A 57,671-nucleotide genomic window follows, 5' to 3' on the forward strand; every position below is an offset into this window, starting at 1 on the left:
GGTGGGCGGCAGCAGGCCGCGGTTCGCCAGGTCATAGATGGCCGGCACCACCTTCTTGTGGGCCAGGTCGCCGGTGACGCCGAATAGCACCATCGCACAGGGGCCGGCGATCCTTGGTAGGCGCTTGTCTTCTTTGTCCCGCAGCGGATTACGCCACTGCGTGGCGGCGGCGGCCCGGCTCATTTAGCGGCGGAACCCAGTTGCTTCTGCGTTTCCTCAAACAGCTCGGTCCAGGAATCCACGAACTTCTCCACGCCCTCGTTTTCCAGCACCACGAACACGTCGTCCAGGTCGACCCCGACCGCCGAAAGCTTGTCGAACACCCCCTGGGCGGCCTGTGCGGTGCCGGTGACCGTGTCGCCGTTGATGACGCCGTGGTCGGCGACCGCGTCAATTGTCTTCTCCGGCATGGTGTTCACCGTGTTCGGCGCGACGAGCTCCGTGACGTAGAGGGTGTCGGCGTAGTCGGGATTCTTGACGCCGGTCGACGCCCACAGCGGACGCTGCACCCGTGCCCCGTCGGCCTTGAGCGCCTGGTAGCGATCGCCGCCTTCGAAGACTTCCTGGTAGGCCGCGTAGGCCAGCCGGGCGTTTGCGACACCGGCCTGGCCGCGCAACGCGAGCGCGTCCTCGGTGCCGATCTTCTCCAGCCGCTTGTCGACCTCGGTGTCCACCCGGGACACGAAAAATGATGCCACCGAATGGATCTTGGACAGGTCGTGTCCGGCCTCGCGGGCCTTTTCCATCCCGGCCAGGTAGGCGTCCATCACCTCGCGGTGTCGTTCGACGGAGAAGATGAGGGTGACATTGACCGAAATCCCCTCGGCCAGAACGGCGGTGATGGCCGGAATACCGGCCTTGGTGGCCGGGATCTTGATGAACAGGTTCGGCCGGTCGACGATCTTCCACAGCTCGACGGCCTGCGCGATGGTCTTGTCGGTGTCGTTGGCCAGCCGGGGGTCGACCTCGATGGACACCCGCCCGTCGACGCCGTCGGAGGCTTCCCACTCACGCGCCAGTACGTCGCATCCGTTGCGCACGTCGTCGGTGGTGACGGTGCGGATGGTGGCATCGACATCGGCGCCGCGCTCGGCCAATTCGGCGATCTGTTTGTCGTAGGCGTCGCCTTCCGCGAATGCCTTCTGGAAGATGGATGGATTGGTGGTCACGCCAACGACACTCTTGGTGTCGATCAGCTCCTGCAGGTTGCCCGACTGCAGCCGGTCCCGCGACAAGTCATCCAGCCAAACGGACACGCCCGCGGCGCTCAACGCCGCAAGGTTAGGGTTCTGACTGGTCATGTGAATCACCCTTCCTCAGTTGTCCACTACCTGTTCCGCTGCGGCCGCAACGGCTTCGGCGGTGAAGCCATATTCACGGAACAAAGTCTTGTAGTCGGCCGATTCCCCGTAGTGCTCGATCGACACGATCTTCCCGGTATCGCCGACCAGCTTGTGCCAGGACTGCGCGACGCCCGCTTCGACGGCGACCCGCGCCGACACCGACGGCGGCAGCACGCTGTCGCGGTATTCCTCGGGCTGGGATTCGAACCACTCCACGCACGGCATCGACACCACCCGCGCCACAATGTCGCGGTCCGCCAACAGTTTCTGGGCCTCGACAGCAAGCTGGACCTCGGAGCCGGTGCCGATCAGGACCACGTCGGGCTCGTCACCACCATCGTCACCGAGGATGTAGCCGCCGCGCCCGACGCCCTCGAAGTTGGTGCCCTCCAGCACGGGCACTCCCTGCCGCGTCAGGATCAGGCCGACCGGGCCGCTGCCGTTGCCGCGGGCCAGGATCGTGCGCCACGCATAGGCGGTCTCGTTGGCGTCGGCGGGTCGCACCACCGACAGGTGGGGGATCGCACGGAGCGCCGACAGGTGTTCGATCGGTTGGTGGGTGGGGCCGTCCTCGCCGAGCCCGATCGAATCGTGCGTCCACACGTAGATGGTGTCGATGTTCATCAGCGACGCGAGCCGCACCGCCGGGCGCATGTAGTCGGAGAACTGCAGGAAGGTTCCGCCATAGGCGCGGGTCGGTCCGTGCAGCACGATGCCCGACAGGATGGCGCCCATCGCGTGCTCGCGCACACCGAAGTGCAGGGTGCGGCCGTACCAGTCCGCGGTGTAGTCCTTCGTCGAAATAGACGGGGGCCCAAACGATTTAACGTTGTCCATGGTGGTGTTGTTGCTGCCCGCCAGGTCGGCCGAACCGCCCCACAGCTCCGGCAGTTTCGGGCCGACCGCGTTCAGCACCTTGCCGGACGCCGCACGGGTGGCCAGCGGCTTGTCTTCCGGTGTCCAAGTCGGGATGTCCGCGTCCCAGCCGTCGGGCAGCTTCTCTGCCGTCAACCGGTCCAGCAGCGCCTTGCGTTCGGGTTCGCGCTGTGCCCACGCCTCGAACTCGGGTTGCCATTTCTCGTGCGCCTCTTTGCCCCGGTCGACCAGCTTGCGGGTGTGGGCGATGACGTCCTCGCGCACCTCGAACTTCTTGTCCGGATCGAAGCCGAGGATTTTCTTGACGGCCGCGACCTCGTCGTCGCCCAGCGCCGCGCCGTGCGCCTTGCCGGTGTTCATCAGGTTGGGCGCGGGGTAGCCGATGATCGTGCGCAGCGAGACGAACGACGGCCGGTCGGTGACGGCCTTCGCGTTGGCAATGGCCTCCTCGATGGCGACCACGTTCTCGCCGCCCTCGACCTCCTGTACGTGCCAGCCGTAGGCGCGGTAGCGGGCGGCGGTGTCCTCGCACAGCGCGATGTTGGTGTCGTCCTCGATGGAGATCTGGTTGTGGTCGTAGAACACGATGAGGTTGCCCAGCTGCTGTACGGCTGCCAGCGACGAGGCCTCCGAGGTCACGCCCTCTTCGATGTCCCCGTCGGAGGCGATCACGTAGATGTGGTGGTCGAACGGGCTTTCCCCGGGGGCGGCGTCCGGGTCGAACAAACCACGCTCGTAGCGCGAGGCCATCGCCATCCCGACCGCCGACGCCAGGCCCTGCCCGAGCGGGCCGGTGGTGATCTCGACGCCCTTGGTGTGCCGGAACTCCGGGTGTCCGGGGGTCTTGGATCCCCAGGTGCGCAGCGATTCGATGTCGGACAGCTCCAGGCCGAAGCCGCCGAGGTAGAGCTGCAGGTACAGCGTCAGGCTGCTGTGCCCGGCCGACAGCACGAACCGGTCGCGGCCCAACCAGTGCGGATCGCTGGGGTCGTGCCGCATGGTGCGCTGAAACAGCGTGTACGCGAGCGGGGCCAGGCTCATCGCCGTCCCGGGGTGCCCGTTGCCGACTTTCTGGACCGCGTCGGCGGCCAGCACCCGGATGGTGTCGACCGCGGCCGAGTCGATGTCGGTCCAGTCGTCGGGAAGGTGCTGTTGGGTCAGCGTGGAGATCTCTTCGAGTGTGGTCACAGACTCAATCCTTGGGTCATCAAGCTGATCAGTTTCACCCTAGTGCGGGAGCGCCAGCGTTTGCAGTGCAGGATTTGGGGTACGCGGGCCGGCCGGTGTGAAAATTACGCGCAGGCCGATCACGCTTTGCATTCAGTCCCGCAAACGGGAAAATCTCGGAGTGAACCGACCCTGCGGGCGAGACGCCGCAGGCAGGCGGTCTACCATCGTGCGTAGTAGATGCTGCGCGCTGCTGCGACCCCGAGGAGTTATTGCGTGAGCGTTCGCGGGCGCGTCGCGCCGAGCCGAATACGCCCCACCGTGCTGGCGTACCTGGCGCTGACCAAGCCGCGGGTCATCGAGCTGCTCTTGGTCACCGCGATACCCGCGATGCTGCTCGCCGACCGCGGGCACGTGAACCCGCTGCTGATCCTCGACACGTTGATCGGCGGAATGCTCGCCGCGGGGGGTGCCAACACGCTCAACTGCGTGGCCGACGCCGATATCGACAAGATGATGAAGCGGACCGCCCGCCGGCCGCTGGCGCGCGCAGCGGTGCCGACGCGCAACGCGCTGGTGCTCGGGCTGGTGCTCAGCGTCGGGTCGTTCTTCTGGCTGTGGTGGACGACGAACCTGCTCTCGGGCCTGCTTGCCATCGCCACCATCGCGTTCTACGTGTTCGTCTACACGCTGCTGCTCAAGCGGCGCACGTCGCAGAACGTCGTGTGGGGCGGCGCGGCCGGATGCATGCCGGTGATGATCGGATGGTCGGCCGTCACGGGCACCATTGGCTGGCCGGCGCTGGTGATGTTCGCGATCATCTTCTTCTGGACGCCGCCGCACACCTGGGCGCTGGCAATGCGGTACAAGGACGACTACCGAACGGCGGGCGTTCCGATGCTGCCGGCCGTGGCGACCGAGCGTCAGGTCACCAAGCAGATCCTGATCTACACCTGGTTGACGGTACTGGCGACGCTGGCGCTGGCGCCGGCCACCGGCTGGCTCTACGCGGCGGTCGCGCTGCTGGCCGGGGTGTGGTTCCTGGCGATGGCCCATCAGCTTTACGCCGGGGTCCGCGCCGGCGAGCCGATCAAGCCGCTGCGGCTGTTCCTGCAGTCGAACAACTACCTCGCCGTGGTGTTCTGCGCGCTGGCGGTCGATTCGGTGATCGCGCTGCCGACGCTGCTTTAGCGGCTTACGGCAGCAGCACCACCGAGCCGGTCGTCTTTCGGCCCTGCAGGTCTTCGTGGGCGCGGGCCGCTTCGGCCAGCGGGTAGCGTCCGCCCACCTCGATCCGGATGGCGCCGCCGGCGACCGCGTCGAACAATTCCTCCGCGCGCCAGTTGAATTCCTGGGCGGTGCGCATGAAGTGCACCAGCGAGGGCCGGGTCAAAAACACCGATCCGGCGGCATTGAGGCGCTGCGGATCGAATGGCGGAACCGGTCCGCTGGCGCCGCCGAACAGCGCCAGCGTCCCGCGGACGGCCAGGCTGGCCAGGCTGGCGTCGAAGGTGCTGGCGCCGACGCCGTCGTACACGGCCGCCACACCCGCGCCGTCGGTGAGCGCGCGAATCCGCTCGCCGAACTGCGCGGGGTCGTCGGGGTAGGAGAGCACCTCGTCGGCTCCGGCGTCCTTGGACAGCCGCGCCTTCTCCGGCGTCGACACCGTGGTGATCACCCGGGCGCCGAGCAGATGCGCCCACTGGGTGAGGATCAGCCCGACGCCGCCGGCGCCCGCGTGCACCAGCACCGCGTCGCCGCTTTGCACGGGATACACGGACTTGAGCAGGTAGTGCGCGGTCAGGCCCTTCAGCAGCACCGACGCCGCCACATCGGAGCCCACACCGTCGGGCACCTTTGCCGTCAAAAACGCTGGGGCGGTGGCGAATTCGGCGTAAGCGCCGGAGGCCGCCGCGGACGCCACCCGGTCCCCGGCTCCGAACCCGTCGACCCCCTCGCCCGTGGCGACGACGGTGCCGCAGGTTTCCTGGCCGAGGATGAAGGGCAGCTCACGCGAGTAATGGCCCGAGCGGAAGTAGGTGTCGATGAAGTTGACGCCGATCGCCTCGGCCTTGATCAAGACCTGGCCGGGGCCGGGCGTGGGCTCAGTCGTCTCCACGTAGCGCAGGACTTCGGGACCACCGGTTTCGCTGATTTCGATTGCGTGCATGCGGATATCATGCCCGGGCATGAAGCTCGCCCGGCCGGACGTCTTCCATCCCCGGATCGTGCTCGCGGGCGGCCCGCGCCACGCCGACGACGCCGGGCTGGTGCCCGCGCTGCGCACTCGAGGCCTGCACGCTCGTTGGCTGCCCTGGGACGATCCGGAGACGCTGCGCGCCGACGTGGTGATCCTGCGCGCCGCGCCCGATGCGCTCCGGCGCGACGAATTCCTCGCCTGGATCCGCCGCGTGCGCCACCTGCTCAACCCGCCCGCCGCCGTCGCCTGGAATCTCGGCGAGCGGTACCTACGCGACCTGGAGCGCGACGGGGTGCCGACGCTGCCCGGCGGGACGGCACGGTCGGTGTTGGTCTTTCTCGGCGGGAAGAAGTCGCATGCCTGGCCGGGCGAGCCGGAGTTCGAGGTCTGGGATTTGGGTTACGCCGCACTCGCGTCGGTCGCCGAGCGCGCCGGGATCGGCGTCGGCGAGCTGCTCTATGCGCGCGTCGACGTGGCCGGGGACCGGCTGGTGGCGCTGGACGTCATCGCGCCCTCGCTGGGTTGGTCGCATCTTGACGCCAGCACCCGCGACCGGGCCCAGGGGCGGTTCGCGCTGGCCGTCGAGTCAGCGTGCGAGCGACTCGGGCTCGGCCCGCTGTCGCATCGACGCCCATAGCGCGGCGGTGGCGGCCGTGCATGCGGCGGCGCCCGCCACGTGGACGGCGACCAGGGCGGCGGGCACCCCGGTGAAGTACTGCGTGGTGCCGACGGCGGCTTGCGCGCACACCAGCGCGAGCAGGACGCCGAGCCGCAGCACGACCGGCCGGGCGGCGCCGACGGCCAGCAGCCCGAAGCCGAGCCCGGCCAACAACGCGAGGTAAGCGATCAGCAGCGACGAATGCGCGTGCACCAGGGTGGTGATCTCGACCTTGAGCCGCGGCACGGTCCGGCTGGGACTGCGGTCACCGGCGTGCGGTCCGGCGGCGGTCACCAGGGTGCCCGTCACCAGCACCGCGGCCAGATTCACCGCGGTCAGCGCCGTGAGCACGCGCAGCGGCCTGGCCACTCGCTCGGAGACCACCGCGTCGTCGGGCTCACCGACCTTGACGTAGAGCAGCACCGATAGCCACACCATGGTCATCGAGACGAGCAGATGGATGGCGACCGTCCACCAGAGCAGCCCGGTGCGCACGGTGATGCCGCCGATTACCGCCTGCACCACCGTCGACACCGGCATCAGCCACGCGTAGATCAGCACCTCGGTGCGCCGCCGCGCCCGGGTCACGGCCAGCACGGCCAGCGCCGCGGTGATCACCACCCCGATGCTGAATAGCCGGTTGCCGAATTCAATGGCCTGGTGCACCCGCGGCACTTCGGTCACCGTGACCGGGACGAAGCTGCCCGGGAAACACCGCGGCCAGGTCGGACAACCCAGGCCCGACGCGGTGACGCGGACGATCGCGCCCGTGACCGCGATGCCGCCCTGGGTGAGTATCACCGTCGCGGCGATGACCCGCTGGACACGCAGACTCGGGTCGGGGAGCAGGTCCACCAACCGCAACATCGCTCGTCTCAGCACCGCCCGATCGTAAGGCAACCAAAACTACGGTCTGTAGTACGGGCCGATCCGCGCTGAGATATAAACGTCGCACACTCCGGTCGGCGTGTCGTCGCAGACGTTTGTGTGTCGCGAGTCGCGGCGAAAGGACCCCTCAGGTGAAGCGGAACCAGCGCAGCGCGGCCAGTCCCGCCGCCGTCCCCCATGCCGCCAGGACGGCGACGCCGAACCAGTCCGCCGACAACGCCATGGCCCGTGACAGCGCCTCGGTGAGCGCACCGGACGGGGTCAGCCGGGCGGCCCACTTGAACCCCGCCGGGATCAGGTTGGTCTCCACGGTCAGCGCGCCAAGGCCGGCGAAGACGAACCACATCAGGTTGGCCACCGCCAGCACGATCTCGGCGCGCAGCGTCCCGCCCAGCAACAGCCCCAGGGCCGCAAAACAGGCGGTGCCGAGCGCGATCACCGCCGCGCCCACCAGCAGCGCCGTCGGGGCCGGCCGCCAGCCCAGCCCAAAACCGATGGCCCCCAACAGGATTGCCTGTAGGAACACCACCGTGACCACGGCCAGCGACTTGCCGGCGATGATGCCCCAGACCGGAAGCGGGGTGGCCCCCAGCCGTTTGAGCGCGCCATAGCGGCGGTCGAACGCGACCGCGATCGCCTGCCCCGTGAACGCGGTCGAGATCACCGCCAGGGCCATGATCACCGGGACGAACGTGGCGGCGCGGTTGTGGCCGAACGAACCGAGCGGCAGGAGCGTGAGCCCGACCAGCAGCGTGATCGGGATGAACATGGTCAGCAGCAGCTGTTCGCCGTTGCGCAGCAACAGCTTCAACTCCAGGCCGAACTGCGCGGCGAGCATCCGCGGCACGGCGTTGGGCCGGGGGTCGGGGGTAAACGTGCCCGCGGGGAAGACGTCCGATTGAGTCACTGCCGCAACTTCCTGCCGGTGAGGTCGAGGAACACGTCCTCGAGGCTGCGTTGCTCGACGCGCATGTCGGTGGCCAGCACGTCGATCTGCGCGCACCACGCCGTGACTGTGGCCAGCACCTGCGGGTCGACCGGCCCTTCGACGAGGTACTCGCCCGGCGTCACCTCGCTGGCCTTGTAGTCCTCGGGTAGGGCCGCGGCCAGCAGGGACAGATTCAGCCGCGGCGGCGCGGTGAAACGCAACTGGTCCTTGGCGCCGGCGCGCATCAGTTCGGTCGGAGTGCCCGACGCCACCGTCACGCCGTGGTCGATGATCACCAGCCGATCGGCGAGCTCCTCGGCCTCCTTGAGCTGGTGGGTGGTCAGCAGCACCGTCGCGCCGTCGCGCCGCAGCGCGTCGATCAGTTCCCAGACCAGCAGCCGGGCATGGGCGTCCATGCCCGCGGTGGGTTCATCGAGGAACACCAGTTCCGGACGTCCGACGAGCGCGCAGGCCAGGGCGAGCCGCTGCTGCTGTCCGCCGGACAGCCGTCGATAGGTGGTCCGGGCGGCGTCGGTGAGGCCGAGGGTGTCCAGCAGCCACGCCGGGTCCAGCGGGTCGGCGGCGTACGAGGCGACCAGGTTGAGCATTTCCCCGGCCCGCGCCGCGGGGTAGCCACCCCCGCCCTGCAGCATCACCCCGATGCGGGCACGCAGGCGGGCGTTGTCGGCGATCGGGTCGAGCCCGAGCACTTCGATGGTGCCGGCGTCCGGGCGCACGAAGCCTTCGCACATCTCCACAGTCGTGGTCTTGCCGGCGCCGTTGGGCCCGAGCAGCGCCAGCACCTCCGCGGCATGCACGTCCAGATCGAGGTCGCGCACGGCCTTGGTCGAGCCGTAGTGCTTGCTTACGCCGCGCAGTCGGACGACCGGGGCGTGTGGGGCCGAGCTCACGTGGAATCAGCGTAGGCGTCGGGCGCCGTCTCGGAACTGGGGGCGGCGCTCGGGGTCTTCGACTTCGCGGGCGCCGACAGCTCAATGGCCGTCTCGCCGTTGGTTTCTGGGCTCCTCGGCTGCAGCGGTCGCCAGGGCAGGCGGGTGTATGTCAGCGCGATGAGCATTGCCACGATGACGGTGCTGGCCACGGTGGCGTCCACGATCTGGAAGAGCGCGAAGCGGTCGCCGTTGGCCGTCGGCCCGAAGATGCCGACGACGAGGGTGATGACGATGACGGCGACCCGGAAGCCGGTGCGGGTGGCCCACGCGGCCAGCGGAATGATCGCCCACAACAGATACCAGGGCTGCACGACGGGAAACAGCAACACCGTGATGCCCAGCGCGACGCCGAGGCCGCCGATCGGGTGCAGCCGCCCGCGGAAAACGGCCAGCAGCAGCCACAGCACCATCACCATGATGATCAGCACACCGATGCCACGGGTGAGCGCCAGCACGGCGGTCGTGTGATCGCCGAGGCCCAGCAGGATGCCCACCTGCCCGGTGCCGAGCGCCAGCAATGTCGGCGGCGACATCCAGCTGCGCACCACGTTCGCGGTGCCCAGCGTGTAGATCCAGCCGAATCCGAGCCCGCTGGCCCAGCCGACCAGCGCCATCACCGACAGCGACAGCGCCGCCATTCCGCCGCCCGTGAGCAGGAGCGCGCGCAGGTTGCCCCCGCAGCGGTACGCCAACGCCATCGTGACGAATCCCAGCGCCAGCAGCGACGGCAGCTTCACCTGCGACGACAGTGTGATCAGGACCGCGCCGGCCAGCAGCATGCCCAACGGTTCCCAGTCCGGGCCGAACCGCCACGAGCGGGGCAGCAGCCGCGGGGAGTCGATACCGCGCAGCGCGAATTCGGCGCCGGCCAGCATCAGCCCCAGCATCAGCGCCTCGTTGTGGATGCCGGCGACCAGATGCATGATCAGCAGCGGATTCGCGGCGCCCAGCCACAGCGCGCTCACCTCGGCGACGCCGCAGCGCCGCGCCAGCCGCGGCGTCGCCCACACGATCAGGCCCACCCCGAGCAGCACCACGAGCCGGTGACACAGCACCGCGGCGACGATGTTTTCGCCGGTCACGGCCGAGATTCCGCGCCCGATCCACAGGAACAGGGGACCGTAGGGTGCCGGCGTCTCGCGCCACAGGCTGGGCACGGACAGGGTGAACACGTGGGACAGGCCGAGCCCGGACGCCGGGCCCACCCGGTAGGGATCGAGTCCGTCCAGCGAGATCTGACTCTGCGCCAGGTAGGAGTAGACGTCCTTGCTGTACATCGGTGGCGCGATCAGCAGCGGCAGCGTCCACAGCAGCAGGGTGCGGTCCAGGTCGCCGCGCGACATCCGCCGGCTGCCCAGCGCGAAGCGGCCCAGCATCAGCCAGGCCAGGGCCATCATCACCGCCCCGGTCGTCGTCATCGTCAGCGACACCGTCTGGATCCGCGACGGCAGGTTGAGCAGCCGGACCCCGAACGTGGGGTCTTGGACGACGGGCCGGGCCCCGGCGCCCAGGGCGCCGATCGCCATCAGGACGGTGCCGGTGGCCCCGAACAGGCGGGTGCGCTGCAGCGCGGTGAGCTCGGTATCGTTCAGCGGCGTGCCCACGGCCTGCTCATCGCCGTGCAAACTGGCGATCGAAGAGCTCAGCGTGTGGTGGCGGGCTGCCATCAGAGCAGCGTAGCCGGTGTGACCAGCGCAACCGTCCACGCAGGGCACCCTTGCTGGACCGAATTCCGGAATTGCGTCACACTGGTGTTGTGAAAATCCGTACCAGCTACCCGGACGCCGCTGCGCCCGCAGCGGGGGCGGCGACGGATGGCCAGACGCAGACCCGCCGGGCCATCGTGCGCTTACTGCTGGAATCCGGATCGATCACCGCCGGCGAGATCGGCGACCGGCTGGGCCTGGCCGCCGCCGGTGTGCGGCGTCACCTCGACTCGCTGATCGACGCGGGCGATGCCGAGTCCGCGCCCGCCGCGCCCTGGCAGCAGGCTGGGCGCGGCAGGCCGGCGAAACGGTTTCGGCTGACCGCCGCGGGCCGGGCCAAGCTCGAGCACTCCTACGACGACCTGGCGGCCGCGGCCATGCGGCAGCTGCGTGCGATCGGCGGGGAGGACGCGGTGCAGACGTTCGCCCGCCAGCGCATCGACGCGATCCTCGCCGGCGTGCCGGCGGCCGAGAGCGCCGAGGACGACGACGTCGAGGCGGCCGCCGAGCGAGTCGCCGGCGCGCTGACCAACGCCGGCTATGTCGCCACCACGACGCGGGTCGGCGGGCCGATCCATGGCGTGCAGATCTGCCAGCATCACTGCCCGGTATCGCACGTCGCCGAGGAATTCCCGGAGCTGTGCGAGGCCGAGCAGCAGGCGATGGCCGAGGTGCTGGGAACTCACGTGCAGCGGTTGGCGACCATCGTCAACGGCGACTGCGCCTGCACCACGCACGTACCCCTTACTCCGGCGCCCAGCCCGCGCCGCGACACCACGAGCATCAAAGGAGCGTCCGTATGACACTCACCCCGGAGGCCAGCAAGGCCCCCACCCAGCCGCTGACCCAGGCGGAGGCCATCGCGTCGCTGAGCCGGTACGGCTATGGCTGGGTGGACTCCGACACCGCGGGTGCCAGCGCCCAGCGCGGGCTCTCCGAGGCGGTCGTCCGCGACATCTCGGCGAAGAAGAATGAGCCGGAGTGGATGCTGCAATCCCGGCTGAAGGCGCTGCGCATCTTCGAGCGCAAGCCGATGCCGAACTGGGGTTCGAACCTGGGCGGCATCGACTTCGACAACATCAAGTACTTCGTGCGCTCCACCGAGAAGCAGGCCGCCACGTGGGACGACCTGCCCGAAGACATCCGCAACACCTACGACCGACTGGGCATCCCGGAGGCCGAGAAGCAGCGCCTGGTCGCCGGCGTCGCGGCCCAGTACGAGTCCGAGGTGGTCTACCACCAGATCCGGGAAGACCTTGAGGCGCAAGGCGTTATCTTCCTCGACACCGACACGGGTCTGCGCGAACACCCCGAGATCTTTCAGCAGTACTTCGGCACCGTGATCCCGGCGGGGGACAACAAGTTCTCCGCGCTGAACACCGCGGTGTGGAGCGGTGGATCGTTCATCTACGTGCCGCCGGGCGTGCACGTCGACATCCCGCTGCAGGCCTACTTCCGGATCAACACCGAGAACATGGGCCAGTTCGAGCGGACGCTGATCATCGCCGACGAGGGGTCCTACGTGCACTACGTCGAGGGCTGCACCGCGCCGATCTACAAGTCGGATTCGCTGCACTCGGCGGTCGTCGAGATCATCGTGAAACCGCATGCGCGCGTTCGCTACACGACGATCCAGAACTGGTCGGGCAACGTCTACAACCTGGTCACCAAGCGGGCCCGCGCCGAGGCCGGCGCCACCATGGAGTGGATCGACGGCAACATCGGGTCGAAGGTGACGATGAAGTACCCGGCGGTATGGATGACCGGCGAGCACGCCAAGGGCGAGGTGCTGTCGGTGGCGTTCGCCGGCGAGGACCAGCACCAGGACACCGGCGCCAAGATGCTGCACCTGGCACCGAACACGTCGAGCAACATCGTGTCCAAGTCGGTGGCGCGTGGCGGCGGCCGCACCTCGTACCGCGGCCTGGTGCAGGTGAACAAGGGTGCGCACGGATCGCGCTCGAGCGTGAAATGTGATGCGCTGCTGGTCGATACGATCAGCCGCAGCGACACCTACCCGTACGTCGACATCCGCGAGGACGACGTCACGATGGGTCACGAGGCCACCGTGTCGAAGGTCAGCGAGAACCAGTTGTTCTACCTGATGAGCCGTGGGCTGACCGAGGACGAGGCGATGGCCATGGTGGTGCGCGGCTTCGTGGAGCCGATCGCCAAGGAGCTTCCGATGGAGTACGCGCTGGAGCTCAACCGGCTGATCGAGCTGCAGATGGAGGGCGCGGTCGGATGACCGCAGCACTCAACAAGGGAGAGCTGTTCGCCTCCTTTGACGTTGACGCGTTCGAGGTTCCGCACGGCCGCGACGAACTCTGGCGGTTCACCCCGCTGCGACGCCTGCGCGGCCTGCACGACGGCTCGGCGCGCGCCACCGGCAAGGCGGAGATCAGCATCGGCGAACAGCCGGGCGTGCGCGTCGAGACGGTGCACCGGGGCGACGAGCGGCTCGGTCAGGGCGGCGTTCCCGCCGACCGCGTTGCGGCCCAGGCATTTTCGTCGTTCAACTCGGCGACGCTGGTCACCATAGGGCGAGACACCCAAATCGCAGACCCGGTGAACATCGCCGTCACCGGACCCGGCGAAGGTGCCGTGGCCTACGGGCATCTGCAGATCAGGGTCGAAGAGCTCGGCGAGGCGGTCGTGGTGATCGACCACCGCGGCGGTGGGACCTATGCCGACAACGTCGAGTTCGTCGTCGACGACGCAGCCCGGCTCACCGTCGTGTGGATCGCCGACTGGGCCGACGACATGGTGCACCTGAGCGCGCACCACGCGCGACTGGGCAAGGACGCCGTGCTGCGTCATGTCACCGTCACGCTGGGCGGCGAGGTGGTGCGGATGTCGGCCAACGTGCGGTACACGGGGTCCGGCGGGGACGCCGAGCTGCTCGGGTTGTACTTCGCCGACGACGGTCAGCACCTCGAGTCGCGGCTGCTGGTCGATCATGCCCATCCCGACTGCAAGTCGAATGTGCTGTACAAGGGTGCGCTGCAAGGGGATCCGCACTCGGCGCTGCCGGACGCCCACACCGTCTGGGTCGGTGACGTGTTGATCCGGGCCGAAGCCACCGGCACCGACACCTTCGAAGTCAACCGCAACCTGGTGCTCACCGACGCGGCACGCGCGGATTCGGTGCCCAACCTGGAGATCGAGACCGGCGAGATCGTCGGCGCCGGGCACGCCAGCGCCACCGGGCGTTTCGACGACGAGCAGCTCTTCTACCTACGCTCCCGGGGCATCCCGGAGGACCAGGCCCGCCGGCTGGTGATCCGCGGGTTCTTCGGCGAGATCATCTCCAAGATCGCCGTTCCCGAGGTACGGGAACGCTTGACCGCGGCCATCGAACACGAACTGGCCCTTACCGAATCGAGAGCAACAGCTTCATGACGACCCTGGAAATCAAAGACCTGCACGTCAGCGTCGACGATCCCAACGCCCCGGAGGGGGAACGGGAGATCCCCATCCTCAAGGGGGTGGACCTGACCGTGAAATCCGGTGAGACGCATGCGTTGATGGGCCCGAACGGCTCCGGCAAGTCGACGCTGTCCTACGCGATCGCCGGTCACCCGAAGTACCGCGTGACCTCCGGATCCATCACGCTCGACGGCGCGGACGTGCTGGCGATGAGCGTCGACGAACGGGCGCGGGCCGGGATATTTCTGGCCATGCAATATCCGGTCGAGGTGCCCGGCGTCTCGGTGTCGAACTTCCTGCGCTCGGCGGCCACCGCCGTGCGCGGCGAGGCCCCCAAGCTGCGGCACTGGGTCAAGGAGGTCAAGGGGGCGATGACGTCGCTGGAAATCGACCCCGCCTTCGCCGAGCGCAGCGTCAACGAGGGGTTCTCCGGCGGCGAGAAGAAGCGCCACGAGATCCTGCAGCTCGAGTTGCTGAAGCCCAAGATCGCCATCCTCGACGAAACCGACTCGGGGCTGGACGTCGACGCGCTGCGGGTGGTCAGCGAGGGCGTGAACCGCTACGCCGAGACCGAGCACGGCGGCATCCTGTTGATCACGCACTACACCCGCATCCTGCGCTACATCCACCCGGAATACGTGCACGTCTTCGTCGGCGGGCGCATCGCCGAATCCGGCGGCTCGGAGCTGGCGGACGAACTCGAGGAGAACGGCTACGTGCGCTTCCAACAAGCGGCGGCCACCGGGGCCTGAGATGTTGGACGTCGCGGCCATCCGTGCCGACTTCCCGATCCTCAAGCGCATCATGCGCGGGGGAAACCAGTTGGCGTACCTGGATTCCGGCGCCACGTCGCAACGCCCGCTGCAGGTGCTCGACGCCGAGCGCGAATTTCTGGTCACCTCCAACGGCGCCGTGCATCGCGGTGCGCACCAGCTGATGGAAGAGGCCACCGACGCCTACGAACAGGGGCGTGCCGACATCGCGGCGTTCGTCGGCGCCGATGCCGGCGAGCTGGTCTTCACCAAGAACGCCACCGAGGCGCTCAACCTGGTGTCCTATGTGCTGGGCGACAATCGGTTCGAGCACCCGGTGTCCGAGGGCGACGTCATCGTCACCACCGAGCTGGAGCACCACGCCAACTTGGTCCCGTGGCAGGAGCTGGCACGGCGCACCGGGGCCACGTTGCGCTGGTACGGCGTGACCGACGACGGGCGCATCGACCTGGACTCGCTGCGCCTCGACGAGCGGGTCAAAGTCGTTGCGTTCAGCCACCATTCCAATGTCACCGGCGCGTTGGGCCCGGTGGCCGAGCTGGTTGCCCGCGCCAAGAATGTGGGCGCGCTGACCGTGCTGGACGCGTGCCAATCGGTGCCGCACGAGCCGGTCGACTTCCATGCGCTCGGCGTCGACTTCGGCGCGTTCTCGGGGCATAAAATGCTGGGCCCCAACGGGATCGGCGTGTTGTACGGTCGCCGCGAGTTGCTCGAGGCGATGCCGCCGTTCCTCACCGGCGGTTCGATGATCGAGACGGTGGCGATGGAAGCCTCGACCTACGACGCGCCGCCGCAGCGCTTCGAGGCCGGCACCCCGATGACGTCGCAGGTGGTCGGGCTGGCCGCCGCCGCCCGCTATCTCGGCGACGTCGGCATGAACGCCGTCGAAGCCCACGAACGCGATCTGGTCGCCGCGACCATCGAAGGACTCTCCGCGATCGATGCCGTGCGCATCCTCGGACCGATGTCGATGGAAAACCGTGGCTCGCCGGTGTCTTTCGTCGTCGACGGGGTGCACGCGCATGACGTCGGCCAGGTGCTCGACGACGCGGGCGTCGCGGTGCGCGTCGGACACCACTGCGCGTTGCCGCTGCACCGCAGGTTCGGCCTGGCCGCCACCGCGCGAGCGTCGTTCGCGCTGTACAACACCGCCGACGAGGTCGATCGATTGGTGGCCGGCGTGCGCCGGGCCGTGGACTTCTTCGGGAGAGACTGACCGTGCGTCTCGAGCAGATCTATCAGGACGTGATCCTCGATCACTACAAGCACCCGCAACACCGCGGACTGCGGGAGCCGTTCGCCGCGCAGGTCTTTCACGTCAACCCGGTCTGCGGCGACGAGGTGACCCTGCGGGTGACGTTGTCCGACGACGGGGAGACGGTCGCGGACGTCTCCTACGACGGGCAGGGCTGTTCGATCAGCCAGGCGGCCACCTCGGTGCTCACCCAACAGGTGATCGGCCAGAGCGTCGGCGAGTCACTCAAGACGGTCACCGCGTTCACCGAAATGGTTTCCTCGCGGGGAACCGTCGAGGGTGATGAGGACGTCCTGGGCGACGGCATCGCGTTCGCCGGAGTGGCCAAATATCCGGCGCGGGTGAAATGCGCTCTGCTGGGCTGGATGGCTTTCAAAGACGCACTGGCGCAAGCGGTTACAGACCTCAAGGAGGGTAGGGATGAGCGAAACCACCGCGCAGGATGACGAACTGCTCGCCGACGTCGAGGAGGCGATGCGCGATGTCGTCGACCCCGAACTGGGGATCAACGTCGTCGATCTGGGGCTGGTCTACGGCCTGAACGTCGAGGAGGGCGACGAAGGAACCGTCGCCCTGATCGATATGACGTTGACCTCGGCGGCCTGTCCGCTGACCGACGTCATCGAGGATCAGTCACGCAGCGCCCTGGTCGGCGCCGGCTTGGTCGACGACCTGCGGATCAACTGGGTGTGGAACCCGCCCTGGGGCCCGGACAAGATCACCGACGACGGCCGCGAACAGCTGCGTGCACTCGGCTTCACCGTCTGAATTCGTTCCTCCCCTTAGATCCCTTTAGAAGTGCAAGGGGAGATGCGGCAGGTGCGGCAGGTGGTGGTGCGGGTGCCCCATCGGTGGGCAGGCCTCGAGGCTGATCATGACGGCATGAAGCACGCCGCCGTCCTGGGTTCCCTGCGCGCCCAAGCACTTTCCGTTCGTTATCGCATCGGCGCCGGAAGGCGTCTGCCTCTTGTATGAGGTCGAGTCGGTCACTGTCACATTGGTGGGCGTCGGTTGGGGACCCAAGCCGCTGACGGCGATGGTGTTACCCGAGACCGAGCTGACCGTGCCGTAGAACCCGGCAGGCGGTGGGCACTTGCCGTCGACGGCCGCGGTGATGATCACCGATTGCGCGGTGATCGCGCCGGGGGTGGGTTTGCTTTGCGGGGTGGCGCGCACGTTGACACAACTGCCGGCGGTCACGTCGGTCAGCTTGGCCGGGGTCACGTCGGCGACCCGGGTCGACGGCGCGTAGTCCACCGTCGCGGACCCGGTGCGGGTCCTCAGGCCGATCGTGCCGCCCGACACCGATTCGACCAGGCCTTCGACGTAGTCCTTGGCCGCCGGGGGCGGTGCCGGCGCCGGGGCGGGCGCGGCGCTCGGAGCCGGGCTCGGCGGGAGCGCGGTGACGGTCGGCTTTCCGGGGCTGCTCGTGTTCGACGCGTTGTTCGAGGGGCCGCACATCGCGACGCCCACCACGATGGCGACCAGGACCGCGACGATCCCGAATTGCGCCAGCCGGGGTTTGCTCGAGATGGTAGGCATCGACGTTTTCTCCGATCACCCGTTTAGCCTGGGCACTCGGATACCCACCGAAGCACGGTTTCAGCTAAACCCGCGACCGATGTGAGGGCAATCACCCGCCGTGCGGGGGCTTGCCCGGGGCGGGGCATTTGCCGTCGTTGGCGGCGCGCAGCTTGATCGTCGTCGCCTGCAACGTGCCGCCGCCGTCCAGCGTGCCGCGCGCGTTGACGCACTTGCCAGCTGCGATCGCGTCCGGTGTGGCGGTGGTCAGCTTCGAGTACTTGGTCTTGTCGTCGGTGGTGACGGTCGTCTGTGTGGTGTTGCCGCTGGCGTCGGCGCCCGCGACGGTGATGCTGGTACCCGTCACCGAGGCGACCGAGCCGCGCAGCGCCTTGGGCTTGACGGGCGCCGGCGCGCCGGACGGTGGCGTGGTGGTGGAAGCCTGCGGCGACTCCTTGCCCGGCGGGCAAGTCCCGTTGACGGACGGGCTGAGGCGCACGGACGCCGCGGTGACCGGCTGGTTGGCCTGGATTTCCTGGGTGGGCCGCACGCTGATGCAGCTGCCCGAGGTGACATCGCTGAGCGTGGCCGGGGCGACCTCGGTGACCTTGGTCGTCGAGGTGAAGTTGACGGCGGCGTTGGTGTTGTCGTCCTTGGTGACCTGGATGGAATTACCGGCCACCGACGCGATCAGGCCGATGACCGAAGCCTCGCCCTGGGCGGGTGCCCGCGAGGTGCTCGTCGACGTCACCGTCGACGTCGAGGTGGACGTCGACGCCGGAGTCGAGTTGTTCGACGAGCCGCAAGCCGCGGCGGATAGCGCGGCGGCGCCGGTGGCGGCGAGGATGGCGAACCGGGTAAGCGTGACGGGCATCAAGGTTTCTCCCCTCGTGGTTGGACCACGGAAAGGTGTACCCGTTTAAGCTGTGCCCGACCTGTGCGCGTTGCGCCGCTAGAACGCATCCTCGGGGAGGCGCATGATCTCGTCGTCGATGGTCTCGATGACGTGGCGCAGCGAGGTCAGCCGCGGAAGCATGTTCCTGGCGAAGAACGCCGCGGTCGCCACCTTGCCCTGATAGAACGCCTCGTCGTCCTTCGCCGGCCCGTTGGTCAGGGCGGTGTGGGCGATACCGGCCTGAGCCAGCAGTCGCCAGCCGATGAGCAGGTCGCCGATGGCGAGCAGGTATCGCACCGATCCCAGTCCGACCTTGTAGATGTCGGTGGGGTTCTCCGCGGCGGACATCAGGTATCCGGTGAGGGCCCCTGTCATCGCCGTGGCATCGTCCAGCGCGGTTTGCAGCAGCTCGGCCAGTGGTTTCAGCGCCTCGTCACAGGTATCGATCGTGTGGCTGATCTGAGCCGTCACGAACTGCAGGGCCTCGCCGCGGTCACGGACGATCTTGCGGAAGAACAGGTCCAGCGCCTGGATGGCGGTGGTGCCCTCGTAGAGCGAATCGATTTTGGAGTCGCGGATGTATTGCTCCAGCGGATAGTCGACCAGGAAGCCCGAGCCGCCCAGCGTTTGCAGCGACTCCGTCAGGAGTTCGTAAGCCCGTTCCGAACTCACCCCCTTGACGATCGGCAGCAGCAGGTCGTCCACCCGGTGCGCCATGTCGTGATCTGCGCCCGAAACCCGTTGCGCCACAGCATCATCCTGATGCGCGGCCGCGTACAGGTATAGCGCCCGCAGCCCCTCGGCGTACGCCTTCTGGGTCATCAGGCTGCGGCGCACATCGGGGTGGTGCATGATCGTGACCCGCGGCGCGGTCTTGTCGGCCATCTGCGTGAGGTCCGCGCCCTGCACCCGTTCCTTGGCGAAGGCGAGCGCGTTGAGATAGCCCGTCGACAACGTGCCTGCGGCCTTGACGCCGATCGTCATGCGGGCGTGCTCGATCACCGTGAACATCTGCGCGATCCCGTTGTGCACGCCGCCCACCAGATAGCCGACGGCGGGCACATCGGTTGCGCCGAAAGTCATTTCGCACGTCGGAGAGGACTTGATGCCCATCTTGTGTTCCAGCCCGGTGGCGAAAACGCCGTTGCGGGCCCCGAGTTCGAACGTGTCGGGATCGAAAAGGTAGTTCGGGACGTAGAACAGGCTCAACCCCTTGGTGCCCGGGCCGGCGCCTTCGGGCCGGGCCAGCACGAGGTGGAAGATGTTCTCGGCGGTGTTGCCCACGTCGCCGCCCGAGATGAACCGTTTGACCCCGTCGATGTGCCAGGTGCCGTCCGGTTGTTCGACGGCCTTGGTGCGGCCGGCCCCGACATCGGAGCCCGCATCGGGTTCGGTGAGCACCATGGTGGATTGCCAGCCGCGCTCCACGCCGGCCGCCGCCCATCGGCGCTGCTGCTCGTCGCCCTCGATGTAGAGCGCCTGAGCCAGCACGGGACCCAGGTTGTAGAAGTTCGCCGAGGGATTGGCGCAGATGATCATCTCGTTGACGGCCCACGCCAGGGGCGCGGGCGCGGGCATGCCACCGATCTCCTCGGCCAGACCCAGGCGCCACCAGCCCGCCTCCTTGATGGCTTGCACCGTCTTGGCCAGCTCGGGAGCCACGCTGATGGTGTGTCCCTCCGGGTCGAATTCCGGCGGGTTGCGGTCGGCAAAGGCGAAGGATTCGGCGACCGGGCCCTCGGCGAGGCGAGCCGCCTCGGTCAATATCGTGCGGACCGTGTCGGCGTCGAGGTCGGCGTAGCTGCCGGTGCCGAGTACGGCGCCGATGTCGAGGACCTCGAACAGGTTGAACTCCAGGTCGCGCACGTTAGCGATGTAGTGGCCCAAGGCAATTCCCTCGCTGGTCGGATGGCGGGCGGATGGTCCGCCGTAAGTGTGTCCGACGTGGGAAAACGTACGCAACCGTAACCTTGCGGCGTGGGAACATCGGGGCCGCTCCGGGCGTTAGGCGGATTGTGACAACACGCGATCTCACCGCCGAGGTGTTCAACGAGACCATCGAGGGCAACGACATCGTCCTCGTCGACTTCTGGGCTTCGTGGTGCGGACCATGCCGCCAGTTCGGGCCGACGTTCCAGGCATCGTCGGAGAAACACCCCGACATCGTGCACGCCAAGGTGGACACCGAAGCCGAACAGCAGCTGGCCGCGGCCGCCCAGATCCGCTCCATCCCCACGCTGATGGCGTTCAAGAAGGGCAAGCTGCTCTTCAATCAGGCCGGGGCCCTGCCGCCCGCGGCGCTGGAGGACCTGGTGCAGCAGATCAAGGCCTTCGACGTCGACGCGGCGGAAGCCGAGCAAGGCTGACACCGCGGTTTTTCCGGGTGCGCGCTACCGTTCACGGGTGAGTTTGGTACTCGTTGAACAGCCGCGGCCCGGCGTCGCCTTGATCACCCTCAATCGCCCCGAGCGGATGAATTCCATGGCGTTCGACGTCATGGTGCCGCTCAAGGAGGCCCTGGACAAGGTCACCTACGACAATTCCGTACGCGTGGTCGTGCTGACCGGCGCGGGCCGGGGATTTTCCTCGGGAGCCGACCACAAATCCGCCGGTACGGTGCCGAACGTCGACGGCTTGACCCGCCCGACCTACGCGCTGCGCTCCATGGAAGTGCTCGACGACGTCATCCTGTCGCTGCGGCGGTTACACCAACCCGTGATCGCGGCGGTCAACGGCCCGGCGATCGGCGGTGGCCTGTGCCTGGCCCTGGCCGCCGATATCCGGGTGGCGTCGACCAACGCCTACTTCCGCGCCGCCGGCATCAACAACGGGCTGACCGCCAGCGAACTCGGGCTGAGCTACCTCTTGCCCAGGGCCATCGGATCGTCGCGCGCGTTCGAGATCATGCTGACCGGCCGCGACGTCTCGGCCGAGGAAGCCGAGCGCATCGGGCTGGTGTCGTGCCAGGTGCCCGAAGACCAGTTGCTGGACACCTGCTATGCGATCGCGGCCCGGATCGCGGCGTTCTCGCGGCCCGGTACCGAGTTGACCAAGCGCACACTCTGGAGTGGACTGGACGCCGGTAGCCTGGAAGGGCACATGCAAGCCGAGGGCTTGGGACAGCTTTTCGTCCGTCTGCTCACCGCCAACTTCGAAGAAGCGGTTGCCGCACGCGCAGAACGCCGCCCGCCGGTCTTCACCGACGACAAATAATCCTTCATGTCAGGAGAGCGATCGTGATCACGGCCACGGACCTCGAGGTCCGCGCCGGCGCGCGCATCTTGCTCTCACCCGACGGTCCGGATCTGCGGGTGCAGCCTGGCGATCGCATCGGGCTGGTCGGACGCAACGGCGCGGGCAAGACCACCACCCTGCGCATCCTGGCGGGCGAGAGCGAACCGTATGCCGGTTCGGTCAGCCGGGTCGGCGAAATCGGTTACCTGCCACAGGATCCCAAAGAGGGCGATCTGGACGTGCTGGCCCGCGACCGGGTGCTTTCGGCCCGCGGTTTGGACGTGTTGCTCACCGACCTGGAAAAGCAGCAAGCGTTGATGGCCGAGGTCGCCGACGACGACGCGCGCGACCGCGCGATCCGCCGCTACGGCCAGCTGGAAGAGCGGTTCGTGGCGCTGGGTGGCTACGGGGCCGAAAGCGAAGCCGGGCGCATCTGCGCGAGTCTCGGCCTGCCGGAGCGGGTGTTGACGCAGCAACTGCGCACGCTGTCCGGCGGGCAGCGCCGCCGCGTGGAGCTGGCGCGCATCCTGTTCGCGGCGTCCGAAGGAGGAGCGGGTGCTTCAGGTTCACAGACCACGCTGCTGCTGGACGAGCCGACCAACCACCTCGACGCGGATTCGCTTGGCTGGCTGCGGGATTTCCTGCGGGCACACACCGGCGGGTTGGTGGTCATCAGCCACAACGTCGAATTGATCGCCGACGTCGTCAACCGGGTGTGGTTTCTGGATGCCGTGCGCGGCGAGGTCGACGTCTACAACATGGGCTGGCAGAAATATCTCGACGCCCGCGCCACCGACGAACAGCGTCGACGCCGCGAACGCGCCAACGCCGAACGCAAGGCCGCCGCGCTGCGCACGCAGGCCGCCAAACTCGGCGCCAAGGCCACCAAAGCCGTTGCGGCGCAAAACATGTTGCGCCGTGCCGACCGGATGATGGCCGCCCTCGACGAGGAACGGGTCGCCGAGAAGGTGGCCCGCATCAAATTCCCCACCCCGGCCGCCTGCGGCCGCACGCCACTGGTGGCCACCGGGTTGGGCAAGTCCTACGGATCGCTGGAAGTGTTCGCCGGTGTCGATCTGGCGATCGACCGCGGCTCACGGGTTGTCGTGCTGGGGCTCAACGGCGCCGGCAAGACCACGCTGCTGCGGTTGCTGGCCGGCGTCGAGCATCCCGACACCGGCGGGCTCGAGCCGGGACACGGTTTGCGGATCGGGTATTTCGCGCAGGAGCACGACACCCTCGACGACGACGCGACGGTGTGGGAGAACATCCGGCATGCCGCACCGGATTCCGGTGAGCAGGATCTGCGCGGCCTGCTGGGAGCTTTCATGTTCAGCGGTGCGCAGCTCGACCAGCCGGCCGGCACCCTGTCCGGCGGGGAGAAGACCCGCCTCGCGCTGGCCGGACTGGTGGCGTCCACGGCGAACGTGCTGTTGCTCGACGAGCCGACCAACAACCTCGACCCCGCGTCGCGCGAACAGGTGCTCGACGCGCTGCGCAGCTATCGCGGCGCGGTGGTGTTGGTGACGCACGACCCCGGTGCGGCCGAGGCGCTCGATCCGCAACGTGTCGTGCTGTTGCCCGACGGCACCGAGGACTACTGGTCGGACGAGTATCGGGATCTGATCGAGCTGGCTTGATCTTGATGTGGCCGCGGCGGATTCGGCGAAACCGCCCACGCGGTCGACGGCGGGTTCCTACCCTATGTGCTTGGGATCGTGTTTCAAGCCTGGAGGGGCCCCAAGTGAGAAAGTCGAAAAAGACGCGCGACCAGATGCTGCATGAGCTACGCAACGCCTATGAAGGCGGGGCGAGCATCCGCAACCTGGTTGCCACTACCGGCAGGTCGTACGGCTCGATTCACAGCATGCTGCTGGAGTCGGGCACCACGATGCGCAGCCGGGGCGGGCCCAACCACACCTCGCGTTCCCGATAGACCCGCTGCGCGGGGCGAAGCGACGTAACGTCACTGCGATATTTCCCTCCCCTCAGTCGCAGTGCCGTTACGCTCGCGGCCCAGAATCGTTGCGGCGCACCGAATTTTCGACCAGGTCGAGGACCGCGGCCAGCCGCCGGGGATCCTCGCCGGACGCCAATCGCGCGACCAGTCCGTCTAGAACCAGTTCCAGGTAGCACTGCAACACGTCGCCGGGCACGTCGTCGCGCACCCGGTGCGCTTCCTTCTGCCGGCGCAGCCGATCGGTGGTCGCCGCCGCCAGTTCCGCGGAGCGCTCCGCCCAGCCGCGGCTGAACGCCGGGTCGTTGCGCAGCTTGCGCGCGATCTCCAGCCGGGTGGCCAGCCAGTCGTACTGGTCGGGTGCGGCGAGCATGTCGCGCATCACCTGGATCAGACCCTCGCGGGAGGCGACGTCGGCCATCCGCTCGGCGTCTTCGTGCGCCAGCGCGAAGAAGAGTGCGTCCTTGTCGCGGAAGTGGTGGAAGATCGCGCCGCGCGACATCCCGATCGCCTGCTCCAGCCGCCGCACGGTGGCCCGGTCGTAGCCGTGTTCCGCAAAGCACCGGCGGGCGCCGTCGAGGATCTGACGGCGGCGAGCCGCCAGATGGTCCTCGCTGACTTTTGGCACGGGCTGGTCCGGGCTTAGCCGGATTTGAGCATGTTGCGCAGCACGTACTGCAGGATGCCGCCGTTGCGGTAGTAGTCGGCCTCTCCGGGCGTGTCGATACGCACCACCGCGTCGAACTCGATTGGATCGCCGGCTCCGTCTTCTTTGCTCGCCTTGACGTGCACCGTCTTGGGCGTCTTGCCGTCGTTGAGCGCCTCGATGCCGGTGATGTCGAAGACCTCGGTGCCGTCCAGCCCCAACTCCTCGGCCGACTTCCCTTCGGGGAACTGCAGCGGGATGACACCCATGCCGATCAGGTTGGAGCGGTGGATGCGCTCGAACGACTCGGCGATCACCGCCCGCACGCCCAGCAGCAGCGTGCCCTTGGCCGCCCAGTCCCGCGACGAGCCGGAGCCGTACTCCTTGCCGCCCAGTACCACCAGCGGAATGTCCTGTGCCGCATAGTTTTGCGCCGCGTCGTAGATGAACGCCTGCGGGCCGCCGTCCTGGGTGAAGTCGCGGGTGTAGCCGCCGGCGACGTCGTCGAGCAGCTGGTTGCGCAGCCGGATGTTGGCGAACGTGCCGCGGATCATCACCTCGTGGTTGCCGCGCCGCGAGCCGAAGGAGTTGTAGTCCTTGCGGTCCACGCCGTGCTCGTCGAGGTACTGCGCGGCCGGGGTGCCCGGCTTGATGCTGCCGGCCGGGGAGATGTGGTCGGTGGTCACCGAGTCGCCGAGCAGCGCCAGCACCCGCGCGCCGCTGATGTCCTTGACCGGCTCGGGGTCGGCCGACATGCCCTCGAAGTACGGGGGCTTGCGCACGTAGGTCGAATCCTCGTTCCACTCAAAGGTATTGCCGCTCGGCGTGGGCAGGTTGCGCCACCGCTCGTCGCCCTTGAACACGTCGGCGTAGTTCTTGGTGAACATCTCTTGGTTGATCGCGGAGGCGATGGTGTCCGACACGTCCTTCTGCGACGGCCAGATGTCTTTGAGGAAGACGTCGTTGCCGTCCTTGTCCTGGCCCAGGGGCTCGGATTCGAAATCGAAGTCCATGGTCCCGGCCAGTGCGTAGGCGACCACCAGCGGCGGCGACGCGAGGTAGTTCATCTTCACGTCGGGGTTGATGCGCCCCTCGAAGTTGCGGTTGCCCGAGAGCACGGCCGCCACGGAGAGGTCGTTGTCGTTGATCGCCTTCGAGATCTCGTCGGGCAGTGGACCCGAGTTGCCGATGCAGGTGGTGCAGCCGTAGCCGACCAGATAGAAGCCGAGCTTCTCCAAATACGGCCATAGGCCGGCCTTCTCGTAGTAGTCGCTGACCACCTGCGAGCCCGGCGCCATCGAGGTCTTCACCCACGGCTTGGAGGCCAGTCCCTTCTCGACGGCGTTGCGGGCCAGCAGCGCCGCACCCAGCATCACCTCGGGATTGGAGGTGTTGGTGCACGACGTGACCGCGGCGATCACCACCGCGCCGTGGTCGATCACGAACTCGCCGAGTTCCTCGGACTTCACCGTCACCGGGGTGCTCACCCGTCCCTTGGCGTGCTTGGCGGCCGACTCCACTGGCTTGTGGTCGTCGGCGTGGCCGTTGTTCAGGGCGCCCGGGTCGCTGGCCGGGAAGGTCTCGTCGACCATTTCGTCCAGCTTCGAGTAGTCCTTCTTGTCGGGGTCGTCGCCGACGTAGTCGCAAATCTGCTCGCGGAACGTGGATTTGGCGTCGGACAGCGCGATTCGGTCCTGCGGGCGCTTGGGCCCGGCGATCGACGGCACCACGTCGCCGAGGTCGAGCTCGAGGTATTCGGAGAACTCGGGCTCGTGCTTTGGGTCGTGCCACATCCCTTGTTCTTTGGCGTAGGCCTCGACCAGTGCGAGCTGCTCGGGCTTGCGTCCGGTGAACTTCAGGTAGTCGATCGTCTCTTGGTCGATCGGGAATATCGCTGCGGTGGAACCGAATTCGGGGCTCATGTTGCCCAGAGTGGCGCGGTTGGCCAGCGGCACCTCGGCCACACCCTCGCCGTAGAACTCGACGAACTTGCCGACCACACCATGCTTGCGCAGCATCTCGGTGACGGTCAGCACCACGTCGGTGGCCGTGACGCCGGCCTGAATCTCGCCGGTCAGCTTGAAGCCGACGACGCGGGGGATCAGCATCGACACCGGCTGACCGAGCATCGCGGCCTCGGCCTCGATGCCGCCCACCCCCCAGCCCAGGACGCCGAGGCCGTTGACCATCGTGGTGTGCGAGTCGGTGCCGACGACGGTATCGGGGTAGGCCACCCCGTCGCGCTCCATCACGACGCTGGCGAGGTATTCGATGTTGACCTGGTGCACGATGCCGGTGCCCGGCGGCACGACCTTGAAGTCGTCGAACGCGCCCTGGCCCCAGCGCAGGAACTGGTAGCGCTCGCCGTTGCGCTCGTACTCGATTTCGACGTTGCGCTCGAACGCGTCGGCCCGGCCGAACAGGTCGGCGATCACCGAGTGGTCGATCACCAGATCGGCCGGCGCCAGCGGATTGACCTTGTCCGCGTCGCCGCCCAGGTCGCCGATCGCCTCGCGCATGGTGGCCAGGTCGACGATGCAGGGCACGCCGGTGAAGTCCTGCATCACCACGCGCGCCGGCGTGTACTGGATCTCAATGCTGGGCTCCGCCTTGGGATCCCAATTCGCGATGGCCTCGATGTGGTCCTTGGTGATGTTGCTGCCGTCCTCGTTGCGCAGCAGGTTCTCGGCGAGGACTTTGAGGCTGTAGGGGAGTTTCTCCGTATTGGGGACGGCGTCGAGGCGATAGATCTGGTAACTCTTGTCGCCGACCTTGAGGGTGTCGCGGGCTTCGAATGAGTTCACAGATTCAGTCACTTCAACTCCCAAGATTTAGTTCTTCCGCCGACGGGCCGTGTCGGCGGTGCGGTGCTACTTTAACAGTACGCTTGTCCTGTATTAGAGCGGGCCCCGTAGTTCCAGTCTTGTCGCGAGCGGCGCGCGTTTAAACCCCTTGAGGCCAAGTCGCGTACGGTGCCTGTAGCACTGGGCGAGCGGCGGCAGGAGGGACGCGATGGGCGGGCACGATTCCTTGGTTCTGCCGCTGTATATCCCGCAGGACGTCGACATGGCGGCCGTCAAGGCTCAGGTCGCGGCGATGGGGGTCAGCGCGCCGCCGGATGCGGTGCCGGCACTGCTGGGCATCGTCAACCAGGCGCACGCCGAGGGCATCAACCTCAAGATCGTCCTGCTCGACCACAACCCCCCGAACGACACACCGCTGCGCGACATCTCCACCGTCGTCGGCGCCGACTACCACGACGTCACGGTCCTCACGCTCAGCCCGAGCTACGTCGGCAGCTACAGCACGCACTTCCCGCGGGTGACGCTGGAGGCCGGCGAGGATATCGCCAAGACCGGCAATCCCACGGTCTCGGCGCAGCATTTTTTGAATGAGCTCAACGGCCCCGAATTCCCCTGGACCGGCTTGACGATCGCCTTGCTGATCGGGGTGCTGGCCGCGGCCGTCGGCACCAGGCTGCTGCAGCTGCGCGCGAAGCGATCAGCAACGTCGCCCCAAGCGGGCGATCCTCAACCGGATGAGCCCAGTCGGGGCGTTTAACCGGCGTTTCCGGCTCGGCCGGTCTTCATGAGCGTGGCCTGCGCGTCTAAGCGGCAAACACCGCAGGTCACCGTTCGGTCACAGTAAACGCACTTCCCGAGTGCAGTTTGTTGCTCGCGTTTCCATAGCGTGTGGTGTGACGTACGGTGCAAATGATGCTCTTGTTGTCTTTGGCGCTTTCCGAGAAGTCTGTGATTTGCGTCGCCTGTCCGCGCTGAGCCATAGGAGACCGAGTCGAATGACACGCACCCCCCGTGGCTTCTCCGTGCGATCACTCGCCAGGCTGCTCCGGCCGGTCGTTCCGTCGGTCGTGTGCGCCGCGCTGTTGGTCTGCACCCCGGGTCTGGCAAACGGTGACCCCAACGCCGACAAATTGGCCGCGCTGATCGCGAACGTCGCCAAGGCCAACCAGCGCATGGAAGATCTCAGCGCCGAAATCCAGACCGCGCAGGAAAGCGTCAACAAGGCTCTCGTCGACGTGGAGACAGCGCGGGACAACGAGACCGCCGCCCAACACGACCTCGACGCCAGTCAGCAGGGGGTCAAAGACGCCAACGCGGCGATCGCCGCGGCCCAGCACCGCTTCAATACCTTTGCGGCGGCCACCTATATGAATGGGCCGTCGGGCGCCTACCTGACCGCGACCAGCCCCGAAGACATCATCTCCACCGAAACCGCGGCGAGAACCCTGACCGCTAGCTCGCAAGCGGTGATGGACAACCTGCAGCGGGCCCGGACCGACCAGGTGAACAGGGAGTCGGCGGCGCGGCTGGCCAAACAGAAGGCGGACAAGGCCGCGGCCGACGCGAAGGCCAGCCAGGACGCCGCGGTGGCCGCGCTGACCGACTCGAAGCGCAAGTTCGACGAACAGCGCGCGGAGGCCAGTCGCCTGGCGGCCGAGCGCGATGAGGCGCAGGCCAAACTCCAGCAGGCCAGGCTCGAGGCCGCTCATTGGTCGGCAGGGGCGGGCGGGCCGGGGTTCCCGGCGTCCGGCGACCGATGGGACCCCGGTGCGCCGGGCGGTGCGCCGCCCGTCGGCGGGCGCCAGTGGGACGGCTGGGATCCGACGTTGCCGATGATCCCCAGCGCCAACGTCCCCGGCGACCCGATCGCGGTCATCAACCAGGTGCTCGGCATCTCGGCGACCTCGACGCAGGTCACCGCCGGCATGGGCCGCAGCTTTCTGCAGCAGCTGGGCATCCTCAAGCCCGACGACACCGGCATCACCAACGCCACCCCGAACGGCACCAGCCGCATCCCGCGCGTGTACGGGCGGCAGGCCACCGAGTACGTGATCCGCCGCGGCATGTCGCAGATCGGCGTGCCCTACTCCTGGGGTGGTGGCAACGCCGCCGGGCCCAGCAAGGGAATCGACTCCGGCGCCGGGATCACCGGCTTCGACTGTTCGGGCCTGGTCTTGTATTCGTTCGCCGGGGTCGGCATCAAGCTGCCGCACTACTCGGGTTCGCAGTACAACCTGGGCCGCAAAATCCCGTCGTCACAGATGCGCCGCGGCGACGTCATCTTCTACGGCCCCGGCGGCAGCCAGCACGTGACGATCTATCTCGGCGACGGCCAGATGCTCGAGGCGCCCGACATCGGCCTGAAGGTACGCGTCGCGCCCGTGCGCACCAGCGGCATGACGCCCTACGTGGTCCGCTACATCGATTGGTGACGAGGAGCTATGCGGCATAAGCGTTTTCGCGCACTCAACTTGGCTTCCAAGCTGGGGGCGCTCCCCGCAGTGGTGATCGGGCTGATGTTGTCTGTCGCCGCGCCCGCTCCCTTGGCTAGCGCCGATCCCGGCGCGTGGGACCCAACACTGCCCGCCACCATCAGCGCCGGCGCGCCGGGAGATCCGCTCGCCGTCGCGAACCAGTCGCTGGCGGCCACCGCCCAGGCCACCCAGACCACGCTGGATCTGGGCAAGCAGTTTCTCGGAACCCTGGGGATCAACCTCGGCGGCGATCCCGCTCCGTCCGCCGCGCCCCCCACCAACCCCGGCAGCAAGATCCCGCGGGTCTACGGCCGGCAGGCCATCGAGTACGTGATCAAGCGCATGGGCTCGCAGATGGGCGTGCCCTACTCGTGGGGCGGCGGCTCGCTCGACGGCCCCAGCAAGGGCGTGGGCGACGGCGCCAACATCAACGGCTTCGACTGCTCGGGCCTGATGCGTTACGGCTTCGCCGGCGTCGGCGTGCTGATCCCACGGTTCTCCGGTGACCAGTACAACGCCGGGCGCCACATTCCTCCCAGCGAGGCCAGGCGCGGCGACCTGATCTTCTACGGGCCCGGCGGCGGCCAGCACGTCACCATGTACCTCGGGAACGGCCAGATGCTCGAGGCCTCCAGCCTCGCCGGCAAGGTTACGGTCAGCCCGGTTCGTACCCCCGGCATGACGCCGTTCCTGACTAGGATCATCGAGTACTGATCGTGGGGCCAGCGAGCCATCAGCTGGGCGAGCGTCGACGGGAACCGGCAGGCCTGGAATAGTTGGACGAGGGCACGTCGCTGCCCGGCAGTCGTGTCCGATTGAACGTGGAGGGTTCTTGATGACATCAGCAGGTGGGCCGCCCCCGGGCGCCAGCGGTTACTCGGGCCAGGGCGGGCAATCCGGCTCACCGGCCCATCAGGCGCCCTCGAGCGGCGGCGCCGACGGATTGGCCGCCGAGGTACACACGCTCGAACGCGCCATCTTCGAGGTCAAGCGGATCATCGTCGGCCAGGACCAGCTGGTGGAGCGCATGCTGGTCGGCCTGCTGTCCAAGGGGCATGTGCTGCTCGAGGGTGTTCCCGGCGTGGCCAAGACGCTGGCGGTGGAGACGTTCGCGCGCGTGGTCGGCGGGACGTTCGCCCGCATCCAGTTCACGCCCGACCTGGTGCCCACCGACATCATCGGTACCCGCATCTACCGCCAGGGCAAGGAGGAGTTCGACACCGAACTCGGGCCGGTGGTGGTCAACTTCCTGCTCGCCGACGAGATCAACCGCGCGCCGGCGAAGGTGCAGTCGGCGCTGCTGGAGGTCATGCAGGAACGCCACGTGTCGATCGGCGGCAAGACCTTCCCGCTGCCCAATCCGTTCCTGGTGATGGCCACGCAGAACCCGATCGAGCACGAGGGCGTCTACCCGTTGCCCGAGGCGCAGCGGGACCGCTTCCTGTTCAAGATCAACGTCGGCTACCCGTCAGCCGAAGAGGAGCGGGAGATCATCTACCGCATGGGGGTGAGCCCGCCGCAGCCCAAACAGATCCTCAATACCGGCGATCTGGTGCGGCTGCAGGACATCGCGGCCAACGTCTTCGTCCATCACGCGCTGGTCGACTATGTGGTGCGCGTCGTGATGGCCACCCGGTACCCGGAGCAGCTGGGGATGAACGACGTCAAAACCTGGGTCGCGTTCGGGGCGTCGCCGCGCGCGTCGCTGGGCATCATCGCGGGCGCGCGCTCGCTGGCGCTGGTGCGGGGCCGCGACTACGTGATCCCGCAGGACGTCGTCGAGGTCATTCCCGACGTCCTGCGGCACCGGTTGGTGTTGACCTACGATGCGCTCGCCGACGAGATCTCGCCGGAGATCGTGATCAATCGCGTCCTGCAGACCGTCGCCCTGCCACAGGTGAATGCCGTTCCCCAGCAAGGTCATTCGGTACCCCCGGTGATGCAGACCGTGGCGGCTAGCGGTCGGTGACCGATCCCAAACCGACGCGCGCGGTCGTCCATCCGCCGTCGTTCGAGCGCGGGCAGATCGACGACCCGAAGCTGGCGGCGGCGCTGCGCAACCTCGAGCTGACCGTCAAGCGCAAGCTCGACGGTGTCCTACACGGCGACCACCTCGGCCTGATTCCGGGGCCGGGGTCGGAGCCGGGTGAGTCGCGGGAGTACCAGCCCGGCGACGACGTCCGGCGGATGGACTGGGCCGTCACGGCGCGCACCACGCACCCGCACGTCCGGCAGATGATCGCCGACCGCGAGCTGGAGACCTGGCTGGTGATCGACATGTCGGCGAGCCTGGACTTCGGCACCACGGTCTGCGAAAAGCGCGACCTGGCGGTGGCGGCCGCCGCGGCCATCACGTTCCTCAACAGCGGCGGCGGCAACCGGATCGGCGCGATCGTCGCCACCGGCGCGACCATCACCCGAGTGCCGGCCCGCTCCGGACGCCAGCACGAGCAGACGCTGTTGCGGACCATCGCGACGACGCCCAAGGCGCCCGTCGGGGTCCGGGGGGATCTGGCGACCGCGATCGATGCGCTGCGCCGGCCTGAACGCCGTCGTGGAATGGCCGTGATCATCAGCGATTTCCTCGGGCCGATCAACTGGATGCGCCCGCTGCGGGCGATCGCGGCCCGCCACGAGGTGCTGGCCATCGAGGTGCTCGATCCCCGCGATGTCGAACTGCCCGACGTCGGCGATGTCGTGCTGCAGGACGCCGAAACCGGGGTCACCCGAGAATTCACCATCGACGCCCAGCTGCGCGACGACTTCGCCAAGGCGGCCGCGGCGCATCGCACCGAGGTGTCGCGCACGATTCGTGGTTGCGGCGCACCGGTTTTGACGCTGCGCACCGACCGAGACTGGATCGCCGACATCGTTCGCTTCGTCGAGTCCCGCCGCCGCGGGGCGATGGCGGGACGCCAGTGACGCTGCCCGTGCTGGGGCCGATGTCGTTGTCTGGCTTCGACCACCCGTGGTTTTTCCTGTTCTTTTTCGTGGTCTTCGGCTTGGCCGCGCTGTATGTCCTGATGCAATTGGCGCGGCAGCGTCGGATGCTGCGGTTCGCCAACATGGAACTGCTGGAAAGCGTCGCCCCGAAGCGGCCCGCCAAGTGGCGGCATCTGCCGGCGATCCTGCTGGTGGCGTCGCTGGTGCTGTTCACCATCGCGATGGCGGGGCCGACGAACGACGTGCGGATCCCGCGCAACCGCGCCGTGGTGATGCTGGTGATCGACGTGTCGCAGTCCATGCGGGCCACCGACGTGCAGCCCAACCGGATGGCGGCCGCGCAGGAGGCGGCCAAACAGTTCGCCGACGAGCTGACGCCCGGGATCAACCTCGGGCTGATCGAATATGCCGGGACCGCCACGGTGTTGGTACAACCGACGACCAACCGGGAGGCGACCAAGGTCGGGCTGGACAAGCTGCAGTTCGCCGACCGCACCGCCACAGGAGAGGGCATCTTCACCGCGCTGCAGGCCATCGCGACGGTGGGCGCGGTGATCGGCGGTGGGGACAAGCCGCCGCCGGCACGCATCGTGTTGTTCTCCGACGGCAAGGAGACGATGCCGACCAACCCGGACAATCCGAAGGGCGCATTCACCGCCGCACGCACCGCCAAGGACCAGGGCGTGCCGATCTCGACGATCTCGTTCGGCACCCCGTACGGCTTCGTCGAGATCAACGACCAGCGCCAGCCGGTGCCCGTCGACGACTCCACGATGAAGAAGGTCGCCGAGCTATCCGGTGGAAGTTGGTACAACGCCGGCAGCTTGGAGGAACTGAAGTCGGTGTACGCGACGCTGCAGCAGCAGATCGGCTACGAGACGATCAAGGGCGACGCGAGCGTGGGCTGGGTGCGGCTGGGTGCGCTGGTGCTGGCGCTAGCGGCGCTGGCGGCGCTGCTGATCAACCGCCGGCTGCCCACCTAGCTTTCCCGCGCCGAGTGTCGCCTCGATTTCGCCGAGCGTGAAGCCACGGCGAAAATTCGGGCCGGATTTCGCCGTAGCTTCACGTTCGGCAGCCCGGCCAGCCGATTTCGGGCGCGCCGCAGCGAGACGCTAAGTTGGCCGGGTGACTGACACAGCCACTGAGAAGGCCACCGAGATCGCCGCCCAGGGCGGCAAACCCCCATTCGTATCCCGTTCCGTGCTGGTGACGGGCGGAAACCGGGGGATCGGTCTGGCCATCGCGCAGCGGCTGGCCGCCGACGGCCACAAGGTGGCCATCACGCATCGCGGATCCGGGGCGCCCGAGGGTCTGTTCGGCGTGGAGTGCGACGTCACCGACAACGACGCCGTCGATCGCGCCTTCAAAGAGGTCGAGGAGCACCAGGGCGCGGTCGAGGTGCTGGTGTCCAACGCCGGCATCTCCAAGGACGCGTTCCTCATCCGGATGACCGAGGAGCGGTTCGAAGAGGTCATCAACACCAACCTCACCGGGGCGTTCCGGGTGACCCAGCGCGCGGCGCGCAGCATGCAGAAAAAGCGGTTCGGCCGGATCATCTACGTGGGCTCGGTCTCCGGCAGCTGGGGGATTGGCAACCAGTCCAACTATGCGGCCGCCAAGGCCGGGCTGATCGGCATGGCTCGCTCGATCTCCCGGGAATTGTCCAAGGCCGGCGTGACCGCGAATGTGGTTGCCCCGGGCTACATCGACACCGAGATGACCCGCGCGCTGGACGAGCGGATCCAGGCGGGTGCGCTCGAGTTCATCCCCGCGAAGCGCGTCGGCACCGCCGCCGAGGTCGCCGGGGTAGTCAGCTTCCTCGCGTCCGAGGACGCGAGCTACATCGCCGGCGCGGTCATTCCGGTCGACGGCGGCATGGGCATGGGCCACTGAGGCCCCAGATATAAGGACGGACATGACAGGACTGCTTGAAGGCAAACGGGTTCTCGTCTCCGGGATCATCACCGACTCGTCGATCGCGTTCCACATCGCAAAGGCGGCGCAGGAGGCCGGGGCGCAGTTGGTGCTGACCGGATTCGACCGGTTGCGGCTGATCCAGCGCATCGCCGACCGGCTTCCGGAGAAGGCCCCGCTGATCGAACTCGACGTGCAGAACCAGGAGCACTTGGACACCCTGGCCGAGCGGGTGACCGCCGAAATCGGCGAGGGCAACAAGCTCGACGGTGTCGTGCATTCGATCGGGTTCATGCCGCAGACCGGGATGGGCATCAACCCGTTCTTCGACGCGCCCTACGAGGATGTCTCCAAGGGCATCCACATCTCCGCGTATTCGTATGCTTCGCTGGCCAAGGCGCTGCTGCCGATCATGAACCCCGGCGGCTCCATCGTCGGTATGGACTTCGACCCGACCCGGGCGATGCCGGCCTATAACTGGATGACCGTGGCCAAGAGCGCGCTGGAATCGGTCAACCGGTTCGTGGCGCGCGAGGCCGGCAAGTTCGGTGTGCGGTCCAATCTCGTTGCCGCGGGCCCGATCCGAACGCTCGCGATGAGCGCGATCGTGGGTGGAGCGCTCGGCGAGGAGGCCGGCGCCCAGATGCAGCTGCTGGAAGAGGGCTGGGACCAGCGCGCACCGATCGGCTGGAACATGAAGGATCCGACGCCGGTCGCCAAGACGGTCTGCGCGGTGCTCTCCGAGTGGCTGCCGGCGACCACCGGAACCATCATCTACGCCGATGGCGGCGCTAGCACCCAATTGCTCTAGACGGCAATGGAATTCGACGCGGTCCTGCTGCTGTCGTTCGGCGGACCGGAGGGGCCGGAGCAGGTCCGGCCGTTTTTGGAGAATGTCACCCGCGGCCGGGGCGTGCCGCCCGAGCGGCTGGACGACGTCGCCGAGCACTACCTGCATTTCGGCGGGGTATCGCCGATCAATGGCATCAACCGGGCGCTGATCGCGCAACTTCAGGCCGAACAGGACCTGCCGGTCTATTTCGGCAACCGCAACTGGGAACCCTACGTCGAAGAGTCCGTTGCGACGATGCGAGACAACGGTATTCGTCGTGCGGCGGTGTTCACCACGTCGGCGTGGAGCGGTTATTCCAGTTGCACGCAGTATGTGGAGGACATTGCCCGGGCCCGGCGGGTCACCGGCCCGGAGGCGCCCGAGTTGGTGAAGCTGCGGCCGTACTTCGACCATCCGCTTTTCGTCGAGATGTTCGCCGACGCCATCGCGGCGGCCGCCGACACGCTGCCCGATGGGTTACGCGGCGACGCTCGGCTGGTGTTCACCGCACATTCGGTCCCGGTGGCCGCCGACCAGCGCTGCGGCCCGCGGCTCTACAGCCGCCAAGTCGCCTACGCCGCAAGGCTGGTCGCGGCGGCCGCCGGATACGGCGACTACGACGTGGCGTGGCAGTCCCGATCGGGCCCGCCACAGGTGCCGTGGCTGGAACCCGATGTCGCAGACCATCTCACGACGCTCGCCACCGCGGGCACCGGGTCCGTCGTCGTCTGCCCGATCGGGTTCGTCTCCGATCACATCGAGGTGGTGTGGGACCTTGACCAGGAATTGCGAGCACAGGCCGAGGCGACGGGGATGGCGTTCGCCCGCGCCACGACCCCCAACGCCGATCGACGATTCGCCCGGCTGGCCGCGAGCTTGATCGACGAACTCCGGTTCGACCTTGCGCCGGCCCGGGTGAGTGGGCCCGAACCGGTGCCCGGCTGCCTCGCCAGCGTGAACGGCGAACCGTGCCGACCACCGCATTGCGTTGCGGCGGAATGCGGTTAGTCGTCCCAGGCCGAGTGCAGGATCGCGGTGACCGCGGCAATCCGCGCCGAACGCACCACCGCGGTCAGCGGCCGCAGCGCATCGCTGGCGACCCGAGCCTCCGACGACGACTGCGGGCCGGCGGCTCCGGGCGACCGGCTGAGCCCGGCGCTGACGGCGATGATCGCGTCGACGTGCGCCGCGTTCTCCAGCACCCGCAACGCGCGCGACGGCGCATGGTCCGGAATCCGGTGTTGCCGGGTGGATTCCAGCAGCTGCTCGACAAGCCCGCGCGGATCGTCGACGTCGGCCGCGGCGGATCCCAGGCCGATAGTGCCCAGTGCGTCGGCGGCCGAGCGCACGGCCGACCGCAACCCGTATTCGGCGTCGCCCAGCTCGTGATGGTCGAACACGGGTGCGCCGGGCAGCGAGTACACCGTCCACGACAGTGCGGAGAGTTCCGGAAAGTCCGGCTCATTGTCGACGGGATCGTCCTCGGCATCGCCGTAACGGAACTCGGGCACCAGGCCGACGGCTGTGGCGCGATCGTCCGGGTTGCTGATGATCACCGCCTCGCCCGCGGCCAGGGCGTCGTGCTCGAACTGCGTGCCCGCGGCCAGCCCGCGCACGTCGCCGGGCACCGGCAAAACCATGTTGATCGTTCCGCGCAACCCGCGTGGGGCAGCCGCCGACGTCGTCGGCCGGCCGACCGCGGCGCGCAGCGTCTGCAACAGCGAAACCGTCCCGGCATCGTGGACCTCGGGCCAGGGCAGCCCGGTGTGGCCCGCGGCCACGGCATCATACGCGCTAACCGATTGCTTTGGTGCCCATAGGGATAACGCGTCCAAAACGTCGTCGGGCGCGGCCCTGCCCGCGAGCCAGGCGTTGGCCCACAGGGACAGGGAAACACTCGGACACCACATGATCTCGCAGTGTAGTTGTTTGGCCCGGCGAAGGCCGATCACGCGTATTCTGGCCGCATGGCGGTCGCTGTGATCTGGCTAATATTCGCGCTGGTGCTGGCCGGTGCGGAGGCGCTCAGCGGCCATATGTTCTTGCTGATGCTCGGCGGCGGTGCGCTGGCCGCGTCGGCAACCAGCTGGCTTACGGATGCGCCGCTCTGGGTCGACGGGGCGGTGTTTTTGATCGTGTCCGTGCTACTGCTCGCGCTGGTGCGACCGGCGCTGCGGCGGCGGCTGACACCCCCGGAGACACTGCCGACGGGCATCAAGGCGCTGGAGGGCAAAAGCGCGCTGGTGCTCGATCGGATTGCCCGCGACGAGGGCCGGGTGAAACTCGACGGCCAGGTTTGGACGGCTCGTCCTCTCAACGACGATGATGTCTACGAACCGGGTGAGTCGGTCACCGTCACGCACATCGAAGGCGCTACGGCGGTGGTTTTCAGACGCGTGTAGTCCCTCGGCATAGACGCTGCGAGAAACGCTGCGAGAGAAAGGAACTCCGGTGCAAGGTGGTGCGGTAGCTGGTTTGGTGTTGCTGGCCGTCCTGGTGATTTTTGCGATCATCGTGGTGGCCAAGTCGGTTGCGTTGATACCGCAGGCCGAAGCCGCGGTGATCGAACGGCTGGGTCGGTACAGCCGCACGGTCAGCGGACAGCTGACGTTGTTGGTGCCGTTCATCGACCGCGTCCGGGCGCGCGTGGACCTGCGCGAGCGGGTGGTGTCGTTCCCGCCGCAGCCGGTGATCACCGAGGACAACCTGACGTTGAACATCGACACCGTGGTCTACTTCCAGGTCACCGTGCCGCAGGCGGCGGTCTACGAGATCAGCAACTACATCGTCGGGGTCGAACAGCTCACCACGACCACGCTGCGCAACGTCGTCGGCGGCATGACGCTGGAGCAAACGCTGACCTCGCGCGATCAGATCAACGCCCAGCTGCGCGGCGTACTCGACGAGGCGACCGGCCGCTGGGGCCTGCGGGTGGCCCGGGTCGAGCTGCGCAGTATCGACCCGCCGCCGTCGATTCAGGCCTCGATGGAAAAGCAGATGAAGGCCGACCGGGAGAAGCGGGCGATGATCCTGACCGCCGAGGGCATGCGCGAGTCGTCGATCAAGGAAGCGGAGGGCGCCAAGCAGGCCCAGATCCTGGCGGCCGAGGGCGCCAAGCAGGCCGCGATCCTGGCCGCCGAGGCCGAACGGCAGTCCCGGATGTTGCGCGCCCAGGGCGAGCGCGCCGCGGCCTACCTGCAGGCGCAGGGGCAGGCCAAGGCCATCGAGAAGACGTTCGCCGCGATCAAGGCCGGCCGGCCCACCCCGGAGATGCTGGCCTACCAGTACCTGCAGACGCTGCCGAAAATGGCGCAGGGCAGCGCCAACAAGGTGTGGGTGGTGCCCAGCGATTTCAGCGCGGCGCTGCAGGGATTCACCAGGCTGCTGGGCACGCCGGGTCAGGACGGGGTGTTCCGGTTCGAGCCGTCGCCGGTCGACGACACACCCAAGCACGCGTCCGACGACGACGCCGACGTCGCCGACTGGTTCTCGACCGACACCGACCCGGCCATCGCCCAGGCGGTCGCCAAGGCCGAGGCGATAGCCCGCCAGCCCGTGGACGGCCAACCGGGCGCGGCACCGCCGGAGTTGACTCAATAGGATTGGCGGACGGGCGCTTTGGCTTCGCCGAACACCTAATCCAGACGCAACTCGACCATCGGCAGCGGCGTGTCGGTGTCGGTGATCCGCTCGCCGAGCGTGTCTTCGAGCACGGGCCGGAATCGCTCCCACGAACGCGGATGCCGGCCGCGGTAGGCCGCAAGCATTCGGTCGGCCTCGGCTTGGTCGAGGACTCGTGCGGTGGCGCGCCTCGGCGCACGGCTCCCGACGTATACCCGGACCCGCGGGTTGGCCGCAATGTTGCTGAACCACTGCGCTTTTCGGCCGAATCCGGAAGCGACGACGTAGACGTCGGCGGACGGGTGATCGACCACCTCCAACACGGCGTAGCGCGGCACACCGGACTTGCGGCCGATGTGTTCGAGCATCAGGATGCGCGAGCCGAACAGCGCGCCCGCCCGGGCCCGATACATCCAGACCGGTGCGCGCATGAGCCGCCGCGAACGCAGCAGCCGGGCGCCGGTGCGGGCCAACAGGGATCGGGAAGACGGTTCGGGCATCTTTCCATCCTTCCAGCCCGCGCCGACGGCGTAGGCGCCGCGAGTTTCGGGTATGGACACCCACGATGAACCGGAAAGCGGGTCACCGCCCGACCTGGACGCGCGACGACGTCCGCGTCGCCGATAGGCGCGCGACGCATCGCTCGATCCAGGGCACGGCGATCGGCAACTTCATGGAGGCGTACGACTTCACCCTCTTCAGCCTGGTCGCCACCCTGCTCGCCGAGACGTTCTATCCCGGGGAAAACTCCGGCGCGGGCAACTTGATCGCCACCTTCGGCACGATGACGGCGGGATTCGTCGTTCGGCCCCTCGGCGGGTTCATCTTCGGCCCGCTCGGCGACCGCATCGGGCGCAAGCCGGTCTTGGTGATGACGATCTCGCTGATGGCCGTGTGCGGGGCCGCCACCGGCGTACTGCCCGGCTTCCACACGATCGGAATCTGGGCGCCCATCCTGCTCACGGTCATTCGTATCGGTCAGGGCCTGTCGTCGGGCGGGGAGTACGCGGGCGCCATGACCTTCATCGCCGAACACGCCCCGGATCACAAACGGGGCATGCTGGCCGGATTCCTGCCGGTCGGCACGCTCGCCGGCTTCGTCGTGGGCGCCACGCTGGTCACCGGGCTGCAGACCGTGCTGCCGAGCGCCGACATGCTGACCTGGGGCTGGCGCATACCGTTTCTCCTGGCGGCGCCGCTCGGCCTGATCGCGGTGTACCTGCGCTCGCGGATCGACGAGTCGCCCGGATACGAGAAGGTGCACAAGGTTGCGTTGCCCATCTCCGTGCGCACCCAATTCGTGCTGACCGTCGTGCGGCAGTGGAAGGGGCTGCTGATCTGCCTTGGGGTGGAGCTCGCGGTCACCGACACCAGCTACATGGTCAGCGGGTACGTGCCGACCTACCTGAAGAAGACCGCCGGCGTGGGGGACACCGCCGCCCTGGTGATGGTCCTGGTGGTGCTGGCCGTCCTGACGATCGGGGTGCTGCTCGTCGCGATGCTGTCGGACCGCATCGGCGTCAAACCGCTGATGTGGACGGGATGTGGCCTGCTCATGGCGGTCTCGTTGCCGGCCTTCACGCTGATGCGGTTCGGCGGGGACTATCCGGCGAAGTTCGCCGGCGTCGCACTCGTCGGCCTGCCCATGCTGTTCCTGAGCAGCCTCGAGCCGGCGATCCTGCCCGCGCTGTTTCCCACCCACGTGCGCTACGGCGCGGTGTCGATCGGATTCAACATCGCGGTGTCCGCCTTCGGCGGCACCACCCCGCTGCTCGCCCAGACCCTCGTCGCTGGGACCGGCAACCCGATGATGCCGGCGTACATGCTGATGTTCGCCGGTCTCGTGGGCGCCGTCACCCTGATCTTCACTCCGGAAGTGGCCGGCAAACCGCTGCTGGGCTCCGGGCCATCGGTGGACCCCGACGAGTTTCGCGACCTCGTCGGATCGCCGCGTCCGGAATAGCGGCACTACGCGTGCGGCAGCGGCGGCATGGGCGGCGCGGGGACGACCGCGGGCGCGGTGCTCGACACCGACGGAGCGGGATACACGCAACCGGGCCCGTTCGACGACAGCGGCGGCGGATACGGCGGCGGCGGCAGCTGCACCCGGACCGTCCAGACCAACCCGGTTATCGCGAAGACGGCGATCGCACCGATCACCAATCCGACCAGCCCGGCGCCGATCACCGCCGCGGAGGAAAACCGCCGTGCCGGCGCGTAATTCGTGTTCTCGGAGGTCATCTGGCTCCTCGTATCGTTGGTTAGCCGATCGTCAGTGTGCCGCGGCCGGTGGGGAGGTCACCGCGGTGAGGTTCCACGTGTCGAGCCACGGCTGCACCAGCTCGGCGACGGAGAATTTGGCCGGGGCCGAGCACCCGGCGTCGGGCTTGGCGGGATTGAAACCCCGGATGTCGATGCCGACCGCGGCGGCGGTGCCGTCGCTTTGCACGAGATAGACGGGGCCGCCCGAATCGCCGCATTGGCCTGGCGCCGCAAACGTGACCTTGCTGTCGGTGAGATCCAGGACCTGCCCGCAGATGGCTTCCCCGGTGCTCATGCCGAACTTGCACACGTGCTGGCCGAATTGCAGTTCGCGCGCGACGCCGGAAACGGGCAGCGAGCCGGCGATAGCCGAGGCCTGCGGCACGACGTCACCGTCGAGCACGATCAGCCCGATGTCGTGTTCTTCGCTGCGAACTCCCTCGCTGACCGTCCGCGCGAACACGCCAAACGTCGTGTACGGGAGGATGCCCGCGAGGTTCACCACCACCTTGCTGGGTTGGCCGGGCCTGTTGCAGTGACCGGCGGTGAGAACGCCGGTCTGACCCACCGCGGTGCGCACCAAAAACCCTGCGGTGCAACCCATTCCGCCCGAACCGTCGGCGTACTCGACGTAAATGCCCACACCGGGGCCGATCGCACTTGCCGCGGGCAAGGCGATGGGCGATAGGGCGGGCGACGGGGGCGCTTGGGTCGGGTCGGCGGGCCTGGGCAGCAGGCACACGGCCGCCACCAGTGCGGCGGAGCTGAACAGGATGGCCAGCGTCAGCAGCGAGGTATGCATTCTCGGACGCCGCGGCTTGATCCGATTGACGACGGGCAGGGCTGCGCCCGTCACGACACCACGGCCCCCCGGCTCGCGAGCTCGCGAACCCTCACCATCCTGTAGATCTTTCAGGCAACGGGCGGCACGTTCAATAGCGCCGGTGGGTCAGCTGACGATGGCCGGCTCGGCGGCGGGCTCGTCGTGCGGCGCGCGCCGCGCAGCGCGGCGGTGGTGCCGGCGAAAGTGGCGTATCTCGACGACCAGCCCGGTCAGCCCCAAAGCACCCGTGCACACCGAAACCAGGTACAGCAGCGAGCTGGGGTGACCGGCGAGCGCGTCGCCGAGGATCACCACGGCGGTGGTGCCGGGCAGCAGGCCGCCCAGCGTGGCCAGCGTGTAGGGCAGTACCCGCACGGCGGACGCGCCTGCGGCGTAGTTGATCGCCGAAAACGGTACGGCCGGAATCAGCCGCAACGACAGGACGGCCAGCCAGCCCCGCTGCCGCAGCCGCGCGTCCACAGTGTCGATCGAACGGTGGCGCACCAGGCGGTTCAGCCGCCAGCCGGCCGCGCGCACCAGATAGAGCGCGATCACCGCGCTGCAGGTGCTGGCGACCACCGCGATCAGCACCCCCAGCACCGGGCCGAACAGCAGCCCCGCGGCCAGGGTGAAGGCCGTGCGGGGGACCGGCACGACGGTGGCCACGATGTGCGCGAGCAGGAACGCCAATGGGAACCAGGGGCCCACCGATTCCGCCCAATCACGCATCTGCACCGGCGAAGGCAGCGGAAGCCAGGTGGCCGCCGCGGCCAGCACTGTGATACCGACCACTGTCGCCACCACCCGCGGCCGGGACAGCTGGCGGGCCGTGGCGCCGATCGCGCAGCCGAGATCTCGCAGCGTATCGGTGATTTTGCCGGTGGCGGGGGCCGTCACGCGTCGTAAGGTTACGGGGCCGAGGTAAATAACTCGTTTCCCGTAGCTGGCGTTTCGCCCCCGGCAGGCCCGGATCGCCGCGCCTCACCGTTTTTTCGCGACGGGGGCAATCAATTAGCCTCATTAGTAAGTGACGTTTCTTCAGGCAAACCGAAGCAATGTTGCCAATTGCTGCGAAAACAGGAGCAGTCGGTGTCCATTGATGTACCCGAGCTCGCGGAGCTGGAACAGGTTCGCGAGCGCTGGCGCGGCGCGGTTGCCGGCGTGCTGTCCAAGAGCACCCGGCGCGACCCCACCGAGTTGGGGGACCAGCCCGAGCACCTGCTGGATGCCGCGACCTACGACGGGTTTGCCGTTCGGCCCCTCTATACCGCGTTCGACGAGTTGCCCGAGCCGCCGCTGCCCGGCGAGTGGCCCTACGTGCGCGGCGCGGACGCATTGCGTGACGTCACGTCCGGCTGGAAGGTCGCCGAGGTCTTTCCCGCCGCCGGGACCGCCGCCGGTGATGCGAACGCGGCGGTGCTGGCCGCGCTCACCGATGGCGTCAGCGCGCTGCTGATCCGGGTGGGCGAGTCGGGCGTGGCGGCGAACCAGCTCGAGGGCCTGCTGGCGGGCGTGTACCTGAACCTGGCCCCGGTGATCCTCGATGCGGGGGCAGACTTCTCGGCGGCCAGCGACGTCGTCCTGGCCATGATCGCCGGCCTGGAACCCGAGAACCGCGCCACCCTGTCGGTCGACCTGGGGGCCGACCCGCTGACGGCGGAGCTGAGTGACCGTCCCACGCCCGCGACCGCCGAGGTCGTCGCCGTCGCCTCGCGAGCCTCCCGCGAGCCGGGGGTGCGCGCGATCACCGTCGACGGGCCCGCGTTCCACAATCTCGGCGCCAATGCGAGCTGGGAGCTTGCCGGCAGCGTCGCGGCCGGCGTGGCCTACCTTCGGGTGCTCACCGAATCCGGCATACCGGTCGACGAGTCGCTGGGGCAGATCAGCTTCCGGCTGGCCGCCGACGACGACCAGTTCATGACCCTCGCCAAGATGCGGGCGTTCCGTCAGCTGTGGGCGCGGGTCGCCGAGGTCGTCGGCAGTCCCGACGGCGGGGCGACGGTCGTGCACGCGGAGACGTCGCTGCCGATGATGACGCAGCGCGACCCGTGGGTGAACATGCTGCGCTGCACGCTGGCCGCCTTCGGAGCGGGCGTCGGCGGCGCCGACACGGTGCTCGTCTTCCCGTTCGACGTGGCGGTCCCGGGTGGCTTTCCCGGTACGGCGGCGAGCTTTTCGCGCCGGATCGCCCGCAACACCCAGCTGCTGCTCCTGGAGGAGTCACACGTCGGGCGGGTGCTCGACCCGGCCGGCGGTTCGTGGTTCGTCGAGGACCTCACCGAGCAGCTGGCCCGGCAGGCCTGGGAGCACTTCCAGGCCATCGAGGCGCGCGGCGGATTCGCCGACGCCCGCGGCTACGTCGCCGATCAGATCGCCGACATCGCCGCACGACGCGCCGACGACATCGCGCATCGCCGCACCGCGATCACCGGCGTCAACGAATTCCCCAACCTCGCGGAACCGCCTCTGAAACAAGGTGAGCCGCAAGGTGATTCGTCGGTCGCGCTGCGCGCCGCCGGCAACGTTCAGCGCTACGCCGCCGCATTCGAGGCGCTGCGCGACCGCTCGGACAGCTACCTCGCCCGCACGGGTGCGCGACCGCGCGCGTTGCTGCTGCCGCTGGGCCCCCTGGCCGAGCACAACGTCCGGGCCACGTTTGCGTCAAACCTGTTGGCCTCGGGTGGTATCGAGGCGGTCAACCCGGGAACCGTTGACGCCGCCGGTGTCGCCGCCGCCGTCGCCGATGCCGGGTCGCCCAGCGTGGCGGTGCTGTGCGGCACCGACAAGCGGTACGGCGAAGAGGCGGGCGGGGTTGTCGAGGCGGCCCGAAGCGCCGGCGTGTCACGGATTTACCTCGCGGGACCCGAAAAGGCAGTGGGGGACCTCGACGACACCGGGGACCGGCCCGACGAGTTCCTGACCGCGAAAATCGATGCGGTCGAAGCCCTTTCGAATCTGCTCACCCGATTGGGAGCCTAGCCGCAATGACCACGAGCACCGCTGCGATCGGCAGCTTCTCCGACATCCCGCTGCACGGCGACCGCGATGTGCGGCCACCCACCGAAGCCGCGGTGGAATCCCACGTCGCCGCGACCGCGTCGGCGCAGGGATGCACACCCGACCAGCTGGCCTGGCATACACCGGAAGGCATTGAGGTCAAGCCGGTCTACATCGCCGCCGACCGGGCCGCGGCGGCGGCCGAGGGCTACCCGCTGAACAGTTTCCCGGGCGAGCCGCCGTTTGTGCGGGGCCCGTATCCGACGATGTATGTCAACCAGCCCTGGACGATCCGCCAGTACGCCGGATTCTCCACCGCCGCGGATTCCAACGCGTTCTATCGTCGCAACCTCGCCGCCGGCCAGAAGGGCCTGTCGGTGGCCTTCGACCTGGCCACCCACCGCGGTTACGACTCCGACCACCCCCGCGTCCAGGGCGACGTCGGAATGGCCGGGGTGGCAATCGATTCCATCCTCGACATGCGGCAGCTGTTCGACGGCATCGACCTGTCGACGGTGTCGGTGTCGATGACGATGAACGGCGCGGTGCTGCCGATCCTGGCGCTGTACGTGGTGGCCGCCGAGGAGCAGGGGGTGCCGCCGGAGAAACTGGCCGGCACCATCCAGAACGACATCCTCAAAGAATTCATGGTGCGCAACACCTACATCTATCCGCCGAAGCCGTCGATGCGCATCATCTCCGACATCTTCGCCTACACCAGCGCCAAGATGCCGAAGTTCAACTCGATCTCGATCTCCGGCTACCACATCCAAGAAGCCGGAGCCACAGCCGATTTGGAGCTGGCCTACACCCTGGCCGACGGCGTCGACTACATCAAGGCGGGCCTGGACGCCGGGCTCGACATCGACAAGTTCGCCCCGCGGCTGTCCTTCTTCTGGGGCATCGGGATGAACTTCTTCATGGAGGTCGCCAAGCTGCGGGCCGGCCGGCTGCTGTGGAGCGAGCTGGTCGCCGGATTCGGCGCGAAAGACCCGAAATCGCTGTCGCTGCGCACCCATTCGCAGACCTCGGGTTGGTCGCTGACCGCGCAGGACGCCTTCAACAACGTCGCCCGCACCTGCATCGAGGCGATGGCCGCGACCCAGGGCCACACCCAGTCGCTGCACACCAACGCCCTGGACGAGGCCCTGGCGCTGCCCACCGACTTCTCGGCCCGCATCGCCCGCAACACCCAGCTGGTGTTGCAGCAGGAGTCGGGCACCACGCGGCCGATCGACCCGTGGGGCGGCTCGTATTACGTGGAGTGGCTGACCCATCAGCTCGCGCAGCGGGCCCGCGCGCACATCGCCGAGGTGGCCGAGCACGGCGGCATGGCCCAGGCGATCAGCGACGGCATCCCCAAGTTGCGCATCGAGGAGGCCGCCGCGCGCACCCAGGCCCGCATCGACTCGGGCATTCAGCCCGTGATCGGGGTCAACAAGTACCAGGTCGACGAGGACCAGGACATCGAGGTCCTCAAGGTCGAAAACAGCCGGGTTCGGGCCGAGCAGCTGGCCAAACTGCAGGAGCTGCGCGCGAGCCGGGATCAGTCGGCGGTCGACGCGGCCCTGGCCGAGCTGTCCCGCGCCGCCGCGGCCCACGGTCGCGCCGGTGATGATGGCCTGGGCAATAATCTGCTGGCACTGGCCATCGACGCGGCCCGGGCCAAGGCCACCGTGGGCGAGATCTCCGACGCGCTGGAGCGCGTCTACGGGCGCCACCAGGCTGAGATCCGTACGATCGCCGGGGTCTACCGCGACGAAGCCGGAGGAGGTGACAGCATCACCCCGCTTTCCAAGGCGACCGAACTCGTCGAGAAGTTCGCGGAGGCCGACGGTCGCCGGCCCCGAATCCTGGTGGCCAAGATGGGCCAGGACGGCCACGACCGCGGCCAGAAGGTGATCGCGACGGCGTTCGCCGACATCGGGTTCGACGTGGACGTCGGATCGCTGTTCTCCACCCCCGAAGAGGTAGCCCGCCAGGCCGCCGACAACGACGTGCATGTCATCGGGGTGTCATCGCTGGCCGCCGGGCATTCGACGTTGGTGCCGGCGCTGCGCGACGCGCTGGCCGAGGTGGGCCGGCCCGACATCATGATCGTGGTCGGGGGCGTCATTCCGCCGGGTGACTTCGACGAGCTGTACGCCGCCGGAGCCGCCGCCATCTTCCCGCCGGGAACGGTGATCTCCGAGGCGGCGATCGGCTTGCTGAACAAGCTCGCCGAGCGGTTGGGGTACACGCTCACCTAGATGGCACCCGACCCGGACAACAACGCCGACGACACCGTCGACGGGTTGGCGGCCGCCGTCCGCAGCGGCGATCGCGCCGCGCTGCCTCGGGCCATCACCCTGCTGGAGTCGACCCGTCCCGATCACCGTGACCAGGCGCAGCAGCTGTTGCTGACATTGCTGCCGGACTCCGGAAACGCCCATCGGGTCGGCATCACCGGGGTTCCGGGCGTGGGCAAGTCCACCACCATCGAGTCGCTGGGCATGCATCTGATCGATCAGGGGCACCGGGTGGCGGTGCTGGCGGTGGACCCCTCGTCGACCCGCACCGGCGGTTCGATCCTGGGCGATAAGACCCGGATGGCGCGGCTGGCCCAGCACGCCGACGCCTACATCCGGCCCTCGCCGACCTCCGGGACGCTGGGCGGGGTGGCAAAGGCCACCCGGGAGACCGTCGTGCTACTGGAAGCCGCCGGATTCGACGTGATCCTGATTGAAACCGTCGGCGTTGGGCAGTCCGAGGTGGCCGTGGCGAACATGGTCGACACGTTTGTCTTGTTGACCCTTGCGCGCGCCGGCGATCAACTGCAGGGCATCAAGAAGGGGGTACTCGAGCTGGCCGACGTCGTGGTGGTGAACAAGGCCGACGGCGAGCACCTGGCCGACGCGCGGATTGCCGCCCGGGAGCTTGCCGCGGCCATCAGGCTGATCTACCCGCGTGAAACACTTTGGCGCCCACCGGTTCTCACTATGAGCGCAATGCAGGGGACAGGCCTGACGGAACTGTGGGACACCGTCGAGCGTCATCGCCAGGTGCTCGCCGACGCCGGCGAATTCGAAGCTCGTCGCCGAGACCAGCAAGTCGACTGGACCTGGCAGATGGTCCGCGACACGGTGCTCGACCGGGTGCTGTCCAACCCCGCGGTGCGCAAGATCCGCGCCGACCTGGAGCGTCAGGTCAAGGCGGGGGAGTTGACGCCGGCCATGGCCGCGCAACGCATACTCGACGTTGCGTCCGGCTAACGGAAAGGCAACTAAGTCGCTGTTTGCCGTACGTAAAGTATGAAATCCAAGTAAATTTGACAGTGTGACAGTGCAGTCCCGGGTCGATCTCCGTGCGGTCCCTTCTCACGATTCCCGCGGCGCAGGGCATCGTGTGTCCGGCACGGCGGACCCAAATTTTTCGTGCGTCGTACGCGGCTTCGCGAGCACCTTCCCCGGACGCCGATTCGGCGGCGGGTCGCTGGCGGTCTACCTCGACGGCCAGCCCGTCGTCGACGTGTGGACGGGCTGGTCGGACCGGCGCGGCCGGCAGCCGTGGCAGGCCGATACCGCGCCGATGGTCTTCTCCGCGACCAAGGGCATGACGTCCACCGTCATCCACCGGCTCGCCGATCGCGGACTGATCGACTACGACGCTCCTGTCGCCGAGTACTGGCCGGAGTTCGGCGCCAACGGCAAGTCGTTCCTGACGGTGCGCGACGTGATGAGGCACCGGGCCGGGTTGTCCGGGTTGCGCGGCGCCACCCGAGATGACTTGCTGGATCACCTCGTGATGGAGGAACGGCTGGCGGCCGCGGCCCCGGGACGCTTTCTTGGCAAACCGGCATACCACGCGCTGACCTACGGCTGGCTGATGTCGGGGCTGGCGCGAGCGGTGACCGGAAAGGGCATGCGCGAGCTGATCCGCGAGGAGCTCGCCCAGCCGTTGGACACCGACGGCCTGCACCTGGGCCGGCCGCCCGCCGAGGCGCCGACCCGGGTCGCCGAGATCATCACGCCGCAGAACATGCCCGGCATTCCGGCCGTCAACTATGCGGTGGTCAAGCTCGGCACCCGACTGTCCGGGGGATTCCGCTCGATGTACTTCGACGGCCTCACGGCCGCCGTGAAAGGCGAGATTCCGCTGCTGGACGCCGAGATGCCGGCCGCCAACGGCGTGGCCACGGCCCGCGGCCTGGCGCGGATGTACGGTGCGATCGCCAACGGCGGCGAGATCGACGGCACCCGATTCCTCTCCCGCGAGTTGGTCGCCGGGCTGACCGGCCGCCGAAGTCTGCGGCGCGACCGAAACATTATGGTGCCGTTGTCATTTCACCTCGGCTACCACAGCGTGCCGTTCGGGAATGTGATGCCCGGCTTCGGCCACGTCGGGATGGGCGGCTCGCTGGGGTGGGCCGACCCGCAGAGCGGGGTGGCGTTCTCCTTCGTGCACAACCGGCTGCTGTCGCCTTTCCTGGTGCTGGACCACACCGGACTGGCCACGCTCGGCAATCTGATCCGGCGCGGCGTCGCGCTGGCGCGCAGAAACGGCTTCCGGCCGGTGACCGAGTTCGGTTCCCCGTTCGGTGAGCCGGAGCCCGTCGCCGGCTGACCCGGCGGGGCTGATTAGAAGGACGGCCTGCGGAACGGCGTCGTGTCGGCGTCGTCGCCGTGGAACTTCGGCCCAGGCCCAAGCAGTGTCCGCACCACCGGGCGCGGCGGGAGAGACCGAAGCATCTGGCTGGCCGGGCGCGGGCGGACCCGCTGCGGCCACCAGAACCACCGCCCGAGCAGCGCGGCGATCGACGGCGTCATGAACGACCGCACCACCAGGGTGTCAAACATCAAGCCCAGGCCGATGGTCGTGCCGACCTGCCCGATGATCCGCAGATCGCTGACCGCCATCGAGGCCATGGTGAAGGCGAACACCAGGCCGGCATTCGTCACGACCTTGCCGGTACCGCCCATCGCGCGGACGATGCCCGTGTTGATGCCGCCGAGTATTTCCTCTTTCATGCGGGATACCAACAGCAGGTTGTAGTCGGACCCGACCGCCAGCAGGACGATCACCGACATCGGCAGCACCATCCAGTGCAATTTGAAGCCCAGAACGTACTGCCAGATCAGCACCGAAAGCCCGAACGATGCCCCCAGCGAAACCGCCACCGTGCCCACGATGACCAGTGCGGCGATAAAACTTCGCGTGATGATGAGCATGATGATGAAAATCAGGCAGAGCGCGCCGATCCCGGCGATGTAGAGGTCGTACTTGGCACCGTCATGGAAGTCCTTGAAGGTCGACGCGGTGCCGGCGATGTAGATCTTGGAGTCCTCCAGGGGAGTGGTCTTGAGCGCCTCCTGGGCGGCCGTCCTGATCTGATCGATGCGCGCTATGCCCTCCGGCGTCGCCGGATCGCCCTTGTGCGAAATGATGAAGCGAGCCGCTTTCCCATCCGGGGACAGGAAGGACGTCATCGCGCGCTGGAAGTCCGCGTTCTGGAAAACCTCCGGGGGCAGATAGAAGGTGTCGTCGTTCTTCGACGCGTCGAAGGCCTGACCCATGGCGGTGGCGTTGTTGCCCGTTTCGTCTATCCCGTTGAGGGTGCCGGCCATGGTGCTATGCATCTTCAGGATCATCGCCCGCGCGTCCTCCGCCATCGCGATGAGCGGGGGGAATTGCTCCAGCAGCTGCGGCAACAGCGCGTCCAGCTGGTCAAGGTCTTTTACAACCTCGTCCATTTTGTCGCTGACCTCGTCGATCCCGTCGAGGGTGTCGAATATCGACCGCAGCGACCAGCAGATGGGGATGTCGTAACAGTGCTTTTCCCAGTAGAAGTAGCTTCGGAGCGGTCTAAAGAAATCCTCGAAATCGGCCGCGTGATCCCGCAACTCGTGCACAATTCCGGTCGTCTCTTTTGTCACGACGATCGAGTGGTGCGTGATGTCGGTGAGCTGCGCCTGCAACGCGTACAAACGCTTCATCGTCTCGATTTGTTGCGTCATCAGGTCGGCTTGCTTCAGCATGTCATCGGTGCGCAGCTGCATGTAATGCATGTTTTGCAGCTGACTCGCATTTTGCATGCTGAGCAGGAACGGTATCGAGGTATGTTCGATCGGCGTTCCCTCGGGCCGCGTGATGGCCTGCACACGAGAAATGCCCGGAACATGGAAGATCGCCTTGGCGAGCCTGTGCAGCACAAGGAAATCCGCCGGATTGCGCATGTCGTGGGTTGATTCGACCATCAGGATTTCGGGCATCATCCGGGACTGCGAAAAATGACGATCCGCGGCCGCATACCCAATATTCGCCGGAATGTCCTTGGGTATGTACAGCCGGTCGTTGTAACTCGTCTTGTAGCCCGGCAGGGTAACCAGGCCGACCAGCGCCACCGCTATCGTCGCGACGAGAATCGGGCCCGGCCAGCGGACGATCGCTGTGCCGACCCGGCGCCATCGACCGAATCCGATCCTGCGCTTGGGGTCGAACAGCCCGAACCCGCTGCCGACGGTCAGAACCGCCGGAACCAGGGTGAGCGCGACGGCGACCGCCACGACCATGCCCACCGCGCACGGCACGCCGATGGTCTGGAAGATGGGCATTCGGGTGAAGCTCAGGCACAGGACCGCCCCGGCGATCGTCAAACCGGAGGCCAGCACGACGGGAGCCACCCCGCGGTAGGTCGTGTAGTAGGCCGTTTCCGGATCCTCACCGGCCTGGCGTGCCTCGTGATATCGGCCGAAGAAGAAGATGCCGTAGTCGGTTCCCACGGCGATTCCGAGGGACACCAGCAGGTTGATGGCAAAGGTCGAGAGCGAAAGAAAATCGTAATGGCCGAGAAATGCGACGATCCCGCGTGCCGCCCCCAGTTCGACGCCGACCATTACCAGCAACAGGACCACGGTGATGATCGAGCGGTAGACGAGGAACAGCATCGCAAAAATCATCGCGATGGTGATTGCGGTGATCTTCAGAATGGATTTATTGCCGCTGTGCTGCATGTCCGTGACGAGCGCCGATGGGCCCGTCACGTAGACCCCCACACCGGGCGGCGGCGCTGTTCGGCCGACGATGTTGCGGACCGCGGCCACCGATTCCTGTCCCAGGGTCGTGCCCTGGTTGCCGGCCAGATTCAACTGCGCGTAGGCGGCCTTGGCGTCCGCACTCTGCGCGCCCGCCGCCGTGAGCCGATCTCCCCACAAGTCCTGCACGTGCTCGACATGCTTTGTGTCGCTGCGTAAGTCGCGAATCAGTTTGGCGTAGTAGGCGTGTGCGTCCTCACCGAGGGGCTTCTGCCCCTCCAGCACGACCATCGCGAAGCTGTCCGAATCGGATTCCTTGAAGTCCTTGCCCATGCGCTTCATCGCCAGCACCGACGGCGCGTCTTGAGGGCTCAGCGGTACCGAGTGCTCCTCTCCGACGTGCTCCAGCGATGGAATCGCCAGGGTGACAAGGAGAACCAGCCCGACCCAGGACAGGATGATGGGAATCGAAAGCCTGCGGATCGACCGCGCGAGGAACGGAACCTGCTGGCGTTCGGTGCTCATGGGCTCAACCGGGTAGTCCGCCACTTACCGCGGCTGTCTCAGCAGGGCGCGCACCAAGGGGCGCGACCCTTCCGGACGGAGCAGTGCGCTGGCGGGGCGGGGGCGTACTCGTTGAGGCCACCAGAACCAGCGTCCCAGCAGCGCGGCGGTGGCTGGCGTCATGAACGCGCGCACGATCAGCGTGTCGAACAGCAGACCCAGGCCGATCGTCGTACCGATCTGACCGATGATGACCAGGTCGCTGACGATCATCGACGCCATCGTGAACGCGAACACCAGGCCGGCGTTCGTCACGACCTTTCCGGTACCCCCCATGGCGCGAATGATGCCGGTCTTTATGCCTGCGCCCAATTCCTCTTGCATGCGGGCCACCAGCAGCAGGTTGTAGTCAGACCCCACCGCCAATAGGACCAGCACCGCCATGATCAGCACGAGCCAATGGATCTGTATGCCGATCAAGTACTGCCAGAGCAGCACAGCCAGCCCGAAGGATGCGCCCAGCGATAGCAATACCGTGCCCACGATGATCAGGGCGGCGATAAAGCTTCGCGTCATGATCAGCATGATGATGAAAATCAGGCATACCGCTGCGACGCCCGCGATCATGAGGTCGTATTTGGAGCCGAGCACAATGTCTTTCGTCATCGCGGCGGAGCCGGTCAGGTATATTTTGGCGTCTTCCAGGGGAGTGCCCTTGAGTGCCTCCTCGGCCGCGGTCTTTATTGCCTCGACCCGTTCGACGCCCTCGGGCGAAGCGGGGTCGGACCGTTGCGTAATGAGCATGCGGGCGGCCTTCCCGTCTGGCGACAGGAATATCTTCATGACCCGTTTGAAGTCTTCGTTCTTGAACGTTTCGGGAGCGATGTAGAAGGAGTCGTCGTTCTTGGAGGTGTCGAAAGCCTTCCCCATGGCCGTCGAGTTATTGTTCGCCTCGTCCATCGCGGTGAACATCCCGGACATGGTGCTGTGCATCGTTAACATCATGGTCCGCATGCTCTGCATGGTTTCGATCATCGGCGGGAACTGCGTAAGGATTTGGGGCATGATCACGTCTATCTGATCAAGATCCGCAACCAGATCCTTCAGCTTGTCGCTAAGCTCGTCGACGCCGTCGATGGTGTCAAACACCGATCGCAGAGAAAAGCAGATCGGAATGTCATAGCAGTGCTTTTCCCAGTAGAAATAACTGCGGATCGGTCGCCAGAAGTCCTCGAAATCCGATACATGGTCGCGCAATTCGTCGGTGATCGCCTGTATGTCGTGCGTTTCACCGACCATGTGATGAGTGGTGGCGACGAGTTGTTGCATAAGACCATACATGTGCTGCATGATGCCGATCATTTTCGTTAACTCGTCGGCCTGCACGAGCAGGTCGTTCATGCGTTCTTTCTGATACGGCAAGAGTTGTTGCTGCGCGGCGCCTTGCATGCTGATCATGAACGGGATCGATGTATGCGCGATCGGGGTGCCCTCGGGCCGGGTCAGGCTCTGCACTCGGGAAATTCCCGGAACCGCCAGAACGCCCTTGGCTAACTTATTCAATACCAACGCATCTGCCGAGTTTCGCAGGTCGTGGTCGGCCTCGATCATGAGGATCTCGGGCGACATCATTCGCGACTGAGGAAAATGTCGCTGCGCCGCCTGGAGCCCCAGCGCCGCCGGGATATCCTGCGGCATATAATTCATGTCGTTATAGCTTGGCTTGTAACCAGGCAACGTCAACAGCCCGATCAGTGCGACCGCTAGTGTCGCGATCAGAATGGGCGCGGGCCACCGGACGATCGCCGTGCCTATTCGCCGCCATCGGTGTTCCGAGATCCTTCGCTTGGGGTCGAACAAACCGAACCGGCCACCAACGTGGATTACCGCGGGAACGAGCGTGAGTGCGACCGCGACCGCGACGAGGACACCCAGCGCACAGGGAACGGCGAGAGCCTGGAAGGCGGGCAGCCGGGTGAACTTGAGGCAGAACATTGCCCCGGCGATGGTCAGACCCGAGGCTAGGACGATCTTGGCGACGCCGCGATATGTGGTGTAGTAGGCCGATACCCGGTCCTCGCCGGCCTGGCGTGCCTCGTGATATCGACCGAAGAAGAAGATGCCGTAGTCGGTTCCCGCCGCGATTCCGAGGGATACCAGCAGGTTGACGGCGAAGGTAGTGAGACCAATCAGCCCCTGGTCGCCGAGGAACGCGACGATTCCTCGCGCCACCTGCAGTTCTATCCCGACCATCACCAACAGGAGAACTACGGTGATAACTGAGCGGTAGACGAGGAGCAGTGTGGTGAAGATGACGGCCAGGCTCACCACCGTGATGAGGATGACCGTTCGGTTACCGCTGCTGCCCATGTCCGCGACGATCGCGGCCGGTCCGGTGACATACGCCTTGACTCCCGGCGGCGTCGGCGTCCGTGCCACGACGTCCTTGACGACTTGGAGCGAATCGTTCGCCAGGGTAGAGCCGGGAGTGCCGCTGAGGTCCAGCTGCACATACGTGGCCTTGCCGTCGGCGCTTTGGGCGGCGCCGGCGGTGAGGGGATCGCCCCAGAAATTCTGGATGTGCTGGATGCGTTTCGGATCGCTTTGCAGCTGACGAATTAGGCGGTCGTAGTAGGCATGAACATCGTCCCCGAGGGGTTGCTGGCCCTCCAGCACAATCATTGCCACACTGTTCGAATTGGTTTCCTTGAAGTCCTCACCCACGCGGACCATCGCCTTGAATGACGGTGCATCGGTGGGATTCAGCGATACTGAATGCTCTTTCTCGACCTTCTCCAACGAGGGGACCGCGACGCTGAGGACTACGGCGATTCCCACCCAAATGAAAATGACGGGCACTGAAAATCGGTGAATCATCCGCGCTGCGCGGGACTGCGCGGACCGCTCGTTGCGCGTGTCTTGGTCGATCATGCGGCCTTCAGCAGGCAGAAGGTGAACGCACTCGTTTCGTTTGTGATCTTCTCGGCCTTCATCACATTGTCGACAAAGATGCGGCAGCCGATGCTGTCACTATCGCCCTGCGCCATGACATTTCCGACGGCCGTTGCCGAGCTGATCGGGAACTCCAGCGACCATGGTAAGGGCGCTGCCTTGATGTGCTGGGGTTCACCGTTGACGTCGAAATAGCTGATGTCGGCCAGAGTCCCAGGCGCTCCAAAGACCTCGTACCTGACGTGCTTGGGGTTGAAAGGTTTGGCGTTGTCGACCCGGGTGTCGGAATAGGAGAGTCGTTTTTCATTCCCGAAGATGCCGTGTAGCCGCGAGACAGTGAAGCCTCCGGCAAGTACCACCGCGAGGATGACCAGCGGAACCCACAGACGCCTCATGACACTGAAAATCGAAAACCCCCGATCGCGACGACTCCCTTGAGATGCACCTAGCGCTGGAGGCCGGTGCGCGCCTCCCCAGTTAGCGGATGAGCGGCCGACTGGGTCGCTAGCGTCTGGGGGCCCAGGGTCAGCGAGATCGGACCGCGCTGGCGCAATGCCCTGCACACCGCGTTCCACCGCATCAACCTCCCACCAGTTTTCATGCTCGGCGCTCTAATCCGCCGAGCATGCAACTCAAGACCGACTGCGACACCTCGTTGACCGTACATCGAATGCGGTTGTCGTCGCAGGCTAACCGTGCGGCGGTCACCTCAAACGTGCAGCAACTCGGGAAGCGCAACCCGATCCTGACGAGTAAACCATGCGGGCAGGCCCCCATCTCGGCTCGTTCTCAACGCGATATTGGATCGTAATGCACACCATATTCGCGACGGCACTCGACCGACCCTGCACGTCGCCCGCAAATCACGTCATGTGTATCGGTGGCGTTGACCTGGTTGCTCGCAGGTAACAGCAACCGAAGTCGGCAGCATCTTGAGGTCATGACGGGAACTTTGCCCGAAACCGGGGACAGGCCCGGGCGACCGCCAGGTATGGTTTTCCAAGCGTGTATCGATGTCGGCTAGAGGGGTGGAGAACCACGCGATGAGCGTCAATCCGTTCGACGACGAGAGTGGCACTTTCTTCGTCTTGGTCAACGACGAGGAGCAACACAGCCTGTGGCCGGCGTTCGCCGATGTTCCAGCCGGCTGGCGAGTGGTCTACGGGGAGGCCGATCGCCCTGCGTGTCTGGACTACATCGAGCAGAACTGGCCGGATATCCGGCCCAAGAGCCTGCGCGACAGGCTGGCGGCGAGCGGGCCTGACGAGTAAGGCCCGCAGGAGGATTCGCCGCCGCGCGAGAACTTGGCGAGCCCAAGGTGCCCGGCGTACCTGGGTGGCGTTGGGTTGAGGATCGGCTACGGTTGTCCGGCGTCGATGGCTTTCTTGGCTTCCTGCGCCTGCGCCACCTGCTGGGCGGTGTAGCCGATGAACAGCGCCACGGCGCCGACTAGGACACTCACTCCGGCCAGCCATAGCAGGCCGTAGGTGTAGCCCTGGTCCAACGCATGCAGCTGGGCGGGGTTCATCAGCTTGACCGGCCCGGTCGTGCCGCCCAGCGCCAGCGTCCGTGACGTGACAGCGGCCTGGACGACGGCCAGCAGCACCGGGCCGCCAAGGACCATCAGCATGAGCGAGATCGCGGACGTGGGCCCGATCCGGTCTGACCCGACGCCGGCGATTACCGACAGGCCCAGCGGGACGTTGGCCAGGCCAATGCCGATACCGCCCACGATGAGCGGGATCACCAGATTCGGGAAGTACGGGATGCCGCGGTGCAGCGTCGTGCTGTACAGCATCGCCCCCACTAGCAGCACCCCGCCGGCGACCACCAGTACCCGCGGCGGGAACCGCGTCACCAGTTTTGACGACACGCCTACACCCACGCCGACAGCGAGGGCGAAGGGGATGAAGCCGATGCCGGCGCGCAGGGCGCTGTAGCCCATGATGTTCAGCGCATACAGCGTGACCAGCACGCTCACGCTGAACAGCACTCCGCCGGCGAGAAAGATGGTGGCGAAGGTGGCCAGCCGATTGCGGTCGAAGAACAAGTCAAACGGCACGATGGGGTTCGCGGCGCTGCGCTCCACCACAATGAAGGCCACGA

The 57,671-nt window shown here is 67.2% G+C and carries 49 protein-coding genes and 3 pseudogenes (1 of these 52 running past the window's edge); 30 read left to right on the forward strand and 22 right to left on the reverse strand.

The window, feature by feature from the left end:
• The 3 genes and pseudogenes from A5736_RS15850 to tkt form a co-directional block, all read right to left on the reverse strand.
• Positions 1 to 183 (reverse strand): annotated as a pseudogene (locus tag A5736_RS15850) (glucose-6-phosphate dehydrogenase); the annotation flags it as partial.
• Complete coding sequence (gene tal / locus A5736_RS15855; protein ID WP_076124902.1) at positions 180 to 1,301, reverse strand: transaldolase; 1,122 nt, start codon at positions 1,299 to 1,301, stop codon at positions 180 to 182. The gene tal and the pseudogene A5736_RS15850, both read right to left, overlap by 4 nt.
• A gap of 15 nt (positions 1,302 to 1,316) precedes the next feature.
• Entirely contained in the window at positions 1,317 to 3,407 is a 2,091-nt protein-coding gene (gene tkt / locus A5736_RS15860; RefSeq protein ID WP_076247259.1) for a transketolase, read from the reverse strand.
• 255 nt (positions 3,408 to 3,662) lie between these two features.
• Between tkt and A5736_RS15865 the strand changes: the two genes are divergently transcribed.
• The gene (locus A5736_RS15865; RefSeq protein ID WP_076124898.1) at positions 3,663 to 4,577 is read left to right on the forward strand and encodes a heme o synthase; all 915 of its coding nucleotides are present in this window, start codon (positions 3,663 to 3,665) and stop codon (positions 4,575 to 4,577) included.
• 4 nt (positions 4,578 to 4,581) lie between these two features.
• Here A5736_RS15865 and A5736_RS15870 read toward each other — a convergent pair whose 3' ends face one another.
• Positions 4,582 to 5,556, reverse strand: a complete 975-nt coding sequence (locus tag A5736_RS15870; RefSeq protein ID WP_076247261.1) for a quinone oxidoreductase — start codon at positions 5,554 to 5,556, stop codon at positions 4,582 to 4,584.
• Positions 5,557 to 5,575: 19 nt separating this feature from the next.
• On the opposite strand from A5736_RS15870, the gene A5736_RS15875 reads away from it, so the two are divergent.
• On the forward strand, positions 5,576 to 6,223 hold the full coding sequence (locus A5736_RS15875; RefSeq protein ID WP_076247263.1) for a hypothetical protein: 648 nt from the start codon (positions 5,576 to 5,578) through the stop codon (positions 6,221 to 6,223).
• On the opposite strand, the gene A5736_RS15880 is transcribed toward A5736_RS15875, so the two are convergent.
• The 4 genes from A5736_RS15880 to mptB form a co-directional block, all read right to left on the reverse strand.
• Positions 6,173 to 7,144 carry a heme A synthase gene (locus A5736_RS15880; protein ID WP_371328391.1) on the reverse strand — a complete coding sequence of 324 codons (972 nt, stop codon included), beginning with the start codon at positions 7,142 to 7,144 and terminating at the stop codon, positions 6,173 to 6,175. The two genes, A5736_RS15875 and A5736_RS15880, sit on opposite strands and share 51 nt — an antisense overlap.
• 115 nt (positions 7,145 to 7,259) lie before the next feature.
• Positions 7,260 to 8,039 carry an ABC transporter permease gene (locus tag A5736_RS15885; protein ID WP_076247266.1) on the reverse strand — a complete coding sequence of 260 codons (780 nt, stop codon included), beginning with the start codon at positions 8,037 to 8,039 and terminating at the stop codon, positions 7,260 to 7,262.
• Positions 8,036 to 8,971, reverse strand: coding sequence for an ABC transporter ATP-binding protein (locus A5736_RS15890; protein WP_076124888.1), 936 nt, complete (start codon positions 8,969 to 8,971; stop codon positions 8,036 to 8,038). The genes A5736_RS15885 and A5736_RS15890 overlap by 4 nt, the downstream gene beginning before the upstream one ends.
• Complete coding sequence (mptB, locus tag A5736_RS15895; RefSeq protein ID WP_076247268.1) at positions 8,968 to 10,680, reverse strand: polyprenol phosphomannose-dependent alpha 1,6 mannosyltransferase MptB; 1,713 nt, start codon at positions 10,678 to 10,680, stop codon at positions 8,968 to 8,970. Before mptB ends, A5736_RS15890 begins: the two co-directional genes overlap by 4 nt.
• Here mptB and A5736_RS15900 point away from each other — a divergent pair.
• Genes A5736_RS15900 through A5736_RS15930 form a run of 7 tightly spaced genes read left to right on the forward strand, consistent with a single transcriptional unit; the run spans position 10,674 to position 16,944 of the window.
• Positions 10,674 to 11,522: a metalloregulator ArsR/SmtB family transcription factor gene (locus A5736_RS15900; protein ID WP_175611301.1), complete on the forward strand. Its 849-nt coding sequence runs from the start codon at positions 10,674 to 10,676 to the stop codon at positions 11,520 to 11,522. The two genes, mptB and A5736_RS15900, sit on opposite strands and share 7 nt — an antisense overlap.
• Complete coding sequence (sufB, locus tag A5736_RS15905) at positions 11,519 to 12,967, forward strand: Fe-S cluster assembly protein SufB (protein ID WP_076247271.1); 1,449 nt, start codon at positions 11,519 to 11,521, stop codon at positions 12,965 to 12,967. Before A5736_RS15900 ends, sufB begins: the two co-directional genes overlap by 4 nt.
• Positions 12,964 to 14,121, forward strand: coding sequence for a Fe-S cluster assembly protein SufD (gene sufD, locus A5736_RS15910; RefSeq protein ID WP_076247273.1), 1,158 nt, complete (start codon positions 12,964 to 12,966; stop codon positions 14,119 to 14,121). The genes sufB and sufD overlap by 4 nt, the downstream gene beginning before the upstream one ends.
• A complete protein-coding gene (gene sufC, locus A5736_RS15915; protein WP_076124879.1) occupies positions 14,118 to 14,900 on the forward strand; it encodes a Fe-S cluster assembly ATPase SufC in 783 nt (260 codons plus the stop codon). Before sufD ends, sufC begins: the two co-directional genes overlap by 4 nt.
• Position 14,901: 1 nt before the next feature.
• Complete coding sequence (locus tag A5736_RS15920; RefSeq protein WP_076247275.1) at positions 14,902 to 16,137, forward strand: cysteine desulfurase; 1,236 nt, start codon at positions 14,902 to 14,904, stop codon at positions 16,135 to 16,137.
• The gene (gene sufU, locus A5736_RS15925) at positions 16,134 to 16,622 is read left to right on the forward strand and encodes a Fe-S cluster assembly sulfur transfer protein SufU (protein WP_139333349.1); all 489 of its coding nucleotides are present in this window, start codon (positions 16,134 to 16,136) and stop codon (positions 16,620 to 16,622) included. The genes A5736_RS15920 and sufU overlap by 4 nt, the downstream gene beginning before the upstream one ends.
• Entirely contained in the window at positions 16,597 to 16,944 is a 348-nt protein-coding gene (locus A5736_RS15930) for a metal-sulfur cluster assembly factor (protein WP_076124873.1), read from the forward strand. Before sufU ends, A5736_RS15930 begins: the two co-directional genes overlap by 26 nt.
• 24 nt (positions 16,945 to 16,968) lie before the next feature.
• Here A5736_RS15930 and A5736_RS15935 read toward each other — a convergent pair whose 3' ends face one another.
• From A5736_RS15935 to A5736_RS15950, 3 genes are all read right to left on the reverse strand, one after another.
• The gene (locus A5736_RS15935; protein WP_076247277.1) at positions 16,969 to 17,718 is read right to left on the reverse strand and encodes a DUF5666 domain-containing protein; all 750 of its coding nucleotides are present in this window, start codon (positions 17,716 to 17,718) and stop codon (positions 16,969 to 16,971) included.
• Positions 17,719 to 17,809: 91 nt separating this feature from the next.
• The gene (locus A5736_RS15940; protein WP_233148038.1) at positions 17,810 to 18,571 is read right to left on the reverse strand and encodes a DUF5666 domain-containing protein; all 762 of its coding nucleotides are present in this window, start codon (positions 18,569 to 18,571) and stop codon (positions 17,810 to 17,812) included.
• A 78-nt stretch (positions 18,572 to 18,649) separates the two neighbouring features.
• Positions 18,650 to 20,479, reverse strand: a complete 1,830-nt coding sequence (locus tag A5736_RS15950; protein WP_076247279.1) for an acyl-CoA dehydrogenase — start codon at positions 20,477 to 20,479, stop codon at positions 18,650 to 18,652.
• A 128-nt stretch (positions 20,480 to 20,607) separates the two neighbouring features.
• Here A5736_RS15950 and trxA point away from each other — a divergent pair, with 128 nt between their 5' ends.
• The 4 genes and pseudogenes from trxA (at position 20,608) to A5736_RS15970 (ending at position 23,762) form a co-directional block, all read left to right on the forward strand.
• Positions 20,608 to 20,958, forward strand: a complete 351-nt coding sequence (trxA, locus tag A5736_RS15955; RefSeq protein ID WP_076062904.1) for a thioredoxin — start codon at positions 20,608 to 20,610, stop codon at positions 20,956 to 20,958.
• 19 nt (positions 20,959 to 20,977) lie between these two features.
• A pseudogene (locus tag A5736_RS15960) lies at positions 20,978 to 21,805 on the forward strand (enoyl-CoA hydratase); the annotation flags it as partial.
• A gap of 23 nt (positions 21,806 to 21,828) precedes the next feature.
• Positions 21,829 to 23,466: an ABC-F family ATP-binding cassette domain-containing protein gene (locus A5736_RS15965; protein WP_076247281.1), complete on the forward strand. Its 1,638-nt coding sequence runs from the start codon at positions 21,829 to 21,831 to the stop codon at positions 23,464 to 23,466.
• Between the two features lie 104 nt (positions 23,467 to 23,570).
• Complete coding sequence (locus A5736_RS15970) at positions 23,571 to 23,762, forward strand: helix-turn-helix domain-containing protein (RefSeq protein ID WP_076062898.1); 192 nt, start codon at positions 23,571 to 23,573, stop codon at positions 23,760 to 23,762.
• A gap of 67 nt (positions 23,763 to 23,829) precedes the next feature.
• On the opposite strand, the gene A5736_RS15975 is transcribed toward A5736_RS15970, so the two are convergent.
• Both A5736_RS15975 and A5736_RS15980 read right to left on the reverse strand, forming a co-directional pair.
• Positions 23,830 to 24,411, reverse strand: coding sequence for a TetR/AcrR family transcriptional regulator (locus A5736_RS15975; protein WP_076115746.1), 582 nt, complete (start codon positions 24,409 to 24,411; stop codon positions 23,830 to 23,832).
• A 14-nt stretch (positions 24,412 to 24,425) separates the two neighbouring features.
• Positions 24,426 to 27,245, reverse strand: a complete 2,820-nt coding sequence (locus A5736_RS15980) for an aconitate hydratase (RefSeq protein WP_076247283.1) — start codon at positions 27,243 to 27,245, stop codon at positions 24,426 to 24,428.
• 196 nt (positions 27,246 to 27,441) lie between these two features.
• Between A5736_RS15980 and A5736_RS15985 the strand changes: the two genes are divergently transcribed.
• The 9 genes and pseudogenes from A5736_RS15985 (at position 27,442) to A5736_RS16025 (ending at position 36,435) form a co-directional block, all read left to right on the forward strand.
• Positions 27,442 to 27,990 (forward strand): DUF6676 family protein, encoded by a 549-nt coding sequence (locus tag A5736_RS15985; protein ID WP_076247285.1) that lies wholly within the window; start codon positions 27,442 to 27,444, stop codon positions 27,988 to 27,990.
• A 238-nt stretch (positions 27,991 to 28,228) separates the two neighbouring features.
• A complete protein-coding gene (gene ripA, locus A5736_RS15990; RefSeq protein ID WP_076247287.1) occupies positions 28,229 to 29,665 on the forward strand; it encodes an NlpC/P60 family peptidoglycan endopeptidase RipA in 1,437 nt (478 codons plus the stop codon).
• Positions 29,666 to 29,674: 9 nt separating this feature from the next.
• Positions 29,675 to 30,421 carry an NlpC/P60 family peptidoglycan endopeptidase RipB gene (gene ripB, locus A5736_RS15995; protein ID WP_076128361.1) on the forward strand — a complete coding sequence of 249 codons (747 nt, stop codon included), beginning with the start codon at positions 29,675 to 29,677 and terminating at the stop codon, positions 30,419 to 30,421.
• Between the two features lie 121 nt (positions 30,422 to 30,542).
• Positions 30,543 to 31,676, forward strand: a complete 1,134-nt coding sequence (locus A5736_RS16000) for a MoxR family ATPase (protein WP_076128363.1) — start codon at positions 30,543 to 30,545, stop codon at positions 31,674 to 31,676.
• Complete coding sequence (locus A5736_RS16005) at positions 31,673 to 32,629, forward strand: DUF58 domain-containing protein (RefSeq protein WP_076062884.1); 957 nt, start codon at positions 31,673 to 31,675, stop codon at positions 32,627 to 32,629. The genes A5736_RS16000 and A5736_RS16005 overlap by 4 nt, the downstream gene beginning before the upstream one ends.
• Positions 32,626 to 33,633, forward strand: a complete 1,008-nt coding sequence (locus A5736_RS16010; protein WP_076247289.1) for a VWA domain-containing protein — start codon at positions 32,626 to 32,628, stop codon at positions 33,631 to 33,633. The genes A5736_RS16005 and A5736_RS16010 overlap by 4 nt, the downstream gene beginning before the upstream one ends.
• A 142-nt stretch (positions 33,634 to 33,775) precedes the next feature.
• Positions 33,776 to 34,543: a beta-ketoacyl-ACP reductase gene (fabG, locus tag A5736_RS16015; RefSeq protein ID WP_076247291.1), complete on the forward strand. Its 768-nt coding sequence runs from the start codon at positions 33,776 to 33,778 to the stop codon at positions 34,541 to 34,543.
• A gap of 22 nt (positions 34,544 to 34,565) precedes the next feature.
• Positions 34,566 to 35,375: an NADH-dependent enoyl-ACP reductase InhA gene (gene inhA / locus A5736_RS16020; protein WP_076128369.1), complete on the forward strand. Its 810-nt coding sequence runs from the start codon at positions 34,566 to 34,568 to the stop codon at positions 35,373 to 35,375.
• A gap of 6 nt (positions 35,376 to 35,381) precedes the next feature.
• Positions 35,382 to 36,435 (forward strand): annotated as a pseudogene (locus A5736_RS16025) (ferrochelatase).
• Here A5736_RS16025 and A5736_RS16030 read toward each other — a convergent pair.
• Positions 36,401 to 37,306 (reverse strand): hypothetical protein, encoded by a 906-nt coding sequence (locus A5736_RS16030; protein ID WP_076247295.1) that lies wholly within the window; start codon positions 37,304 to 37,306, stop codon positions 36,401 to 36,403. The pseudogene A5736_RS16025 and the gene A5736_RS16030 overlap by 35 nt on opposite strands.
• Before the next feature lie 57 nt (positions 37,307 to 37,363).
• Here A5736_RS16030 and A5736_RS16035 point away from each other — a divergent pair, with 57 nt between their 5' ends.
• Positions 37,364 to 37,798, forward strand: coding sequence for an NfeD family protein (locus tag A5736_RS16035; protein WP_076128374.1), 435 nt, complete (start codon positions 37,364 to 37,366; stop codon positions 37,796 to 37,798).
• A gap of 49 nt (positions 37,799 to 37,847) precedes the next feature.
• Positions 37,848 to 38,996 carry an SPFH domain-containing protein gene (locus A5736_RS16040; RefSeq protein ID WP_139333350.1) on the forward strand — a complete coding sequence of 383 codons (1,149 nt, stop codon included), beginning with the start codon at positions 37,848 to 37,850 and terminating at the stop codon, positions 38,994 to 38,996.
• Positions 38,997 to 39,031: 35 nt separating this feature from the next.
• Here the strand turns inward: A5736_RS16040 and A5736_RS16045 are convergent, their stop codons facing one another.
• Complete coding sequence (locus A5736_RS16045) at positions 39,032 to 39,448, reverse strand: nitroreductase family deazaflavin-dependent oxidoreductase (protein ID WP_083700594.1); 417 nt, start codon at positions 39,446 to 39,448, stop codon at positions 39,032 to 39,034.
• Between the two features lie 134 nt (positions 39,449 to 39,582).
• On the opposite strand from A5736_RS16045, the gene A5736_RS16050 reads away from it, so the two are divergent.
• Positions 39,583 to 40,980 (forward strand): MFS transporter, encoded by a 1,398-nt coding sequence (locus A5736_RS16050; protein WP_076247296.1) that lies wholly within the window; start codon positions 39,583 to 39,585, stop codon positions 40,978 to 40,980.
• Between the two features lie 5 nt (positions 40,981 to 40,985).
• Here A5736_RS16050 and A5736_RS26030 read toward each other — a convergent pair whose 3' ends face one another.
• The 3 genes from A5736_RS26030 to A5736_RS16065 form a co-directional block, all read right to left on the reverse strand.
• Positions 40,986 to 41,258 carry a hypothetical protein gene (locus A5736_RS26030; RefSeq protein ID WP_139333351.1) on the reverse strand — a complete coding sequence of 91 codons (273 nt, stop codon included), beginning with the start codon at positions 41,256 to 41,258 and terminating at the stop codon, positions 40,986 to 40,988.
• A gap of 31 nt (positions 41,259 to 41,289) precedes the next feature.
• A complete protein-coding gene (locus A5736_RS16060) occupies positions 41,290 to 42,081 on the reverse strand; it encodes an endopeptidase (protein ID WP_371328392.1) in 792 nt (263 codons plus the stop codon).
• A 147-nt stretch (positions 42,082 to 42,228) separates the two neighbouring features.
• Positions 42,229 to 42,999, reverse strand: a complete 771-nt coding sequence (locus A5736_RS16065; RefSeq protein WP_076247300.1) for a TVP38/TMEM64 family protein — start codon at positions 42,997 to 42,999, stop codon at positions 42,229 to 42,231.
• A gap of 192 nt (positions 43,000 to 43,191) precedes the next feature.
• On the opposite strand from A5736_RS16065, the gene mutA reads away from it, so the two are divergent.
• From mutA to A5736_RS16085, 4 genes are all read left to right on the forward strand, one after another.
• The gene (gene mutA / locus A5736_RS16070) at positions 43,192 to 45,081 is read left to right on the forward strand and encodes a methylmalonyl-CoA mutase small subunit (protein ID WP_076247360.1); all 1,890 of its coding nucleotides are present in this window, start codon (positions 43,192 to 43,194) and stop codon (positions 45,079 to 45,081) included.
• A 5-nt stretch (positions 45,082 to 45,086) separates the two neighbouring features.
• Positions 45,087 to 47,348: a methylmalonyl-CoA mutase gene (gene scpA, locus A5736_RS16075; protein WP_076128381.1), complete on the forward strand. Its 2,262-nt coding sequence runs from the start codon at positions 45,087 to 45,089 to the stop codon at positions 47,346 to 47,348.
• Positions 47,349 to 48,350 carry a methylmalonyl Co-A mutase-associated GTPase MeaB gene (gene meaB / locus A5736_RS16080; protein WP_076247302.1) on the forward strand — a complete coding sequence of 334 codons (1,002 nt, stop codon included), beginning with the start codon at positions 47,349 to 47,351 and terminating at the stop codon, positions 48,348 to 48,350.
• A gap of 64 nt (positions 48,351 to 48,414) precedes the next feature.
• Positions 48,415 to 49,701, forward strand: a complete 1,287-nt coding sequence (locus A5736_RS16085; RefSeq protein ID WP_076247304.1) for a serine hydrolase domain-containing protein — start codon at positions 48,415 to 48,417, stop codon at positions 49,699 to 49,701.
• A gap of 14 nt (positions 49,702 to 49,715) precedes the next feature.
• Here A5736_RS16085 and A5736_RS16090 read toward each other — a convergent pair whose 3' ends face one another.
• The 3 genes from A5736_RS16090 to A5736_RS16100 are packed head-to-tail and all read right to left on the reverse strand — an operon-like array spanning position 49,716 to position 55,960.
• Positions 49,716 to 52,634: an RND family transporter gene (locus A5736_RS16090; protein ID WP_076247306.1), complete on the reverse strand. Its 2,919-nt coding sequence runs from the start codon at positions 52,632 to 52,634 to the stop codon at positions 49,716 to 49,718.
• A gap of 24 nt (positions 52,635 to 52,658) precedes the next feature.
• Positions 52,659 to 55,544, reverse strand: coding sequence for an RND family transporter (locus A5736_RS16095; protein WP_076247307.1), 2,886 nt, complete (start codon positions 55,542 to 55,544; stop codon positions 52,659 to 52,661).
• Positions 55,541 to 55,960, reverse strand: coding sequence for an MmpS family protein (locus A5736_RS16100; protein ID WP_076247308.1), 420 nt, complete (start codon positions 55,958 to 55,960; stop codon positions 55,541 to 55,543). The genes A5736_RS16095 and A5736_RS16100 overlap by 4 nt, the downstream gene beginning before the upstream one ends.
• A gap of 648 nt (positions 55,961 to 56,608) precedes the next feature.
• Here A5736_RS16100 and A5736_RS16105 point away from each other — a divergent pair.
• Entirely contained in the window at positions 56,609 to 56,836 is a 228-nt protein-coding gene (locus A5736_RS16105; protein ID WP_076247361.1) for an MbtH family protein, read from the forward strand.
• Positions 56,837 to 56,922: 86 nt separating this feature from the next.
• On the opposite strand, the gene A5736_RS16110 is transcribed toward A5736_RS16105, so the two are convergent.
• Positions 56,923 to 57,671, reverse strand: partial view of an MFS transporter gene (locus A5736_RS16110; protein WP_139333353.1) — the final stretch only. The gene runs 769 nt beyond the window's last position; the window shows 749 of its 1,518 coding nt (coding positions 770-1,518); the start codon falls outside the window, past its right edge — the gene reads right to left on this strand; its stop codon occupies positions 56,923 to 56,925.

This window comes from Mycobacterium sp. SP-6446 (assembly GCF_001954045.1).
Taxonomy (GTDB): domain Bacteria; phylum Actinomycetota; class Actinomycetes; order Mycobacteriales; family Mycobacteriaceae; genus Mycobacterium.

What these genes read in the sequence shown, in the direction of transcription:
- A5736_RS16045 (WP_083700594.1), bottom strand. Translation starts at nt 39,448, where the DNA reads ATGCGCGCACCGGTCTGGATGTATCGGGCCCGGGCGGGCGCGCTGTTC.
- ripA (WP_076247287.1), top strand. Translation starts at nt 28,229, where the DNA reads ATGACACGCACCCCCCGTGGCTTCTCCGTGCGATCACTCGCCAGGCTG.
- inhA (WP_076128369.1), top strand. Translation starts at nt 34,566, where the DNA reads ATGACAGGACTGCTTGAAGGCAAACGGGTTCTCGTCTCCGGGATCATC.
- A5736_RS26030 (WP_139333351.1), bottom strand. Translation starts at nt 41,258, where the DNA reads ATGACCTCCGAGAACACGAATTACGCGCCGGCACGGCGGTTTTCCTCC.
- A5736_RS15875 (WP_076247263.1), top strand. Translation starts at nt 5,576, where the DNA reads ATGAAGCTCGCCCGGCCGGACGTCTTCCATCCCCGGATCGTGCTCGCG.
- A5736_RS16000 (WP_076128363.1), top strand. Translation starts at nt 30,543, where the DNA reads ATGACATCAGCAGGTGGGCCGCCCCCGGGCGCCAGCGGTTACTCGGGC.
- A5736_RS15920 (WP_076247275.1), top strand. Translation starts at nt 14,902, where the DNA reads ATGTTGGACGTCGCGGCCATCCGTGCCGACTTCCCGATCCTCAAGCGC.
- sufC (WP_076124879.1), top strand. Translation starts at nt 14,118, where the DNA reads ATGACGACCCTGGAAATCAAAGACCTGCACGTCAGCGTCGACGATCCC.
- A5736_RS16095 (WP_076247307.1), bottom strand. Translation starts at nt 55,544, where the DNA reads ATGATCGACCAAGACACGCGCAACGAGCGGTCCGCGCAGTCCCGCGCA.
- A5736_RS15870 (WP_076247261.1), bottom strand. Translation starts at nt 5,556, where the DNA reads ATGCACGCAATCGAAATCAGCGAAACCGGTGGTCCCGAAGTCCTGCGC.
- sufB (WP_076247271.1), top strand. Translation starts at nt 11,519, where the DNA reads ATGACACTCACCCCGGAGGCCAGCAAGGCCCCCACCCAGCCGCTGACC.
- A5736_RS16050 (WP_076247296.1), top strand. Translation starts at nt 39,583, where the DNA reads ATGAACCGGAAAGCGGGTCACCGCCCGACCTGGACGCGCGACGACGTC.
- A5736_RS15940 (WP_233148038.1), bottom strand. Translation starts at nt 18,571, where the DNA reads ATGCCCGTCACGCTTACCCGGTTCGCCATCCTCGCCGCCACCGGCGCC.
- A5736_RS15935 (WP_076247277.1), bottom strand. Translation starts at nt 17,718, where the DNA reads ATGCCTACCATCTCGAGCAAACCCCGGCTGGCGCAATTCGGGATCGTC.
- sufD (WP_076247273.1), top strand. Translation starts at nt 12,964, where the DNA reads ATGACCGCAGCACTCAACAAGGGAGAGCTGTTCGCCTCCTTTGACGTT.
- A5736_RS16090 (WP_076247306.1), bottom strand. Translation starts at nt 52,634, where the DNA reads ATGAGCACCGAACGCCAGCAGGTTCCGTTCCTCGCGCGGTCGATCCGC.
- A5736_RS16030 (WP_076247295.1), bottom strand. Translation starts at nt 37,306, where the DNA reads ATGTGGTGTCCGAGTGTTTCCCTGTCCCTGTGGGCCAACGCCTGGCTC.
- A5736_RS16035 (WP_076128374.1), top strand. Translation starts at nt 37,364, where the DNA reads ATGGCGGTCGCTGTGATCTGGCTAATATTCGCGCTGGTGCTGGCCGGT.
- scpA (WP_076128381.1), top strand. Translation starts at nt 45,087, where the DNA reads ATGACCACGAGCACCGCTGCGATCGGCAGCTTCTCCGACATCCCGCTG.
- tal (WP_076124902.1), bottom strand. Translation starts at nt 1,301, where the DNA reads ATGACCAGTCAGAACCCTAACCTTGCGGCGTTGAGCGCCGCGGGCGTG.
- A5736_RS16100 (WP_076247308.1), bottom strand. Translation starts at nt 55,960, where the DNA reads ATGAGGCGTCTGTGGGTTCCGCTGGTCATCCTCGCGGTGGTACTTGCC.
- meaB (WP_076247302.1), top strand. Translation starts at nt 47,349, where the DNA reads ATGGCACCCGACCCGGACAACAACGCCGACGACACCGTCGACGGGTTG.
- A5736_RS15985 (WP_076247285.1), top strand. Translation starts at nt 27,442, where the DNA reads ATGGGCGGGCACGATTCCTTGGTTCTGCCGCTGTATATCCCGCAGGAC.
- mptB (WP_076247268.1), bottom strand. Translation starts at nt 10,680, where the DNA reads ATGGCAGCCCGCCACCACACGCTGAGCTCTTCGATCGCCAGTTTGCAC.
- A5736_RS16105 (WP_076247361.1), top strand. Translation starts at nt 56,609, where the DNA reads ATGAGCGTCAATCCGTTCGACGACGAGAGTGGCACTTTCTTCGTCTTG.
- A5736_RS16060 (WP_371328392.1), bottom strand. Translation starts at nt 42,081, where the DNA reads ATGCATACCTCGCTGCTGACGCTGGCCATCCTGTTCAGCTCCGCCGCA.
- ripB (WP_076128361.1), top strand. Translation starts at nt 29,675, where the DNA reads ATGCGGCATAAGCGTTTTCGCGCACTCAACTTGGCTTCCAAGCTGGGG.
- A5736_RS15930 (WP_076124873.1), top strand. Translation starts at nt 16,597, where the DNA reads ATGAGCGAAACCACCGCGCAGGATGACGAACTGCTCGCCGACGTCGAG.